Source organism: Planotetraspora mira (genome assembly GCF_016863275.1).
Classification (GTDB): Bacteria; Actinomycetota; Actinomycetes; order Streptosporangiales; family Streptosporangiaceae; genus Planotetraspora; species Planotetraspora mira.
In genome coordinates this window covers 170,868-227,339 of the sequence record NZ_BOOO01000001.1, presented here as the reverse complement: position 1 = coordinate 227,339, position 56,472 = coordinate 170,868, and the positions used below count along the sequence as shown (strand labels likewise).

The 56,472-nt window shown below is 70.8% G+C and carries 53 protein-coding genes and 1 riboswitch (1 of these 54 cut by a window edge); of the genes, 38 read left to right on the top strand and 15 right to left on the bottom strand.

Features of this window, described 5'->3' with window-relative positions; translation table 11 throughout:
• On the bottom strand, positions 1-229 hold the 5' portion of the coding sequence (locus Pmi06nite_RS01025; RefSeq protein WP_203950854.1) for a PadR family transcriptional regulator. 149 nt of this gene lie to the left of the window's left edge; 229 of the gene's 378 nt are visible here — the first part of the coding sequence; the start codon lies at positions 227-229; the stop codon falls past the left edge of the window.
• Between the two features lie 119 nt (positions 230-348).
• On the opposite strand from Pmi06nite_RS01025, the gene rpe reads away from it, so the two are divergent.
• Positions 349-1,008: a ribulose-phosphate 3-epimerase gene (rpe, locus tag Pmi06nite_RS01020; RefSeq protein WP_203950853.1), complete on the top strand. Its 660-nt coding sequence runs from the start codon at positions 349-351 to the stop codon at positions 1,006-1,008.
• A 74-nt stretch (positions 1,009-1,082) separates the two neighbouring features.
• On the opposite strand, the gene Pmi06nite_RS01015 is transcribed toward rpe, so the two are convergent.
• The 5 genes from Pmi06nite_RS01015 to Pmi06nite_RS00995 all read right to left on the bottom strand — a co-directional run bounded on the left by Pmi06nite_RS01015 (position 1,083) and on the right by Pmi06nite_RS00995 (position 7,153).
• Positions 1,083-2,114 carry an ABC transporter ATP-binding protein gene (locus tag Pmi06nite_RS01015; protein ID WP_203950852.1) on the bottom strand — a complete coding sequence of 344 codons (1,032 nt, stop codon included), beginning with the start codon at positions 2,112-2,114 and terminating at the stop codon, positions 1,083-1,085.
• Entirely contained in the window at positions 2,111-3,175 is a 1,065-nt protein-coding gene (locus Pmi06nite_RS01010) for an ABC transporter ATP-binding protein (protein WP_275409536.1), read from the bottom strand. Before Pmi06nite_RS01010 ends, Pmi06nite_RS01015 begins: the two co-directional genes overlap by 4 nt.
• A gap of 77 nt (positions 3,176-3,252) precedes the next feature.
• Positions 3,253-4,233, bottom strand: a complete 981-nt coding sequence (locus tag Pmi06nite_RS01005; RefSeq protein ID WP_203950851.1) for an ABC transporter permease — start codon at positions 4,231-4,233, stop codon at positions 3,253-3,255.
• 88 nt (positions 4,234-4,321) lie between these two features.
• Entirely contained in the window at positions 4,322-6,070 is a 1,749-nt protein-coding gene (locus Pmi06nite_RS01000) for an ABC transporter substrate-binding protein (protein ID WP_203950850.1), read from the bottom strand.
• A 57-nt stretch (positions 6,071-6,127) separates the two neighbouring features.
• Positions 6,128-7,153, bottom strand: a complete 1,026-nt coding sequence (locus Pmi06nite_RS00995; RefSeq protein ID WP_203950849.1) for an ABC transporter permease — start codon at positions 7,151-7,153, stop codon at positions 6,128-6,130.
• A 394-nt stretch (positions 7,154-7,547) separates the two neighbouring features.
• Positions 7,548-7,711: riboswitch (FMN riboswitch) on the top strand.
• Positions 7,712-7,821: 110 nt separating this feature from the next.
• Between Pmi06nite_RS00995 and ribD the strand changes: the two genes are divergently transcribed.
• The 6 genes from ribD to Pmi06nite_RS00965 all read left to right on the top strand — a co-directional run bounded on the left by ribD (position 7,822) and on the right by Pmi06nite_RS00965 (position 12,558).
• Positions 7,822-8,907 (top strand): bifunctional diaminohydroxyphosphoribosylaminopyrimidine deaminase/5-amino-6-(5-phosphoribosylamino)uracil reductase RibD, encoded by a 1,086-nt coding sequence (gene ribD / locus Pmi06nite_RS00990; RefSeq protein ID WP_239113434.1) that lies wholly within the window; start codon positions 7,822-7,824, stop codon positions 8,905-8,907.
• Entirely contained in the window at positions 8,908-9,504 is a 597-nt protein-coding gene (locus tag Pmi06nite_RS00985) for a riboflavin synthase (RefSeq protein WP_203950848.1), read from the top strand.
• Positions 9,501-10,133, top strand: a complete 633-nt coding sequence (locus tag Pmi06nite_RS00980) for a nicotinamide mononucleotide transporter family protein (protein WP_203950847.1) — start codon at positions 9,501-9,503, stop codon at positions 10,131-10,133. The genes Pmi06nite_RS00985 and Pmi06nite_RS00980 overlap by 4 nt, the downstream gene beginning before the upstream one ends.
• Complete coding sequence (locus Pmi06nite_RS00975; protein ID WP_203950846.1) at positions 10,130-11,365, top strand: bifunctional 3,4-dihydroxy-2-butanone-4-phosphate synthase/GTP cyclohydrolase II; 1,236 nt, start codon at positions 10,130-10,132, stop codon at positions 11,363-11,365. The genes Pmi06nite_RS00980 and Pmi06nite_RS00975 overlap by 4 nt, the downstream gene beginning before the upstream one ends.
• Positions 11,362-11,841: a 6,7-dimethyl-8-ribityllumazine synthase gene (gene ribH / locus Pmi06nite_RS00970; RefSeq protein WP_203950845.1), complete on the top strand. Its 480-nt coding sequence runs from the start codon at positions 11,362-11,364 to the stop codon at positions 11,839-11,841. The genes Pmi06nite_RS00975 and ribH overlap by 4 nt, the downstream gene beginning before the upstream one ends.
• A gap of 264 nt (positions 11,842-12,105) precedes the next feature.
• Positions 12,106-12,558, top strand: coding sequence for a PH domain-containing protein (locus tag Pmi06nite_RS00965; RefSeq protein WP_203950844.1), 453 nt, complete (start codon positions 12,106-12,108; stop codon positions 12,556-12,558).
• A gap of 75 nt (positions 12,559-12,633) precedes the next feature.
• Here Pmi06nite_RS00965 and Pmi06nite_RS00960 read toward each other — a convergent pair whose 3' ends face one another.
• The 4 genes from Pmi06nite_RS00960 to Pmi06nite_RS00945 are packed head-to-tail and all read right to left on the bottom strand — an operon-like array spanning position 12,634 to position 16,317.
• Positions 12,634-13,767 carry an LLM class flavin-dependent oxidoreductase gene (locus Pmi06nite_RS00960; protein WP_203950843.1) on the bottom strand — a complete coding sequence of 378 codons (1,134 nt, stop codon included), beginning with the start codon at positions 13,765-13,767 and terminating at the stop codon, positions 12,634-12,636.
• Positions 13,764-14,759, bottom strand: coding sequence for an ABC transporter substrate-binding protein (locus tag Pmi06nite_RS00955; RefSeq protein ID WP_203950842.1), 996 nt, complete (start codon positions 14,757-14,759; stop codon positions 13,764-13,766). The genes Pmi06nite_RS00960 and Pmi06nite_RS00955 overlap by 4 nt, the downstream gene beginning before the upstream one ends.
• Positions 14,756-15,511, bottom strand: coding sequence for an ABC transporter ATP-binding protein (locus Pmi06nite_RS00950; protein WP_203950841.1), 756 nt, complete (start codon positions 15,509-15,511; stop codon positions 14,756-14,758). The genes Pmi06nite_RS00955 and Pmi06nite_RS00950 overlap by 4 nt, the downstream gene beginning before the upstream one ends.
• The gene (locus Pmi06nite_RS00945) at positions 15,484-16,317 is read right to left on the bottom strand and encodes an ABC transporter permease (protein ID WP_203950840.1); all 834 of its coding nucleotides are present in this window, start codon (positions 16,315-16,317) and stop codon (positions 15,484-15,486) included. Before Pmi06nite_RS00945 ends, Pmi06nite_RS00950 begins: the two co-directional genes overlap by 28 nt.
• Before the next feature lie 124 nt (positions 16,318-16,441).
• Here Pmi06nite_RS00945 and Pmi06nite_RS00940 point away from each other — a divergent pair, with 124 nt between their 5' ends.
• Positions 16,442-16,747 (top strand): DUF4031 domain-containing protein, encoded by a 306-nt coding sequence (locus tag Pmi06nite_RS00940; protein ID WP_203950839.1) that lies wholly within the window; start codon positions 16,442-16,444, stop codon positions 16,745-16,747.
• Here Pmi06nite_RS00940 and Pmi06nite_RS00935 read toward each other — a convergent pair.
• On the bottom strand, positions 16,744-17,346 hold the full coding sequence (locus Pmi06nite_RS00935) for an HD domain-containing protein (protein ID WP_239113431.1): 603 nt from the start codon (positions 17,344-17,346) through the stop codon (positions 16,744-16,746). The two genes, Pmi06nite_RS00940 and Pmi06nite_RS00935, sit on opposite strands and share 4 nt — an antisense overlap.
• A gap of 115 nt (positions 17,347-17,461) precedes the next feature.
• Between Pmi06nite_RS00935 and Pmi06nite_RS00930 the strand changes: the two genes are divergently transcribed.
• The 5 genes from Pmi06nite_RS00930 to Pmi06nite_RS00910 all read left to right on the top strand — a co-directional run bounded on the left by Pmi06nite_RS00930 (position 17,462) and on the right by Pmi06nite_RS00910 (position 22,367).
• Positions 17,462-18,424 carry an AAA family ATPase gene (locus tag Pmi06nite_RS00930; RefSeq protein ID WP_203950837.1) on the top strand — a complete coding sequence of 321 codons (963 nt, stop codon included), beginning with the start codon at positions 17,462-17,464 and terminating at the stop codon, positions 18,422-18,424.
• A complete protein-coding gene (locus tag Pmi06nite_RS00925) occupies positions 18,417-19,565 on the top strand; it encodes a vWA domain-containing protein (RefSeq protein WP_239113429.1) in 1,149 nt (382 codons plus the stop codon). The genes Pmi06nite_RS00930 and Pmi06nite_RS00925 overlap by 8 nt, the downstream gene beginning before the upstream one ends.
• Complete coding sequence (locus Pmi06nite_RS00920; protein WP_203950836.1) at positions 19,558-20,673, top strand: XdhC family protein; 1,116 nt, start codon at positions 19,558-19,560, stop codon at positions 20,671-20,673. The genes Pmi06nite_RS00925 and Pmi06nite_RS00920 overlap by 8 nt, the downstream gene beginning before the upstream one ends.
• Positions 20,670-21,248 (top strand): nucleotidyltransferase family protein, encoded by a 579-nt coding sequence (locus Pmi06nite_RS00915; protein ID WP_203950835.1) that lies wholly within the window; start codon positions 20,670-20,672, stop codon positions 21,246-21,248. The genes Pmi06nite_RS00920 and Pmi06nite_RS00915 overlap by 4 nt, the downstream gene beginning before the upstream one ends.
• An 84-nt stretch (positions 21,249-21,332) precedes the next feature.
• Positions 21,333-22,367, top strand: a complete 1,035-nt coding sequence (locus Pmi06nite_RS00910) for an LLM class F420-dependent oxidoreductase (protein WP_203950834.1) — start codon at positions 21,333-21,335, stop codon at positions 22,365-22,367.
• Positions 22,368-22,397: 30 nt separating this feature from the next.
• On the opposite strand, the gene Pmi06nite_RS00905 is transcribed toward Pmi06nite_RS00910, so the two are convergent.
• Positions 22,398-22,955: a TetR/AcrR family transcriptional regulator gene (locus tag Pmi06nite_RS00905; protein WP_203950833.1), complete on the bottom strand. Its 558-nt coding sequence runs from the start codon at positions 22,953-22,955 to the stop codon at positions 22,398-22,400.
• A gap of 112 nt (positions 22,956-23,067) precedes the next feature.
• Between Pmi06nite_RS00905 and Pmi06nite_RS00900 the strand changes: the two genes are divergently transcribed.
• The 7 genes from Pmi06nite_RS00900 to Pmi06nite_RS00870 all read left to right on the top strand — a co-directional run bounded on the left by Pmi06nite_RS00900 (position 23,068) and on the right by Pmi06nite_RS00870 (position 29,566).
• Positions 23,068-24,663 carry an MDR family MFS transporter gene (locus Pmi06nite_RS00900; protein WP_203950832.1) on the top strand — a complete coding sequence of 532 codons (1,596 nt, stop codon included), beginning with the start codon at positions 23,068-23,070 and terminating at the stop codon, positions 24,661-24,663.
• Between the two features lie 161 nt (positions 24,664-24,824).
• Positions 24,825-25,886: a M24 family metallopeptidase gene (locus Pmi06nite_RS00895; protein WP_203950831.1), complete on the top strand. Its 1,062-nt coding sequence runs from the start codon at positions 24,825-24,827 to the stop codon at positions 25,884-25,886.
• 28 nt (positions 25,887-25,914) lie between these two features.
• The gene (efp, locus tag Pmi06nite_RS00890; protein WP_203950830.1) at positions 25,915-26,475 is read left to right on the top strand and encodes an elongation factor P; all 561 of its coding nucleotides are present in this window, start codon (positions 25,915-25,917) and stop codon (positions 26,473-26,475) included.
• A 1-nt stretch (position 26,476) separates the two neighbouring features.
• The gene (gene nusB / locus Pmi06nite_RS00885) at positions 26,477-26,887 is read left to right on the top strand and encodes a transcription antitermination factor NusB (RefSeq protein ID WP_203950829.1); all 411 of its coding nucleotides are present in this window, start codon (positions 26,477-26,479) and stop codon (positions 26,885-26,887) included.
• Between the two features lie 104 nt (positions 26,888-26,991).
• Positions 26,992-27,711 (top strand): methyltransferase domain-containing protein, encoded by a 720-nt coding sequence (locus Pmi06nite_RS00880; RefSeq protein WP_203950828.1) that lies wholly within the window; start codon positions 26,992-26,994, stop codon positions 27,709-27,711.
• A gap of 85 nt (positions 27,712-27,796) precedes the next feature.
• On the top strand, positions 27,797-29,035 hold the full coding sequence (locus tag Pmi06nite_RS00875; protein ID WP_239113426.1) for a DNA polymerase IV: 1,239 nt from the start codon (positions 27,797-27,799) through the stop codon (positions 29,033-29,035).
• 147 nt (positions 29,036-29,182) lie between these two features.
• The gene (locus tag Pmi06nite_RS00870) at positions 29,183-29,566 is read left to right on the top strand and encodes an SCO2097 family morphological protein (protein ID WP_203950826.1); all 384 of its coding nucleotides are present in this window, start codon (positions 29,183-29,185) and stop codon (positions 29,564-29,566) included.
• Between the two features lie 99 nt (positions 29,567-29,665).
• Here Pmi06nite_RS00870 and Pmi06nite_RS00865 read toward each other — a convergent pair whose 3' ends face one another.
• The 3 genes from Pmi06nite_RS00865 to Pmi06nite_RS00855 are packed head-to-tail and all read right to left on the bottom strand — an operon-like array spanning position 29,666 to position 34,438.
• Positions 29,666-32,224, bottom strand: coding sequence for a transglutaminaseTgpA domain-containing protein (locus Pmi06nite_RS00865; RefSeq protein WP_203950825.1), 2,559 nt, complete (start codon positions 32,222-32,224; stop codon positions 29,666-29,668).
• A complete protein-coding gene (locus Pmi06nite_RS00860) occupies positions 32,221-33,447 on the bottom strand; it encodes a DUF58 domain-containing protein (RefSeq protein ID WP_203950824.1) in 1,227 nt (408 codons plus the stop codon). The genes Pmi06nite_RS00865 and Pmi06nite_RS00860 overlap by 4 nt, the downstream gene beginning before the upstream one ends.
• 10 nt (positions 33,448-33,457) lie before the next feature.
• Entirely contained in the window at positions 33,458-34,438 is a 981-nt protein-coding gene (locus Pmi06nite_RS00855; protein ID WP_203950823.1) for an AAA family ATPase, read from the bottom strand.
• Between the two features lie 460 nt (positions 34,439-34,898).
• On the opposite strand from Pmi06nite_RS00855, the gene mraZ reads away from it, so the two are divergent.
• From mraZ to Pmi06nite_RS00765, 18 genes are all read left to right on the top strand, one after another.
• Positions 34,899-35,330 carry a division/cell wall cluster transcriptional repressor MraZ gene (mraZ, locus tag Pmi06nite_RS00850; protein WP_203950822.1) on the top strand — a complete coding sequence of 144 codons (432 nt, stop codon included), beginning with the start codon at positions 34,899-34,901 and terminating at the stop codon, positions 35,328-35,330.
• Between the two features lie 219 nt (positions 35,331-35,549).
• A complete protein-coding gene (rsmH, locus tag Pmi06nite_RS00845; protein WP_275409535.1) occupies positions 35,550-36,530 on the top strand; it encodes a 16S rRNA (cytosine(1402)-N(4))-methyltransferase RsmH in 981 nt (326 codons plus the stop codon).
• Positions 36,527-37,219, top strand: coding sequence for a cell division protein FtsL (gene ftsL / locus Pmi06nite_RS00840; protein WP_203950820.1), 693 nt, complete (start codon positions 36,527-36,529; stop codon positions 37,217-37,219). Before rsmH ends, ftsL begins: the two co-directional genes overlap by 4 nt.
• Before the next feature lie 893 nt (positions 37,220-38,112).
• Positions 38,113-39,792 carry a peptidoglycan D,D-transpeptidase FtsI family protein gene (locus Pmi06nite_RS00835; protein ID WP_203951004.1) on the top strand — a complete coding sequence of 560 codons (1,680 nt, stop codon included), beginning with the start codon at positions 38,113-38,115 and terminating at the stop codon, positions 39,790-39,792.
• A gap of 40 nt (positions 39,793-39,832) precedes the next feature.
• The gene (locus Pmi06nite_RS00830; RefSeq protein ID WP_203950819.1) at positions 39,833-41,389 is read left to right on the top strand and encodes a UDP-N-acetylmuramoyl-L-alanyl-D-glutamate--2,6-diaminopimelate ligase; all 1,557 of its coding nucleotides are present in this window, start codon (positions 39,833-39,835) and stop codon (positions 41,387-41,389) included.
• A 125-nt stretch (positions 41,390-41,514) separates the two neighbouring features.
• Positions 41,515-42,882 (top strand): UDP-N-acetylmuramoyl-tripeptide--D-alanyl-D-alanine ligase, encoded by a 1,368-nt coding sequence (locus Pmi06nite_RS00825; protein WP_203950818.1) that lies wholly within the window; start codon positions 41,515-41,517, stop codon positions 42,880-42,882.
• The gene (gene mraY, locus Pmi06nite_RS00820; protein ID WP_203950817.1) at positions 42,879-43,952 is read left to right on the top strand and encodes a phospho-N-acetylmuramoyl-pentapeptide-transferase; all 1,074 of its coding nucleotides are present in this window, start codon (positions 42,879-42,881) and stop codon (positions 43,950-43,952) included. Before Pmi06nite_RS00825 ends, mraY begins: the two co-directional genes overlap by 4 nt.
• Positions 43,934-45,325, top strand: a complete 1,392-nt coding sequence (gene murD / locus Pmi06nite_RS00815; protein ID WP_203950816.1) for a UDP-N-acetylmuramoyl-L-alanine--D-glutamate ligase — start codon at positions 43,934-43,936, stop codon at positions 45,323-45,325. The genes mraY and murD overlap by 19 nt, the downstream gene beginning before the upstream one ends.
• Complete coding sequence (ftsW, locus tag Pmi06nite_RS00810) at positions 45,322-46,572, top strand: putative lipid II flippase FtsW (protein WP_239113424.1); 1,251 nt, start codon at positions 45,322-45,324, stop codon at positions 46,570-46,572. Before murD ends, ftsW begins: the two co-directional genes overlap by 4 nt.
• Positions 46,573-46,590: 18 nt before the next feature.
• A complete protein-coding gene (gene murG, locus Pmi06nite_RS00805; RefSeq protein ID WP_203950815.1) occupies positions 46,591-47,670 on the top strand; it encodes an undecaprenyldiphospho-muramoylpentapeptide beta-N-acetylglucosaminyltransferase in 1,080 nt (359 codons plus the stop codon).
• A 49-nt stretch (positions 47,671-47,719) separates the two neighbouring features.
• On the top strand, positions 47,720-49,117 hold the full coding sequence (gene murC, locus Pmi06nite_RS00800; protein WP_203950814.1) for a UDP-N-acetylmuramate--L-alanine ligase: 1,398 nt from the start codon (positions 47,720-47,722) through the stop codon (positions 49,115-49,117).
• Positions 49,114-49,788, top strand: coding sequence for a cell division protein FtsQ/DivIB (locus tag Pmi06nite_RS00795; RefSeq protein ID WP_239113421.1), 675 nt, complete (start codon positions 49,114-49,116; stop codon positions 49,786-49,788). Before murC ends, Pmi06nite_RS00795 begins: the two co-directional genes overlap by 4 nt.
• A 220-nt stretch (positions 49,789-50,008) precedes the next feature.
• Positions 50,009-51,418 carry a cell division protein FtsZ gene (gene ftsZ / locus Pmi06nite_RS00790; protein WP_203950813.1) on the top strand — a complete coding sequence of 470 codons (1,410 nt, stop codon included), beginning with the start codon at positions 50,009-50,011 and terminating at the stop codon, positions 51,416-51,418.
• Between the two features lie 12 nt (positions 51,419-51,430).
• The gene (locus Pmi06nite_RS00785) at positions 51,431-52,144 is read left to right on the top strand and encodes a YggS family pyridoxal phosphate-dependent enzyme (protein WP_203950812.1); all 714 of its coding nucleotides are present in this window, start codon (positions 51,431-51,433) and stop codon (positions 52,142-52,144) included.
• Positions 52,145-52,278: 134 nt separating this feature from the next.
• The gene (locus Pmi06nite_RS00780; RefSeq protein ID WP_203950811.1) at positions 52,279-52,806 is read left to right on the top strand and encodes a cell division protein SepF; all 528 of its coding nucleotides are present in this window, start codon (positions 52,279-52,281) and stop codon (positions 52,804-52,806) included.
• 82 nt (positions 52,807-52,888) lie between these two features.
• Entirely contained in the window at positions 52,889-53,176 is a 288-nt protein-coding gene (locus Pmi06nite_RS00775; RefSeq protein ID WP_203950810.1) for a YggT family protein, read from the top strand.
• 51 nt (positions 53,177-53,227) lie between these two features.
• Positions 53,228-54,094: a DivIVA domain-containing protein gene (locus Pmi06nite_RS00770; RefSeq protein WP_203950809.1), complete on the top strand. Its 867-nt coding sequence runs from the start codon at positions 53,228-53,230 to the stop codon at positions 54,092-54,094.
• Between the two features lie 54 nt (positions 54,095-54,148).
• Entirely contained in the window at positions 54,149-56,440 is a 2,292-nt protein-coding gene (locus Pmi06nite_RS00765; RefSeq protein WP_203950808.1) for a hypothetical protein, read from the top strand.
• Positions 56,441-56,472: the final 32 nt, after the last annotated feature.

The window sequence follows — 56,472 nt, the reverse complement described above, 5'->3', positions numbered from 1 at the left end:
CGCCTTCGGAGGTCAGCCGGTAGTAGCGCCGGGCCCGGCCGTCGACGACCTCCTCACGGTCGGTCTCGATCATGCCCTCTCCCTGGAGACGGTCCAGCGCCGCGTACAGCGTGCCGGCGCGCAGCCGCACCCGCTCATCGGAGATCGCCAGAACGTCGGTGATGATGCCGTAGCCGTGCTGGGGTCCCGCGGCCAGCGCCGTGAGGATCAGGAACGTGGGTTCCTGCATGGATCGATCATTCATGTAGACGATATATACCGATCAATTGACTCAGGTGCAAGGGTGCGCCGGGGTGCGTCCGGGCGTGGGGCCTGGGTGTGGCCGGGGCGAAATAGACTGCTGGCACTATGGCCGTACAGATCTCGCCCAGCATCCTGTCCGCCGATTTCGCCCGCCTGGCCGACGAGGCCGCCCGGGTCGAGGGCGTCGCCGACTGGCTGCACGTGGACGTCATGGACTATCACTTCGTGCCCAACCTGACGTTGGGACTGCCCGTCGTCGAGGCCCTGTTGAAGACGACCTCCACGCCGATCGACTGTCATCTGATGATCGACGATCCGGATCGCTGGGCGCCCGGCTACGCGGAGGCCGGCGCGGCGAGCGTCACCATCCACGCCGAGGCGGCCAAGGCGGCCGTGCGCACGCTCCGTGCGATCCGCGCCGCCGGGGCGCGTTCAGGGCTCGCAATCAACCCCGCAACGCCGGTCGACCCCTACGAGGACCTGCTGCCCGAGATCGACATGCTCCTGGTCATGACCGTGGAGCCCGGATTCGGCGGACAGGGCTTCCTGGACATCATGCTTCCCAAGATCACCAAGGCGCGCGGGCTCATCGACAAGTACGGCGGCGAGGTGTGGCTTCAGGTGGACGGCGGCGTGTCGGCCGCGACCATCGAGCGCTGCGCCGAGGCCGGGGCCGACGTGTTCGTGGCCGGCAACGCCGTCTACGGCGCCGACGACCCGGCTCAGGCCGTACGGAGCCTGCGCGCGCTGGCGCAGCAGGCCTGAGCCCGGATCGGAACGCGTCGCCTCCAGGCGCCGAACGGGTCTACCGGGTCGGCGCCCGGCTTCGGCGGGGGTGGTCAGACGAGGGCGGGGTCGAGCACCACGTCGTCCCCGTGGACCGTCGGAGCCTCGGGGAAGTGGCACGCGGTGAGGTGCCCCTCGCGGTTGCCGTTCAGCTGGATCAGCGGCGGAACCTCCGTCGCGCACTTGTCCTGCGCCTTCCAGCACCGGGTGCGGAAGCGGCAGCCCGACGGCGGGTTGATGGGGGAGGGCACGTCGCCCGCCAGGCGGATGCGCTCCCGCGGTTCGCTGGTCACGTCGGGCTCGGGGACGGCCGAGAGCAGGGCGTGCGTGTACGGATGCCTCGGCCGCTCGTAGATCGACTGACGGTCGCCGACCTCGACGATCTTGCCGAGGTACATCACCGCCACCCGCTGGGAGAAGTGCCTGACGATCGCGAGGTCGTGCGCGATGAACAGGAACGCGATGCCGAGGTCGCGCTGCAGTTGCTGGAGCAGGTTGACGACCTGGGCCTGGATGGAGACGTCGAGCGCCGACACCGGCTCGTCCGCGATGATCAGCTTGGGGTCGAGCGCCAGGGCCCGGGCGACGCCGATGCGCTGGCGCTGCCCGCCCGAGAACTCATGCGGGAACCGGTTGTAGTGCTCCGGGTTCAGGCCGACGATCTCCAGCAGTTCCTGGGCCCGCTTCTTCCTCCCGCCCTCGGGATTGATGCCGTTGATCTCCATCGGGCCGCGGATGATCGTGCCGACGGTCTGCCGGGGATTGAGCGAGCTGTAGGGGTCCTGGAAGATCATCTGGATCTCGGGCCTGATCGGCTTGAGCTCGCGCCGCGAGCTGTGGCTGATGTCGCGGCCCTGATAGAGGATCTTGCCGGCCGTCGGCTCGAGCAGGCGCGAGGCCAGCCGCCCGGTGGTGGACTTGCCGCAGCCCGACTCGCCCACGAGGCCCACGACTTCTCCGGCTCCCACGGTCAGGTCCACGCCGTCCACGGCGTGGACGCTCCCGATCTGGTGCTTGAAGATCAGGCCGCCCCGGACCGGGAAGTGCTTGGTCAGCCCCTGCATCTCCAGCAGCGTCTCGCTCATGCCTGTTCCTTGGTGTCGCCGGTGCGGATGTCCCTCTTCTGCTGGAGGGTGAGATAGCAGGCGTCTCCGTGCCCGTTCTCAGGGGAGATGTCCGGTCGTTGAGTGAAGCACAGATCCGATCCGACGAGCTGCGGGAAGTCGCATCGCGGATGGAAGGCGCAACCGGCCGGGCGATTGAGCAGGCTCGGAGGGGTGCCGCGGACGGGCACCAGCGGCATGTCGACGGACGACGTCAGCCGGGGCATGGAGGACAGGAGCCCCCAGGTGTACGGATGGCTGGGCTTGCTCAGGACCTCGCGGACCGTGCCCCTTTCCGCGGCCCGTCCCGCGTACATCACCAGGACGTTGTCGGCGGTGTTGGCGACCACCCCGAGATCATGGGTGATCAGGATGATGGTCGTGCCGAACTGCTGCTGCAGGTCCTTGAGCAGGTCGAGGATCTGCGCCTGGACGGTGACGTCGAGCGCGGTGGTGGGCTCGTCGGCGATCAGCAGATCGGGATCGCAGACGAGAGCCATGGCGATCATCGCGCGCTGGCGCATGCCGCCGGAGAACTCGTGGGGGTAGTGATCGACGCGGGTGGCGGGCTGCGGGATGCCGACACGTTCGAGCATCTCGATCGCGCGGTCGCGGGCCTCCTTCTTGCTCGCGCCCTTGTGCTTGCGGTACACCTCCCCGATCTGCCGCCCGATCGTGTGGAAGGGGGACAGCGAGGTCAGCGGGTCCTGGAAGATCATCGCGACCCGGTTGCCGCGTAGTTTCTCCAAGGTCGAGGCGCCGGCCCCGACGAGCTCCTGGTCCTCCAGCCAGATCTCGCCGTCGACCTCGGTGTGCGCGGGATCGTGCAGCCCCAGGATGGTGAGGTTGGTGACGGACTTGCCCGACCCGGACTCACCCACGATGCCGAGAGTCGTCCCCTTCTCCACGTCGAAGGAGAGCCCGTCCACGGCGTGGACGACGCCGTCCTCGGTGCTGAACCGCACGCTGAGATCACGGACGGACAGGAACGGCTCAGGGCCGCGCGAGGTCCCCGGCTCGCTGCTCCACGACACGGTGGTCACTTACTGCTCCAGCTTCTGTACTGCTCGGTCTGCTCGGTGCGGACGGATGCGGCGTGCATGTTCGAGGGCCCTCGGGCTCAGCTCAGCCGGACGCGGGGGTCGATGAACGCGTACAGCACGTCGACCACGATGTTCAGGAAGACGATGGCCGCGGCACCGACCACGGTCACGCCGAGCAGCATCGGCAGGTCGGTGTTCTGCACGGCCCGTACGGCCAGCTCGCCGATGCCGTGCAGGGTGAAGGTCTGTTCGGTGATGATCGCGCCGCCCAGCAGCGTCGCGAGGTCGACGCCGAAGATCGTGATGATGGGGATCATCGCGCCTCGCCACGCGAACCGGAAGAAGACCGATCGTCCGGACATCCCCTTGGCCCGCGCCGTACGGACGTAGTCCTCGGCGAGTTGCTCGAGCATCTGCGAGCGGGTCATGCGGGTGTAGTTGGCGGTGAAGATGATCGACAACACCACCCACGGGATCAGCAGATGCACGAACCAGGTGAGCGGGTCCTCGGTGAACGGGACGTAGGAGGGGCGCGGGAGCAGCCCGAGGGTGTCCACCACGGCGAACACCACCAGCGGGCCGACGAAGTAGATCTGCAGCGAGGCGCCGATCACGGACGTGGAGCTGGCGATCTTGTCGAGCGGCTGCCCGACCTTCCACGCGGCGAGCATGCCGGTCAGGATCCCGAAGGACAGGATGACGACGGACGCGCCGAGCGTGAGGGACAGGGTCACGGGGAACCGGTCCACGATGGCACTGAAGACGGGCTCCTGCGTGGCGAAGGAGTACCCCAGGCAGGGCGCCGGGCAGGCCCCGAACTGGGTGAATTCACGGCCCATGAAGATGCCGGACAGCCAGTGCCAGTACTGCACGAACAGCGGCTCGTCCATCCCCAGGTTGTGCCGGATCAGCGTCAGCGTCTCCGGGCGGCAGATCTTGCCGCAGAAGGCCCGGGCCGGATCCCGTGGCAGGGCGTAGAAGAGGTAGAACGTGATCAGGCTGATGAGAATCAGGATCACGATGGCGCCGAGTATCCGGCGTACCAGAAAGCTGGTCATGATCTCGCACTTGTCGTCACGGGTGGAACGGGCCGGTGACCCCGCCGCCCCGCCCGGGCGGGGCGGGGACGGCGGGGCCGGTCGTCTGCTACTTGACCCAGATGTCGAGCGCGGACTGCTCGCCCTGGATCGGGTCGAACCTCACGCCGCCGAGGCCGGAGCCGTAGAGGCCGAAGTAGGTCTGGTAGTACTCGGGGACGATCGCGGCCTGCTCCATGATCTTCCGGTCGATCGCGGCCCACGCCTTGCCGGCCTCAGTGGGGTCGGCGATGGTGTTGGCCTGGTCGATGGCGGTGTTGATCTCCGGAACGTTCAGGTGCGTGTAGTTCGGCGCGTTGTCCGCGATGAGGCGGCCGTCGAACTGCGGCTGGATCGCGGTCGAACCGGTCGGCCAGTCGGCCGCCCAGCCACCCCAGTAGATGTCGTACTGGTTGTCCACCGGGCCGATCGCGTCATAATACGTCGCCGGGTTGAGCGGCTTGGCGACCACGTTGAAGCCCGCCTTGGTCAGCGCGTCCTTGATGGCGACCGTGATCTTCTCCTGGGTCGGCGTCTGGTTGTACGCGTAGACGATCGTCGGGGTCGGCGTGCTCGACGACGCGAGCAGCTTCTTGGCCGCCTCGGGGTCGCCTTCGGGCTTGGCCAGCTTGCCGTACAGGTCGGAGGCCTCGTAACCGAGGACGGTCGGGCTCAGCACCGTGGTGGCGATCTTGCCGCTGTTGATCTCGCCGCCCGCGATCTGCTGCAGCTGCTTGGCCGGCCACGCGGTGATGATCGCCTTGCGGACGTTGACGTCCGTGACCCGCTTGGTGTTGATGTTGTAGAAGGTGGTGAAGGGGGTCAGGCCCTGGATGGACCTCTTCATCGCCTCGGCGTTGCCGAGCACCTCCTGGACCCGCTCGGGCGCCACCGCGTTGTGGAAGGTGAACGCCTGCTTGTCGGCGCCGGTGTCGGCCAGGAACCGCTCGGTCGACTGCTGCGACTGGAGGCCGAACTCCATGTGGAACTTGTCCGGGTAGGCGTGCCGGATCGGGTCGGTGTTCTTGTCCCAGTTCGGGTTGCGCTCCAGCTCCAGCGACTTGTCGGTGGTGTGGCTCACGATCTGGTACGGACCCGAGGAGAACGGCTGCTTGTCGTACTTCTGCTTGGTGTCCTTGGCCTTCGGCACCGCGCCGTAGCCGGTCATGGCGACGGTGAAGTTGAAGTCCGGGTGGGGCGCGTTCAGGTGGAAGATCACCGTCTTGTCGTCAGGAGTCTCGATCGTGTCGAGCTCCTTGCCGTCGTACGGGCCCTTGTACTGGTCGCGGAACGGCTTGTTGGGGTCGGGGACGAGCCAGGTCTCGGCGTAGTCCGGGCCCTCGGTGATGAAGTCGGCGAACAGGCGCTCGAAGCTGTACTTGATGTCGCCCGAGGTGATCGCCGAGCCGTCCTGCCACTTCACGCCGTCCTTGAGCGTGAACTTCCAGGTCTTCCCGCCGTCGGTGGTGGTGCCCGCGTCCGTGGCCAGGTCGCCGACCAGCTTGATGCTGCCTGACGCGTCTTCCTTGTAGTTGGTGAGCTGCCGGGTGAACAGCAGCGACACCGACGCGTTGTAGTTCAGGTAGACGCGGCCCGGGTCGAGGTGGCTGAAGTCGTCACGGTCGATCATGTTGGCCGTGCCGCCGGGCTTGGCGCCGGCGACCTCGGGCGCGGGCCCGGTGGAGTCCGCGGCGGTGCCGACCGTGATCGCACTGACCGCCTTGTTCTCCAGCGGGGTCTGCGACGCGGCCGCGGAGGGGGCGCCGCCTCCTCCGCCCTTGGCGCAGCCGGCCAGCGCCAGCGCACCGACAGCGAGCACGGCCGTCGCTGTGGCGATTCGCCTGCTATGCGATCTCATATGGTCCTTCCTAGGGGGTCAGCGCTTCGTCTTTGGGTCGAAAGCGTCGCGGATCGAGTCCCCGAGCAGGTTGAAGGCGATCACGAAGATCAACATCGACACGCCCGGGAACAGGAGGTATGTCACGTCGGAGTGGTAGACGTTGGCGCCCACCTGGAACATGCGGCCCCAGTCGGGAGTCGGCTCCGTCATTCCGGCACCGAGGAACCCGAGGCCCGCTTCCGCGCCCACGTAGAGCGGGAGCGCGAGCGTGGCCTGGATGATGATCGGGGTCCACAGGTTGGGCAGGAGTTCCTTGAAGATCACCCGGCCGGGTGACGCGCCGGTGACCCGGGCCGCCTCGATGAACTCCCGCTCCCGCAGCGAGAGCACCTGTGCGCGGAGCAGGCGGGCGATCGTGGCCCAGCCGAGCACGGTCAGCACGATGCAGATCGACACGTACCTGAGCCATGCCGGAGTCTCCTGGTCGGGCTGCACCAGGGCGACCTCGACGACCGGGACGAGCACGATCAGGAACAGCTGCGACGGGAAGGAGAGCAGCGTGTCGATGACCCGGCCGATCACATAGTCGGTCTTGCCTCCGACATAGCCCGAGGTGATGCCCATGGTCACCCCGATGAAGGTGGACAGCACCGTCACGATCAGCGCGATGCTGAGCGACGTGCGGATGCCGTACACGAGTTGCGTGAAGACGTCACGGCCGAGACCGGGTTCGAGGCCGAACCAGAAGTCCCCGCTGATGCCGCCGTTCGGCAGGATCGGGTAACCGTACTGGTTCAGCAGGCCGGGCTGGTTCCCGCCGTAGGGCGTGTACGGGTCCTTGCCGTACGCCCAGGCGATCACCGGGGCCAGCAGCGCGATCAGGAAGAACGCGAGCACGATGGCCGCCGAGATCAGGCCCGTCCGGTCGCGGCGGAAGCGCCGCCACATCAACTGGCCGGGCGATCGCCCGACGACGGCGGCGGAGGACCCGGCTGCTGCGGCGGCCACTGTGTCGACGGCGTCCGAGCCTGTCTCTGCCGTGGTCGAGGAAGGGAACGTCATGTTGGGCGGTGCTCCCGGATGCCAATAACGGTCGGCGATATCCGACTGGAACGAACCCTGGCAACTAATTTTCCGCGGGTCAATCGCTTCGCCGGGGCATCGCGCTTTTTGCTCTACTTCGTTGTCCAAAGTAAACCAGCTTGTGTCCGATTGCCGGTTGACCTGGCCAAACGATCGGTATGACACTTAACGTCAGCTGGACCCTAAGTGTGTCATGGTTTGGTGACACAACGCGGACGCCGTGGGGACAGTTCGCACGGCGGCAGGCGACTCGTGTGCAACCTGAGTCCGATGGGGACAGCCGAAAGTCCAGGCAGGACGGGCTATGACTGATTTGCCTGGATCCTGCACAATGGTGAGCGTGCCAGGCATGGCACACTGGTAAAGACAGAGCAAGCGTGCTCCGGGGTCGGTGTAATTCCGAACCGGCGGTGACACTCGCGACCTCCCCTGGAGGCCGACGGGTGGTAGTCCGCGACCCGGCCGAAGCCATCGGCCGGTGGACCTGGTGAGACTCCAGGACCGACGGTGAAAGTCCGGATGGGAGGAAGCGCGCGAGCGGATGACGGCGCCCGAAGGGTGCCCGCCGTCCGCCTGACGTGACGCGTGATCGCGTCCGTCCCACCCCCGGGGCCCGCCGTGGCGACACAGGCGAGAGGACGACCCGGGTGGGTCCGCAGGACATCATTCACATGCGCCGCGCGATCGGGCTGGCGGCGCGAGGCCATGGCGGCACGAGCCCCAACCCCGTCGTCGGGTGTGTGGTCCTCGACGCCTCGGGACAGGTCGTGGGGGAGGGTTTCCACGCCTACGCCGGCGGCCCCCACGCCGAGGTCGTGGCCCTGCGCGAGGCGGGCGAACGGGCCAGGGGCGGCACGGCGTACGTCACCCTGGAGCCCTGCGACCACACCGGCAGGACCGGGCCGTGCAGCGGTGCGCTGATCAGCGCGGGCGTCACGCGAGTCGTGGTCGCCGTGACCGATCCCAACCCCCTCGCCGCGGGCGGCGTCGACAGGCTCCGCCGCAGCGGGGTCGAGGTCGAGACCGGCGTGCTGGCCGAGGAGGCCGAGCGGGTCAACGAGGCGTGGCTCACGTTCATCCGCAGGCGCAGGCCGTTCGTCACCTGGAAGTTCGCCGCGACGCTCGACGGACGGTCGGCGGCCGCTGACGGCACCAGCAAGTGGATCACCTCCCCCGAGGCCAGGGCCGACGTGCACCGCCTGCGTGCCGAGAGCGACGCCGTCATCGCCGGGATCGGCACCGTCATCGCCGACGATCCCCTGCTCACCGCCCGCGTGCCCGGAGACGCCGCTCGCCGGCCGCTGCGGATCGTCGTCGACTCCGCGGCCCGCACGCCCGCCTCGGCCAGGGTCCTGGCGGGCGAGGAGCCCGCGCTCGTCGCCGTCGCGGACGACGCGGACGTCCCCGCGCACCTCGGCCATCCCGTACGGCTGCCGCGCGCGCCCGGCGGAATAGACCTCCATGCGCTCATGGCTGAGCTGCACGGGAGGCAGATCGTGAGCGCACTGCTCGAAGGCGGACCGACCCTCGCCGGTTCCTTCCTCAGAGAAGGCCTGGTCGACAGGGTCGTCGGCTACATCGCGCCCGCACTGCTGGGCACGGGAGCGGCCGCCCTCGGGGCGGCGGGCGTGACCACGATCGGCGAGATCCTCCGCCTCGAGTTCGAGGAAGTGACCCCCATCGGACCGGACCTCAGGCTCGTCCTCCGGCCGGCACCACCTAAGGAGAGCTGAATGTTCACCGGAATCGTCGAGGAACTCGGCGAGGTCGTCGCGGTCGAGCCCCAGGCCGACGCGGCGCGCCTGTCGGTGCGCGGCAAGGTCGTCACGGGCGACGCCGGGCACGGGGACTCGATCGCCGTCAACGGCGTCTGCCTCACGGTGGCGGACGTCGAGGGGGACGTGTTCACCGCCGACGTCATGAAGGAGACCCTGGACCGTTCGTCGCTGGGCGCGCTGGAGCCGGGGTCGCGGGTCAACCTGGAGCGTGCCGTACGGGCCGATCAGCGGCTGGGCGGCCACATCGTCCAGGGCCACGTCGACGGAACCGGCGTGGTGCTGTCGCGCGAGCCCGGTGAGCACTGGGAGGTCGTCCGCCTCTCCCTGCCCGCCGACCTGAACCGCTACGTGGTGGAGAAGGGGTCGATCACGGTCGACGGGGTGAGCCTGACCGTGGTCGCGGTGGACGCGGACTCCTTCGCCGTCAGCCTGATCCCCACCACGCTCGGGCTCACCACGCTTGGCCGCAAGCAGCCGGGCGAGCCGGTGAACCTCGAGGTCGACGTGATCGCCAAGTACGTCGAGAAGCTCACTCTGGGAACACGCGCATGAGCTGGACCGAAGCGGGATTCGACGTGGTGGGGCAGCACGTGCTCTGGACGGACCTGGTCGGGAACGTGGGCGCCCTGACGACGGTCTGGCTGGCGATCAGGAAGACGATCTGGACGTGGCCGGTGCAGTTCGCCTCCTCCGCCCTGCTGTTCGTCGCCTCCATCAGCGCCCACATCACGGGCAACGCGCTCAAGCAGGCGCTGTTCGGCGCGCTGGCCGTCTACGGGTGGATCCGCTGGTCGCGGGGCACCCGCGGCGGCGCCGCGCTGCCGATCAGGTCGGCCACCTCGCGTGAGAGGACGCTGGTCGTCGCGGTGATGGCGCTGGGCACGGTGGCGGTCGCGCTGCTGTTCACCTATCTCAACTCGCGTGGCCTGAACATCTCGTGGGCCCCGTGGCCGGACGCCTACATCTTCGTCGGCAGTGCCGTGGCGACGTGGGCGCAGGGGAGGGCGCTGGTGGACTTCTGGGTGATCTGGGTGGCCGTCGACGTGATCGGCGTGCCGCTGGCCTTCTCCTCCGGCCTGGTGGTCTCGGGGGCCGTATACGGCGTCTTCCTGGTCATGGTGGCCTTCGGATTCCGCGACTGGCTGCGCCAGTCGCACCAGTTGCGGGCGGTGACGGCATGACGGGCATCAGGCTCGATCCGGTCGAGCGGGCGATCGCCGACATCCGGGACGGCAGGCCCGTCGTCGTGGTGGACAACGAGAACCGCGAGAACGAGGGCGACATCATCTTCGCGGCGGCCAAGGCGACGCCCGAGGTGGTCGCCTTCATGATCAGGTATACGAGCGGCGTGATCTGCGTCGCCATGGAGGGCAAGGAGCTCGACCGGCTCGGCCTGCCCCTCATGGTCCACCAGAACAAGGAGCGCCTCAGAACGGCGTACACGATCAGCGTCGACGCCCGTGACGGCGTGACGACGGGGATCTCCGCCGCCGACCGCGCCAAGACGATCCGCACGCTGTGCGACTCCGCCACCGAGCCCTACGAGCTCGTCCGTCCCGGGCACATCTTCCCTCTGCGCTACCGCGAGGGCGGCGTGCTGGTCCGGCAGGGCCACACCGAGGCGGCCGTGGACCTGGCCAGGCTGGCGGGGCTGTCCCCGGCGGGCGCGCTCGCCGAGGTGGTCAACGACGACGGGACGATGGCGCGGCTGCCCCGCCTGCGGGAGTTCGCCGACGAGCACGACCTGGCGCTCATCTCGATCGAGCAGCTGATGGAGCACCGCAGGCGGTCCGAGCGGGTGGTCACGCGCGTCGCCGAGACCCGGATCCCCAACCGGTACGGCATCTGGCGCGCCTACGGCTACGCGAGCTCCCTCGACGGGGGCGAGCACCTGGCCCTCGTCTACGGCGACCTCGCCGACGGGGAGAACGTCCTGGTGCGGGCGCACTCCGAGTGCCTCACCGGCGACGTGCTCGGCTCGTTGCGCTGCGACTGCGGCGTCCAGCTCGACAACGCCATGCGCACGATCTCCGAGCACGGCCGCGGCGTGGTCGTCTACCTGCGCGGCCACGAGGGACGGGGGATCGGCCTGCTGGCCAAGCTGCGGGCCTACAACCTCCAGGACAACGGCAGCGACACCGTCGACGCCAACCTGGAGCTCGGCCTTCCGGTGGACTCCAGGGAGTTCTCCAACGCCGCCCAGATGCTCGCCGACCTCGGGGTGAAGTCGGTCAGGCTGCTGACCAACAATCCCGCCAAGGTGCGCGGCATGGACGGCTTCGGCATCAAGGTGCTCGGCCGCGAGCCCATGCCGGTGGCCATGAATCCGTACAACGAGAAATACCTCACGGCCAAGCGGGAGCGCCTCGGCCATGACATTCCACGGGACATCCCGGAAGGGGAGCACGAATGAGCGGGGACGGGCGTCCGGTGGCGCAGAGCGTGGACGCGGGCGGGCTGACGGTCGGCATCGTCGCGGCACGCTGGCACGAGAAGATCACCGATCAGTTGCTGGCGAGAGCCGTACAGGCGGCGCAGGATTGCGGCGCCGAAGCCGTCACGGTCCGCGTGGCCGGGTCGCTGGAGATCCCGGTGGTCGCGCAGGCCCTGGCCAGGCGGTACGACGCGGTGGTCGCGCTGGGCGTGGTGATCAGGGGGGAGACCGCCCACTTCGACTACGTCTGCGACTCGGTGACCTCCGGTCTCACCAGGGTGGCCCTCGATGAGGCGACTCCGGTCGGCAACGGCGTACTCACCTGCGAGACGCTCGACCAGGCGGTCGACAGGTCGGGCGTGCCGGGCAGCGCCGAGGACAAGGGTTACGAGGCCACCGTCGCCGCCCTCGAGACCGCCCTCCTCCTCCGCACCCTCCCCACCCCTTCCGCGTGATCATGCACAGATTCGTGATCAAGGGGTCCGACCAGCCACTTCTCTCCCCGTGATCATGCGCGGATTCGTGGAGAGCCCACTTGACCAGCCAGGACGCATTCCGTGATCATGCACAGGTTCGCATCTTGACCATCTCAGCTGGGAAAACCCAATTGGTGATCATGCAGAAGCCGGCGGGAGGCGCCCGCGAGACCGCGGGTGCTCCCCGCGAGACCGTCCCCGGCGCCGTCTTCGGCGCCGTCCGAGGTCACATGGGAGGCCGTCATGGATGAGCGCAGGCCGCCGTCGCTGCCCGTGACGTGGCGTCCCCGGCAGACCCCGATCATCGCGTACGGCCTGGCGGTGGTCATGGTCGTCGGGGCGGTCGTCCTCGCGCTGATCCTGCCCGAGCAGTTCAGGCTGCCCGACCGGCTCGGCCTGGTGGTGTTCGGCTGCCTCGTGGCGGGGCTGCTGCACCTGCTCGGGCGGACCCGTGTCGTGGCCGACGAGCGGGGGATCACCGTGGTGAACCCCCTCAGGGTGCACCGCTACGAATGGCCGGAGATCCTCGACGTCACGATGGCGGAAGGCGACCCCTGGCCCAAACTCGACCTGGCGAACGGGCTCAGCCTGGGCGCGATGGGCATCCAGAGCACGGAGCGGGAGCGGTCCCGCAAGGCGGTCTCCGAGCTCAGCACCCTCATCCACGACCGCGGCGAGGCGCCCGACCGGGTGTGACCCGGAAGGGCGCCCCCGCGTGCCGCCATGGTTCAGGCGGTGCATCGCACCGGCGCCTCCGCGTGCCGCCGTGGTTCAGGCGCTGCGCAGCGCCGGCACGGGGGCCTCGAAGAGCCCCCGGCGGCGGAGTTCGGGCAGCACGCCCTCCCCGAACCAGTAGGCCTCCTCGAGATGCGGGTAGCCGGACAGGACGAACTCCTCGATGCCGAGGGAGGCGTACTCCTCGATCAGGTCCGCGACCTCCTGATGGCTTCCGACCAGCGCCGTGCCCGCGCCGCCGCGTACCAGTCCCACGCCGGCCCAGAGGTTGGGGTGGATCTCCAGCTCGCGGGCCTTGCCGTGGTCGAATCCCTGGTGCAGGGCGAGCATCCGCTGCTGTCCCACCGAGTCGCTGCGGCCGAGGATGGCCTTCGCGGACGCGATGTCCGCCGGGTCGATCCGGTCGAGCAGCCGCTGGGCCTCCTCCCACGCCTCGCCCGAGGTGTCCCGGGTGATCACGTGCAGGCGGATGCCGAAGCGCAGCGTACGGCCCTGGGCCGCGGCCAGCTCCCTGATCCAGTCGAGCTTGGTGGCGACCTGCGACGGCGGCTCGCCCCAGGTCAGGTAGACGTTCACATGCCTTGCCGCGACCGGTCCCGCGGCGGCCGACGAGCCGCCGAAATAGAGCTCGGGGACGGGGGAGGGAGACTCGGCGACCTGTGCCCCCTCGACGTCGTAGTACGTGCCCTTGAAGTCGAACGGCCCCTCCCAGGCGCCACGGACGATCGAGAGGAACTCGTCGGTCCTCGCGTACCGCTCGTCCTTGGACAGGTGGTCGCCGAACCGTTTCTGCTCGGTGGTCTCCCCGCCGGTGACGATGTTCAGCAGCAGCCGTCCGTCGGATATCCGCTGGTAGGTCGCGGCCATCTGTGCGGCGAGGGTCGGCGACAGCGCCCCGGGCCGGAAGGCGACGAGGAACTTCAGCCGTTTCGTCACCTGGGTGAGCGCGGCCGTCACGAGCCACGCGTCCTCGCAGAACGTGCCGGTCGGAGTCAGCACGGCCTCGAAGCCGAGTTGCTCGGCCGAGCGGGCGATCTGGCCCAGGTAGTCGACCGATGGCGGGCGGAACACCTCGGCCGCGGAATGGCCGTGCGCCCGGTGCAGGCCGTGCCCGCCGCCGACGATCGCCCTGCTGTCGCCCGTGGTGGGCAGGAACCAGTGGAACTTCACTGCTGTCCCTTCGCTACGACGTCGTTGAACTGGTCATCGACGAAATCCGAGAACTTCAGGCCGCCGGGGATCAGCCCCTCGGCGCTGAACGCGTCGGCCATCTGCTGCTCCGACGTGACCACCGAGTCGTCGATCACGATGGGGGTGGCCAGGGTGTTGGCGACGGCCGCGTTCGCGACCTCCACGGGAAGGCCGGTCTCCTGCGCCCACACCTTGGCCCACTCGGGCTGGTGGGAGACGGCCCAGGTCCTCGCCTTGGCGAGACGGGTGAGGAAGTCGCGGATCGCCGTGTCCTTCCCCTTGTCCTGCAGCGCGCCGGGCGCCGCCACCTGGAAGTTGAGCCCGTTGACGTAGCCGTTGCCGTCGACCAGGAGCTTGGCCTTGTTCTGCAGCTCGGCCTGGGAGGTGAAGGGCTCCCAGATCGCCCAGGCGTCGATGGTCCCGGAGGTGAACGCCGCGAGGGCGTCCGCGGGCTGGAGGTACTGCGGCTGGATGTCCTTGAACGACAGCCCGGCCTTCTGGAGCACGGAGAGCAGGTGGTAGTGCGCCGAGCTGCCCTTGGCGACCGCGACCTTCTTGTCCTTGAGCTGCGCCGGTGCGGTGATCGCCGAGCCCTGTGGCACCAGGATCGTGGCGCCGGCGAGGTTCTGCCGGTAGGCCGCGACCACCTTGATCTTCGAACCGGCCGCGGCGGCGAAGACGGGCGGGGTGTTCCCGACGCCCCCGATGTCGACGGCGCCGGCGTTGATCGCCTCCAGCATCGGCGGGCCCGACGTGAACTGGGACCAGGTGATCTTGTACGACGTCCCGTCGAGCAGCCCGGCGGCCTTGAGCAGGGCCTGGGAACCGGCCTTCTGGTCGCCGACCCGCAGGGTGACGCCCGAGCCGCTCGCCCCGGTGCCGGCCGAGGAGTCGTTCGCCGAGCCGGTGGAGGCGCAGGCCGTGCCGGCCAGCGCGATGAGTAACAGGGCCGCGAGCAGTTTCCTGGTCATGTGGTTCCTTCGGGGGACACGCCGAGAGCGGCGAGGAGGGTCGTGCGGAGGGAGGTGAGATCGGGATGGTCGCGGTGGCGGGGACGCGGCGCCGGGACGTCCGACTCGTGCGCGATGCGCCCCCGGTCGAGCACGAGCACGCGATCCGCGAGCAGCAGCGCCTCGTCGACGTCGTGGGTGACCAGCAGCACGGCCGGCCGGTGGACGGACCACAGTTGGAGGACCAGTTGGTGGATGGTGATCCGGGTCAGCGCGTCAAGGGCGCTGAAAGGCTCGTCGAGCAGAAGCAGGTCCGGCTCCCGGACCAGGGCGCGCGCCAGGCTGGCCCGCTGGGCCTCGCCGCCGGAGAGCGTGAGCGGCCAGGCGCCCGCCCGCTCGGTCAGGCCGACCTCCGCCAGGGCCGCGTCCGCCTTCTCCTTCGGGTCGGGTACGGCGAGGCCGAGCGTGATGTTGGCATGGACGCGCTTCCAGGGCACGAGCCGCGGCTCCTGGAAGGCCACCGCCACGGAACCGGTGACGCTCAGGCCGCCCTCAGCCTCGCTGTCGAGCCCGGCGAGCGCGCGGAGCAGGGTCGACTTGCCGGAGCCGCTGCGGCCGAGCAGCGCGATGAACTCGCCGCGCCCGATCTCCAGGTCGAGCCGGTCGAGGACGGTCCGCTCGCCGAAACGGCGGGTCAGCCCGTCGACGGTGGCCACCGGCCCTGTCGCGGCCTCGGACGGCCGGGTCAGCGGGCCAGGAACTCGCGTCGCCACGTGAGGGCCCTCCTTTCGAGCAGCCGGACGAGTGCGTCGGTCAGCAGGCCGAGCGCGCTGTAGACGAGCAGGCCCACGACGATCACGTCGGTACGGAGGAACTCCCGCGCGTCGTTGATCATGTAGCCGAGCCCGGCGTTGGCGTTGACCTGCTCGGCGACGATCAGCGCCAGCCACGCCACGCCGAGGCTCTGCCGGAGGCCGACGAGCGTCTGGGGGAGCGCGCCGGGGAGCACGATGTGCCGGATGAGCTGAGTCCTGCCGAGCCCGACCGTGCGCGCGACCTCGGCGAGCTTCCCGTCGACCCCGCGGATGCCCGCGAAGGTGTTCAGGTAGAGGGGGAACGACACCGCGAGGGCCACGAGCAGCACCTTCGGCGCCTCCCCGATGCCGAACCAGAGGATGAACAGCGGGATGAGACCGAAGAACGGCAGCGCCCGGAGCATCTGCATGATCGGGTCGACCGCGTTCTCCCCCTTGCGGCTCAGTCCGGCAACCAGCGCGAGGCCGACGCCCGCGATCGCCCCGGCCGTGAAGCCGATCAGGACGCGCTGGAGCGACACGGCGATCGCCGTGGGCAACGTCCCCGCCTGGACCAGGTCGACCGCGGTCGCGGCGATCGTGGACGGCGCGGCGAGCAGTCGGGTGGGCAGCAGGCCGGTCGTGCTCGCGATCTGCCAGGCGAGCACGAGGACCAGTGGGCTGATCCAGCGCTGCCAGGCTTTTCCCGGCAGCCGCCGGCGCCGGATGCGTGCGCCGGGGTGCGGCTCGGCCCGGACCGGGGTGTCCAGTTCAAGGACGGACATGGGGGTACCTCGCAGGGATGGTGTGCGATGTCCTCCTCAGGATTGCCCGTATTTCCTACCAAGTCAATTGGTAATCTCGGAAAGCCGTACAGTGCCGGGGGGAACGTCCGGCCGAGGAGGTCATGTGAGCGTGCTGATCGATCGGCCGAACTGGCCCGGCCCGCGTGGGCTGCTGTGGTCGCACCTGGTCAGCGACGTCTCCTACGAGGAGCTGCACGCGTTCGCCAGGGTGCTGGACGTGCCGGAGCGGGCGTTCGACCGCGATCACTACGACGTGCCCGAGACGGTTTACGACCGCGCGGTCGAGCTTGGCGCGGAGCCTGTGCCGAGCGGCGAACTCGTCCGCCGGCTGCGGGAGGCGGGGCTGCGCCGGCCCAAACACCGCCCCGCCGCGCCACCCGTCCCTGAGCCGGTCCCGCGCCAGACCTAGCCGCCGAGCGTGGCCAGCTCGCGAGTCATGTTCTCCCTGGCACGGCGGTCCCACAGATCGCGTGCGCGGGCCGTGCCGTACAGGTGGTCGTTCGACAGGAGCCGCCGCAGGACGGCGGCCCTGCCCGCCCGGAACAGGTCGTCGGGGACGTGGCGATACTCGGCCCGTACGGCTCTCGCGTAGGCCGCGTAATCCTCCGGGGAGCCGCCGAGGACGGCCAGATCGGCGTCGCACAAGACGGCCGCGTCCGTGTCGCCGGAGCCGTAGGAGTGATCGGCGGTCACCCGCACCAGGCGGACGACCTCGCGCACCCGTTCGGGCGTGACGCCGCACGCGGGGAGGCGGGCCTGCGCCAGCTGGGCGCTGCGCTCCTCGTCCCATCCCGGGCGGCCGTCGTAGACGGCGTCGTGGAACCAGGCGGCGAGCCGTACGGCGCCGACGTCCCCGGCCAGGCCGGCGAGCGGCTCGATCGCGTCGAGCACGGCCCGCAGATGCGTCGCGGTGTGGTAGCGCCGGTGCGGCTCGGCCCACCGCGCCGCCAGCTCGGCGGCCAGCGCACTCGCCGCGGGAGACCCGGGAAGCCCCAGAGGATTCGTCACGTCCACGACGGTAGAGGGCCCCTGTGTGATCGTGGCAACGATCGGCCCGTGAAAGGCGGGCGTTTGGCGGAATCGGCCAGAGCGTTCGCGAGCCCCCGGCGCGTAGCCTGAGAGGATGCTGGGAGGCACAACGAAGGCGTCCGACATCGACTCTCCCGCGACGGTGGCCGAGCTGCTCGCCAGGCACGATTACCTGGCGGACGAGGGGCTGGCCACCGCGGCGTTTCTCGCGCTGAGGATGGGCCGCCCGCTCTTCCTCGAGGGCGAGGCCGGAGTGGGCAAGACCGAGCTGGCCAAGACCCTGTCAGCGGTGCTCGGCGCCCCGCTGATCAGGTTGCAGTGCTACGAGGGCCTCGACGCCGCGCAGGCCCTCTACGACTGGGACTTCGCCCGCCAGTTGCTGCATCTGAAGGCGGCCGAGGCGACGGGCGTGACCGACGTCAGGGCGCTCGAGGGCGAGATCTACGACAGGCGCTTCCTGATCGCCCGGCCTCTGCTCCAGGCCCTCGAAACCCAGCCCAGCGTGCTGCTGGTCGACGAGATCGACCGCGCGGACGACGAGTTCGAGGCGTTCCTGCTCGAGGTGTTGTCGGACTTCACGATCTCGATTCCCGAGCTGGGCACGATCAGCGCCGCCACGCCTCCCGTCGTGGTGGTCACCTCGAACCGCACGCGTGAGGTCCACGACGCCCTCAAGCGGCGCTGCCTCTACCACTGGCTGGAGCACCCCGGCTTCGAGCGCGAGGTCGCCATCCTCCTCAGGCGCCTTCCCGAGTGCACGGAACGGCTGGCCACGGAGGTCGCACGGACCGCCGGCCTGCTGAGGGCCGCCGACCTCGTCAAGCCGCCGGGGATCGCCGAGACGCTCGACTGGACCGAGGCCCTGCTGACGCTCGGGGCGACCGACTTCGACCCGGGCCTCGCGGCCGCCACCCTGGGCGCGGTGCTGAAGCACCGCGAGGATCAGGAACTCGTGCGGCGCGACGGCATCCTCCTCGCGGGCGCGGCCACGGGCGCGGGCGGGGGCATGGCCACAGGCGCGGGCGCGGCCAGAGGTGAGGCGGGCCGCCGTGCCTGAACCCCGATCCGGCGGAGCGCGGGACCTGGTCGCCACGATGACCGGGTTCGCCCGCACGCTCAGGGCCGCCGGCGTCGGGGCCGACCACCAGCGCACCCAGGGCTTCCTGACCGCCCTCGGCCATCTGGACGTCGCCGCCGAGCGCGACGTCTACTGGGCCGGCCGGCTGACGCTCTGCGCCGGGCCGGACGACCTCGCACGGTACGACCGCTGCTTCGCCGCCTACTTCGCGGGGGAGAGGCCGAGGCCCGGCCGTTCCCGGACGACGGTGACCGTCACACGGCTCGTCGCCGAGCCGTACGGCTCCCGCGGCCAGGAGGAGGCGGGCGAGCAGAGCGCGGTGCCGGCCACGGCCAGTGAGATCGAGGTGCTGCGGAACCGGGACGTCGCGCGGATGACCGCGGCCGAGCGGGAGCAGGTCAACCGGATGCTGGCGCTGCTGCGCGGAGTGCGGGAGCGGCGGGGCTCGCGGCGGTTCACGCCCGCCCACAGCGGTGTGCTCGACAGCCACCGCACGGTCAGGGAGGCCATCAGGCGGGGAGGGGAGCCCGCGCGCCTCCGCATGCGGACCCATCGGGACCGGCCGCGCCGGGTCGTCATGCTCGTCGACGTCAGCGGTTCGATGGCGCCGTACGCGGACACCCTGCTGCGATTCGCGCACGCCCTCGTCCGGGCCGAGCCGCGGGCGACCGAGGTGTTCAGCGCGGGGACCCGCCTCACGCGGATCACCGCGGAGCTGCGTCATCGTGATCCCGACGTCGCCATGCTCGCGGTCTCCAGGGCCATCCCCGACTGGAACGGCGGGACCCGCCTCGGCGAGGAGATCAAGGCACTGCTCAGGCTCGCCGACCCCCGGGGCGCGACGGTCGTGATCGCGTCCGACGGATGGGAGCGCGGCTCCCCGGAGATCCTGGGCGCGCAGATGGCGCGGTTGTCGCGGCTGGCCCACCGGGTGGTCTGGGTGAACCCGCACAAGGGAGATCCGGCGTACCGGCCGCTCACCGCGGGAATCATGGCGGCGTTGCCGTACATCACGGACTTCGTGGCCGGCCACAGCCTGGCCGCGTTCGAGGACCTGGCCGCCCTGCTGGCGGCCGGGACCCGGGGATCGGCCCGCACAGGGAGGCGTAGTCATGCGTGACGTCCTTTCGCAGATCGTGCGCTGGTGGGAGGCGGGAGAGCGGTTCGGGCTGGCCACGGTCGTCGGCACCTTCCGCAGCGCGCCCCGGCCTCCGGGCGCCTCCATGGCCGTCCTCGGCACCGAGGCCGTCGGCAGCGTGTCGGGGGGTTGCGTCGAGGGAGCCGTCTACGAGCTCGCCCACGAGGTCGTCGACGCGGGGGCGCCGGTCCTCCAGCGATACGGCGTGAGCGACGATGACGCCTACTCGGTCGGCCTGACCTGCGGCGGGATCATCGACGTGTTCGTCGAGGACGTCTCGCGGGAGACCTATCCCGAGTTGGGGGAGATCGCCGCGTCGATCGAGCGGCGCCGCCCTGTCGCCGTGGCCACGATCCTGTCCGGGCCGGGGACGGTGGGGGCGCGCCGTGTCATCTGGCCGGACCGGCCCCCGGGTTCGGCTTCCGGATCGCTGGGCTCGGCCCGGCTCGACGCGGCGGTGGACGACGACGTCCGGGGGATGCTGGCCCAGGGGATCACGGGCATCCGCCGCTACGGGGCCCAGGGAGAAAGGCGGCTCGACGACCTCCAGGTGTTCGTCCAGTCCTTCGCGCCCGCCCCGCGCATGCTGGTGTTCGGCGCCATCGACTTCGCGGCGGCCGTCGCGCGGATCGGCAAGTTCCTCGGCTACCACGTCGTCGTCTGCGACGCCCGCCCGGTGTTCGCCACGACCAAACGCTTCCCGGACGCGGACGAGGTCGTCGTCAAGTGGCCGCACGACTACCTGTCGACGGTGCAGGTCGACGAGCGGACGGTCATCTGCGTCCTCACGCACGACCCCAAGTTCGACGTCCCCCTGCTGGAGGTGGCCCTGCGCACCCCGGCCGCGTACGTGGGGGCGATGGGGTCGCGCCGCACGCACGAGGACCGGCTGGCACGGCTGCGCGAGGCCGGTCTGAAGGACGAGGACCTCGCCCGGCTGAGGTCGCCGATCGGCCTCGACCTCGGCGCCCGTACGCCGGAGGAGACCGCCGTGTCGATCGCCGCCGAGCTGATCCAGCTCCGGTGGGGCGGCACCGGGCGCTCGCTGACGGACACCAGCGGCCGCATCCACGGCGACTCCATCACATGACCACGGGCACGCGGGTCGCGGGGGTTCTGCTCGCCGCCGGCGCGGGGAGCCGCTTCGGGGCGCCCAAGGCCCTGGTCGAATTCGGGGGAGAGCGGCTCGTCGATCGCGGTGTGCGCCTGCTCCGCGACGGCGGTTGCGATCCCGTCGTCGTCGTCCTGGGCGCGGCCGCGGCCGACGTCCCCGATGTCACGGTGGTCCACAACCCCGACTGGGCCGGGGGGATGGGGTCCTCCCTGCGCGTGGGGCTGGGCGCGCTGCCCGCCTCAGCGGAGGCCGTGGTGATCGCCCTGGTCGACCAGCCGCTGATCACGGCGGAGGCCGTACGGCGGCTCGCCGGGGCGTTCGAGGCGGGCGCCGCCGTCGCCGTGGCGACCTACGGCGGTGCGCCGAGGAACCCCGTCCTCATCGCGCGGGCCCACTTCGCGGAGGTCGTCCGGATGGCCGCGGGCGACGTCGGGGCGCGGCCGTTCCTCCGGGCGCATCCCGATCTCGTCACCGCGGTGCCCTGCGACGACGTGGGCGACCCCGCCGACATCGACGTCCCCGCCGACCTGAGGTCGCTCGACGGCCGATGATCCCTCCCGCCTGGGTTGGAGTAACCTCTCAATGCCGCATGAAACGGAACAACATTCGGTATTCGGTCCGGGAAGGATGTCGGGATGCGCATCGGGATGGCACTCAACTATGCCGGGGGCTTCAAGGAGACCGTGGCCGAGCTCGGCGACTTCGAGAAGGCCGGGCTCGACATTGTGTTCGTCGCCGAGGCGTACAGCTTCGACGCGGTCAGCCAGATGGGCTACATCGCCGCCCGCACCGAGCGCCTCCAGATCGCCTCGGGCATCCTGCCGATCTACTCGCGCACGCCCACGCTGCTCGCCATGACCGCGGCGGGCATGGACTACGTCTCCGACGGCCGGTTCACGCTGGGGCTCGGGGCCAGCGGACCGCAGGTCATCGAGGGTTTCCACGGCGTCCCTTACACCGCTCCGCTGGGCCGTACCCGCGAGATCATCGAGATCTGCCGCAAGGTGTGGAGGCGGGAGAAGCTGGAGCACGCGGGCAAGCACTACACGATGCCCCTCCCGGGCGGAACAGGCCTGGGCAAGCCGCTCAAGCTGATCAACCACCCGGTCCGGGAGCGGATCCCGATCGTGGTCGCGGCCATCGGCCCGCAGAACGTCGAGCTCACCGCGGAGCTGGCGGAGGGCTGGGAGCCGATCTTCTTCATGCCGGAGAAGGCCGGCGAGGTGTGGGGCCCGTCGCTGGCGGCCGGCCGGGCGCGCAGGGACCCCGAACTGGGCGAGCTGGACGTCATCGCCCAGGCCGTGCTGGCGATCGGCGACGACGTCGGCGACGTCCTGGAGCTGGGCCGTCCGATGGCCGCCCTCTACATCGGGGGCATGGGCGCCAAGGGCAAGAACTTCTACAACGACCTCGCCCGCCGCTACGGCTACGAGAAGGAGGCCGAGCGGATCCAGGACCTCTACCTCGAGGGCAAGAAGGACGAGGCGGCCGCCCTGGTGCCGCAGGAACTGCTGGAGAAGATGTCGCTGGTCGGGTCGGAGGGCCATGTCAGGGAGCGGCTCGCGGCCATGCGGGAGGCCGGGGTGACGACGCTCAACGTGGCCCCCTTCGCCCGCACGCACGAGGAGCGCCTGAGGCTCATCGAGAAGATCAAGACGCTCACCGCCTGACCCGGTGTGACGGCCGGGGCCTGCGGAGGGTCATCCGCCGGCGGGGGCCAGGCAGGCCCGGAACGCCGTCTCGAGCCGCGCCTCCAGTGCGGCGAGGTCGGCGTCGTGGAGCCCCTCGGGGCCCAGCAGCCGGCGGAGCGACCCCGCGCCGAGGATGATCACCGTCGCGAGCAGGGCCCGTTCCCGTGCCTGCGGCCCCGGCAGCCGGGCGCTGATCGCGTCGACGAGCCCGGTCTCGACCCGTGCCGCCAGGACGGCCCGGATCTCCGGGCTGGTCCCGGCCCGGTCGAGCATCCGCACGAGCGGTTCGGAGGCGCCGGTGCGCAGCCGGTGGGCGACGTGTTCCGCCAGCCGCGAGGGCATCTCCGCGGGGTCGCCCTCGATCGCGGCCGTCACCGTGGACGCCGTGATCAGCACCGTCGCGAAGAGGTTCGCCTTCGACCCGAAGTAACGGTTCACCAGGGCGACGTTGGCCCCGGCCGCCGACGCGATCATCCGTACGGTCACCTGGTCGTAGCCGTGCTCCGCGAACAACTCCGCGGCGGCGGCCAGGATCCGCTCGCCGGTCGCCTCACGGTCTCGTGTCACGAGGCGCACACTAGCGTGACACGAGGGTAAACAAGCGTATACTTGAAAAAGAAACTAAAGGACAATCCGGACGAACATGCGTCTCGGTGGAACCAGTGAGTGAGGGGAATCCGTGGCGCAGGAGACCGTCCGCGAGGACGCGCGGCGCACCTACACGCACCGTGAGATCTTGAAGATCCTTTCCGGGTTGCTGCTCGCCCTGCTCACCTCGATGATCTCGACCTCCGTGGTCGGCACGGCCCTGCCGACGATCGTGGGGGACCTCGGGGGACAGGAGCAGCTGTCGTGGGTCGCGAGCGCGACCCTCCTGACGCTGACCGTCTCCACCCCCCTGTGGGGCAAGCTCTCCGACATCTTCGGCCGCAAGCTGATGTTCCAGGTCGCGCTCGGTCTGTTCGTGGCGGCCTCGATGGTCGCCGGCCTGTCGCAGAACATCGGCATGCTCATCGCCGCGAGAGCCGTACAGGGTCTCGGGACCGGCGGTCTGTCCGCGCTGGTCCAGGTCATCCTGGGCGACGTGGTCCAGCCCCGCGAGCGTGGCCGCTACTCCGGCTACGTGGGCGCGGTCTTCGGCGTGTCCACCGTCGCGGGGCCGCTCCTCGGCGGGTTCCTGGTCGACGCCGACGGGCTCGGCTGGCGCTGGTGCTTCTACGTGTGCGTGCCGCTCGCGATCGTGGCGTTCGCCGTCATCCAGAGGGTGCTGAGGCTGGAGCACGTGAAGCGGGACACGCGCATCGACTGGTGGGGCGCCGCCACCCTGACCGGCGGAGCGACCTCGCTCATGCTCCTGTTGTCGCTCGGCGGGCACGAGTTCGACTGGAACTCGTCCTGGACCTACGTCCTGGGCGCACTCACCGTCGTGTTCTGCGGTCTCGCCGTCGTGGCGGAGCGGAAGGCCGCCGAACCGATCCTCCCGCCACGCCTGTTCCGCGACCGCACGTTCCTTCTGGCCAGTACGGCCTCGCTCTTCGTCGGCCTCGCGCTGTACGGCGTGCTGATCTACCTGCCGCAGTTCCTGCAGATCGTCAAGGGGCTCATGCCCGCCAGGTCGGGCCTCATGACGCTGCCCCTGGTGCTGGGCCTCTTCGTGGCCTCGATCACCTCCGGGCGCGTCGTCACCCGCACGGGCAGGTGGAAGCTCTTCCCCCTCGTCGGCATGCTCCTCGTGGCCGCGGGCCTCGGCCTGCTCTCGCGGCTCCAGCCGGACTCCACCTTCCTGGTGATCGGCGTGGACATCGCGATCCTCGGCGTCGGGCTCGGCATGAGCATGCAGATGCTGATCCTCGCGGTGCAGAACTCGGCCGAGCGCAGGGATCTGGCGGTGAGCACCTCGGGCGTGTCCTTCTTCCGCAGCCTCGGCGGCGCGGTGGGCGTGGCCGCCTTCGGCGCCATCCTCACCAACGGGGTCAAGTCGGAGATCTCCGCGAAGCTCGGGACCACGACCGCTCCGGCCGCGAAGCTCGACCTGGGCACGCCGGAGGCCATCCGCGCCCTGCCCGCCGCGGTGCACGACATCGTGATCCAGGCGTACTCGTCGGCGATGCACACGGTGTTCCTCGTCGGCGTGCCCGTCGCCGTCCTCGGCTTCGTCGCGGTGGTCTTCCTGCGCGAGGTCCCGCTGCGTTCGGCCGACCGGCCCCCGGCGGCCGGCGGCCAGGACCGCCACGATCACGACACCCGGCATCCCCGGCACGCCAAGACCTCCTGACCGTCGCGTCGTCCCGCGAGCGCGTCCGCAAAGCTGCCCCGGGCGCCCGAGCGCGTCCGCAAAGCTGCCCCGGGCGCCCGAGCGCGGCCGCAAGCCTGCCTCGGGCGCCGGAGCGCGGCCGCGGGGCGGAGCGGCGGCCGGATCCGGCGTAGGCTCCATCCGTGCCTCATGCCTCCCGCCGCGCCCGCCTGGCCGCGGAGCTCCCCGACCACGGCGCCTCGGCGATCCTCGTCACCTGGCCCGTCAACGTCCGCTACCTGACCGGCCTGTCGAGCTCCAACGCCGCCGTGCTCGTGGACTCCTCGGGCGACGCCGTCCTCGCCACCGACGCCCGATACATCGAGACCGCCCGGCGCCGGTGCCCCGACATCGAGCTGATCCAGGACCGCGACGTGGCCGGAGTCCTGGCCGCGCGGGCCGGAGGCTCCCCGGGCGGCCTGCTCGTCGAGGCCGACCACATGCCGGTCGCGCAGTTCAGGGCACTCGGCGGCGACGACCGCCTGACGCCGGTCAGCGGCGTCGTCGAATCCGTGCGCCGGATCAAGGACGACGGGGAGATCGAGTCGCTCCGCCGCGCCTGCGCGATAACCGACGAGGCGTTCTCCCTGGTGATCGGCCGCATCCGGCCAGGTGTGACCGAGCGGGAGATCGCCCGCTGGCTGGATTTCCGCATGATGGAGCTCGGGGCGGAGAAGCCGGCCTTCGACTCGATCGTCGCCTCAGGCCCCAACGGCTCCATCCCGCATCACTCGCCCTCGGACCGCCCGATCGAGGCCGGCGACCTCGTCACGATGGACTTCGGCGCGCTCTTCGACGGCTACCACGCGGACATGACCCGCACGGTCGCCGTCGGCGAGCCCGCCGGCTGGCAGCGGGACCTCTACGAGCTCGTACGGCAGGCCCAGCGCGCCGGACGTCATGCCCTGCGGCCGGGGGCGACGGCGCGCGAGGTGGACGCGGCCGCACGCGAGCTGATCACCGAAGCGGGTCACGGTGGACATTTCGGGCATGGGCTCGGTCACGGAGTGGGACTGGAGATCCACGAGCTCCCGTTCCTGGGCCCGGACAAGACCGGTAGACTAGAGGATCGAGTTCCGATCACCGTCGAGCCCGGGGTCTATCTGCCGGGCAGGGGCGGGGTGCGCATCGAGGACACGCTGGTGACGCGTGACGATGGGCCGGAGCTCCTCACACTGACGACCAAGGAGCTGCTCGTCCTGTAAGAGCAGCCGCAAGCGGGAGCGACCACACGTGGCGACGACGAACGACCTGAAGAACGGTCTGGTGCTCAAACTCGACGGCGGTGACCTCTGGACCGTCGTGGAGTTCCAGCACGTCAAGCCCGGCAAGGGCGGAGCGTTCGTCCGCACCAAGCTGAAGAACATCATGTCCGGCAAGGTCGTGGACAAGACCTTCAACGCCGGCGTCAAGGTCGAGGTGGCCAACGTCGACAAGCGGGAGATGCAGTACTCGTATCTCGACGGTGAGGACTACGTCTTCATGGACACCGAGACCTACGACATGCTGCACGTCTCCCGGGCGGCCGTCGGCGACACCGCCAACTACCTGCTCGAGAACATGACGGCCACGATCGCGATCAACGAGGGCAACGTCCTCTACATCGAGTTGCCCGCGGCCGTCGAGCTCACCATCGCGGAGACCGAGCCCGGTCTCCAGGGCGACCGGTCCACCGGCGGCACCAAGCCCGCCAAGCTGGAGACCGGCGCGGAGATCAAGGTCCCGCTCTTCATCACCACCGGCGAAAAGGTCAAGGTCGACACTCGCAGCGGCGAGTACCTCGGTCGGGCCTGAGGTGTCGGCTCGGGGCAAGGCCCGACGGCGTGCGCTGGACATCCTGTTCGAGGCCGAGGCCCGGAGCGAGAACCCGCTCAGCGTGCTCGCCGAGCGGGTCGAACGATCGGATCCACCGGTCAACGAGTACACCTCAGCCCTGGTCGAGGGTGTGACCAGGCACCAGGGCCGGATCGACGAGCTGATCTCCACCTACTCCGAGGGCTGGACGCTCGAGCGCATGCCGGCGGTCGACCGGAACATCCTGCGAGGAGGCACCTTCGAGATGCTCTCCTCGGAGGAGGTGCCCGAGGGCGTGGTCATCAGCGAATGGGTGCATCTGGCGGCCGAGTTGTCGACCGACGAGTCGCCGCAGTTCGTCAACGGCCTGCTCGCCCGGTTCAAGCAGCTCAAGCCGTCGCTCTCGCTCTGAGGGCGCTCCGGCGTCGTGCCGCGGCCGGGCCGTCGGCGCGGCCTGGCACGGCGCACGCGACAATGCGAGTAACAAGGGCACTGCTGGAGTAGGGAGGGCCGGGCGTGCGTGACGCACCGCGGCAGACCGTCGTGTGGAGGGCGCTCCGCGCGGTCCTGGCGGACCGGGTGGCGGCGACCGGGCGTGAGTCGCTCGACATCGTGGACGCCGGAGGCGGCACGGGCGGCTTCGCCGTACCGCTCGCGAAGCTCGGGCACGCCGTCACGGTGGTGGACCCGACCCTCGACTCGCTGGCCGCGCTGGAGCGCCGCGCCGCCGAGACCGGCGTGGGCGTCAAGGGCCTGCAGGGGGACGCGGCCGATCTCGGCGAGATCCTGAAGCCGGACAGCGCCGACCTCGTGCTGTGCCACAGCGTCCTCGAGTACGTCGAGGACCCGGCGGGCGCGCTCCGCGCGGTCAGGGGCATCCTGCGCGCGGGCGGCGTGGTGAGCGTGCTCGCGGCCAACCCGTTCGCGACGGCGATCCACCGCTCGCTGGCGGGCCACTTCGACGAGGCCCGCCAGGTGCTCGCCGACTCCTCGGGCCGCTGGGGCGACCGCGACCCGACTCCGCGGAGGTTCTCCCGCGACGCCCTGTCGGGCCTGCTCACCGAGGCCGGTTTCACCGTGGGCGAGGTCCACGGCGTGAGGATCTTCGCCGACCTCGTGCCGGGGATGCTGGCCGAGAACGACCCGGAGGCGCTGATCGCGCTGGAGCAGGCGGCGGCGACCCACCCCGTGCTGCGCGACATCGCCACCCAGCTCCACGCCATCGCCTACCGGTGAGGCGCCCGCAGCGATCATCGGCCGCGTATCGAACCGGCTCACACGAACCCGAGTTGTCGCAACAATGTTCGGGTATGGTGGCGGGGTGTCCCGGAACCAGCTGCTACCTCGGGAGCCCTCACCCCGGGGTCCCGCCGACGACAGCGGCTGCCCGATCCTCCATGTGGACATGGACGCCTTCTTCGCCAGCGTGGAGTTGCTCGACCGTCCCGAGCTGAAGGGCACCCCGGTCATCGTCGGCGCGCCCGGCGCCCGCGGCGTGGTCCTCAGCGCCACCTATGAGGCCAGGCGGTTCGGCGTCCACTCGGCGATGCCGATGACGCGGGCCCGCCGCATCTGCCCGCAGGCGACGATCATCCCGCCCAGCCACGGGAAGTACTCCGAGGTCTCCAAGGGGGTCATGGAGATCTTCCAGGCGATCACCCCCGAGGTGGAGCCGATCTCCTCCGACGAGGCGTTCCTCGACGTCAGCGGCGCCCGCCGCAGGCTCGGCACGTCCACGGCGATCGCCGAGCTGATCCGCGGGCAGGTGGCGGAGCGCTACGGCATCACCTGCTCGGTCGGGGTCGCGAGCAGCAAGTTCGTGGCCAAACTCGCCTCCCGCCAGTGCAAGCCCGACGGCCTGCTGGTCGTCCCGGCCACGGCGGTGGTGGAGTTCCTCCACCCGCTTCCCGTCGCCGCCCTGTGGGGTGTGGGGGAGCGCACGGAGCAGGCCCTGGTACGGCTCGGCATCAGGACGGTGGGGGATCTGGCCCAGGTGCCGGTTTCCACGCTCCAGCGCGAGTTCGGGGCCGCCGGGGCCCATCTGGCGGCTCTCTCCTGGGGGCGTGACGAGCGTCCCGTGGTGCCCCATACGCCCGACAAGAGCATCGGCAACGAGGAGACGTTCTCCCACGACGTGGACGACCCCGAGGCGATCAAGCGGGAGTTGCTGCGGCTGTCCGAGCGGGTCGCGGCCCGGCTCAGGGCGGCCGGCCATGTCGGCCGCACGGTCAGCGTGAAGCTGCGCCGCGCCGACTTCACCACCATCACCCGGTCGCGCACGCTCCGTGAGCCGACGGACGTCGCGAAGGAGATTTACGCCACATCTTGTGAGCTCTACGAGGCCGCCGGCCTGGATCGCGTGCGTCTCAGACTGGTCGGAGTCCGGATGGAGAACCTCCGGCCGGCTGCCACGGCGACCCGTCAGCTGGGTCTCGGAGACAGGGAGACGGGCTGGCGTGAGGCCGAACAGGCGATGGACAAGGCGATTCGGAGATTCGGCCCAGAAGCAGTCCGCCCGGCCTCGCTAGTTCAGCGTCCGTTTGGTCCAATGGATCTATGACGTCACCTCCGGTTTGGACCGCGTTGGACGTTTTCTTTCGCCTACGTCTACAGCCTCGTATTCTGGGGATAACCGACCGCGAGGTTCGGACACCCCGTGTCGTCCGTTGCCGTCTTCCCCTAACTGGGGCTGTCCTTGGGAGGCGCCGTGCCGCTGTCTGAGCACGAGCAGCGCTTGCTCGACCAGATCGAGCAGGCCCTCTATGCCGAGGACCCGAAGTGGGCCAATACCGTCCGGATCAGTGACCCGCGCAGCCATTACAAGCGGCGCCTGGTGAAGGCCTCCGTCGGCTTCGCACTGGGTGTCGTCCTGTTGATGGTGGGCGCCGTGGCGAACCAGATCCCGCTCGGCGTGGCCGGGTTCGTGGTCATGCTCGCCACCTGCTTGTGGGGCCTGTCCGCCTGGAAGCGCATGAGCGGGTTCGGAGGCGATGGCGCGGCCGCGACGCAGAACCGCGGCCGTCGTCCTCAACGTCAGGGCTTCATGGAGCGCATGGAGGAACGCTGGCGCCGTCGTCACGACGAACGCTGAGCGCTCCTCCCGCACTCCGGGCGCGCCCCTGTCCGGGGGCCGCGCCCGCGGGCCCCGGCCAGACCGGTGTCCGGTCCGGGACCCGGCCAGGCGCCCCCGCTAGCTCCGGGACCCGGTGAGGCTCCGCTCCCGGCTTGAGCCATTCCCCTGAACGTCTCGCACCGTCACCGCGCGGTTCCCCGCCGTGTCGTCCGCCGCATCGCCCGTCCCGCCCCGCGATCTCCCCGCCACGAGCCGGATGTTCTCCAGCCGGTCGAAACCGTCCAGAGCCTTCTCGCCGAGCGCCCGCAGACGCAGCAGCGTGGACAGCGGCGCGAGGGCCGCGCCCAGGCGCCGCTTCCTCGACGCGGCGGCCGCGAGCGTCCGCCTCACCCGCCTGAGATCGGCGGCCGCGGGGGCCGGTCCGTCGACCGTGCGGGCGTACCTCCGCCGCTCCTCGGCCGAGGTGATCGCGGTGATCGAGGCGATGGTCCCGGGGTCCGCACTCAGGGTCTCCGCCACCCGCCGCCCGAGGGCACGCGGGCTCTCACCCGGTCTCCGCGCCCTGCCGAAGTCGATCAGCATGTCGCACAGTTCGGCCCACGCCGCCTCCACGGCGGAGGCGCCGCGTGCGGGGGGATCCGCGGAGACGGCGGGCGCCGTCCTCGAAGGGGTCCCACCGGACACGGCCAGAACGCCGTCTGGATCGGGACCGGTGGCGGCCGGCCTGTCCATGGCCCTGCGACGCCGGTATCGGGCCGACAGCCGTACCGCGGCGGGGATCAGCAGGATCAGCAGCGCCGCCGCCACCCCGATGGCGATCTTGACCAGCAGGGGCATGCCGGGATCGGCGACGATCGGCACGCCGCCGAGGTCGCGGTCGATCTCCCGGGGGTTGCGCGGGGCGGGGCCGGAGTCGCCGGTGGCGTCGTCCGCACCGGCCGACGCGCCCGGCGAGGCGCCGGGGGACGGGCTCGCGGTGGGAGTCACCGGCAGGGTGTACTGCGGCACCTGGGCCGTTCCCTGGCCGGCGCCGCCTCCCGGAGTCGGCTCGAAGCGGAGCCACCCGACTCCCGCGAAATAGAGTTCCGGCCAGGCGTGGGCGTCGTGGGTGCGCACCGTCCACTTGTCACCGATCTTCGTGCCGCCGGTGAAGCCGATCGACACCTTGGCCGGGATGCCGAGCATCCGCGCCATGACCGCCATCGCGCTCGCGAACTGCTCGCAGTACCCCGAGCGGTCGGTCAGGATGAACTGCGACAGGGCGTCGCCGCCTGAACCGCTCGCCTTGAGGCTGTAGGTGAACGCGCCGCTCTTGGTGAACCACTCCTGGAGCTTCACGGCCTGCTGGTAGGGGGTCGTCGCTCCCTCCGTGACCCGCTGAGCCAGGCCGGCCACCCGGGGGTCGAGACCGGGAGGCAGGTCGAGGTAGCGCCGGCCGCTCGAGCCGGGTTCCGGCGCCGCCAGGTCCAGCTGTTCGGGTGTGGGCTGCGGCTCGCCCGTCACGACGCGGTAGTCGAGCCCGGCCGCCTCGTCGTCGGTGGAGAAGACCATGAGGGAGTTGCGGTCGGCCCGCCAGTCCCCGTCGGCGGCGACCTGCGTCGCCGGGTAGGGCAGCGGCAGGAACCTCAGCGTCCGGATGTCGTCACTGATCGCGATGTGCGTCTCGGCCCGTTTCACCGCCGTCGCCGGGTCGAGTCCCGGGGCGGGGGGCAGCGGCCCCTCGGACACCCGGTCCTCCGGGCGTCCTCTGAGCGGGTTGACCGTCCACTTCGTCCCGTCGAAGACGTCGAGAGAGTAGATCCGCAGGTAGCGGGGCTGGTCGTCGCTGCTGGTGTACGTCAGGACGGTGTTGTTGGCCTCCTGCCGCAGCTCGCCTCCGAGCTCGGCGATCGCGTCGGGGATGCCGATGTTGCCGCCGCCCGGGCCCAGGCCGTTGCCCACGCCGAAGCTGAACAGGGGAGCGGGCGCCAGGTTCGGCAGCAGCGCCGGCAGCAGGACGGCCAGTCCGATGGCCGTCACGCCGATCCGCCGGCCCGACAGCGCCAGCCGCCCGGTGTCGGGCGCCGCGTCCGTGGTCACGGCCCTCGTCCGCCGCACGAACACGGCCCGGCCCCACTTGCCGAGCCGTTCCCGCCCGTCCGCGACCAGCAGGCCGATGTACCCGAAGGCCCCGATCACGAAGGCGGGCCAGCTGATCGGGTCGGTCAGCACCGCCGCGGGCACGGTGAACAGCGCCAGCAGCGGGAGTCCCGCGAGCGCGGCCCGGCGCAGCCGTACGGTGAAGAGATCGACGAGGACGGCCATCAGTCCCACGCCGCCGGCCGTGAGGAGGGTGATCCCCGTGTTGGCCGGCACGGGAGGGGCGAACCGCTGGATGTCGTCGAACCCGCTGCCGAGCAGCTCGCCGAGCAGCATCACCGAGTCTTTCGTGGGGATGAACCCGATCCACGCCTTGCTCCCCGTGAACGCGGCCGTCAGATAGACGCCGAGTGCGAGGACCATGGCGGGCGGCGCGGCCCATGGTGGCGCCGCGAGGCGGGAGGCGCCCATTCCGATGGCGGCGGTGACGACGATCGCCCCCATGCTCGCCCAGAACCAGGAGCCCCCCTCGAACAGCGGGTAGAGCGTGAGTGAAACCGCGGCCGTGGCCAGCCCGGCGGCGATCGGGAGTCTCATGCCGCACTCCTCTTGTAGGCCGCCTCCGGCCAGACGGTGGCGAGCGACGTGCCCGCGGGGAGGTTGAGGACCCGCCATCCCGCACCGGAGAGCAGGGCGCGGGAGGACTCGGCCGCCTCGTCGGGGAACTGGTCCCACGTGGCCACGTCGAGCATGACCGCGACGCCGGTCACTCCGGGATGCCTCAGCCTGGCGAGCGCGCGGGCCTCCTCCGCGTCGATCGAGCCCAGAACCGCAACGATCAGCCCGTCGCCGGCACCCTGGCGGAGCGCCGTGACCCCGTGTTCGAGAGAACGCGTGGCGCTCTGCCGTACGACGGAGAGGGTGTCGACCAGCGACCAGGAGGTCCCCGAGTCGGCGAGATGTTGCGCGCCCTGGTCGGTGACCAGGCGCAGGCCCAGCCCCTCACGGGACAGGTGCACCCCGATCGAGGCCGCCGCGGAGACCGCGACCTCGAAGGACGACGACGGTCCCGTTCCGCGGTGGGCGTGCCTGCGCGTGTCGAGCAGGAGCGCGCCCCTGCTCTGCCACTGCTGCTCCTCGCGCCGGACCATCAGCTCGCCGTGCCGTGCGGTGGAGCGCCAGTGCACGCGCCGCAGATCGTCGCCCTGGCGGTACTCGCGTGGCGCCACGTCGTCGTCGCCCGCCGCGGCCACCGACCGTGTACGGCTGTCGCCTCCGCCCGTCCACTCTCCCGAGAGGCGTACGGCCGGCAGTGGAATCACCTGGGGAGTCACGACGAGTGTGTCGGTGACCGTGAACGACCGGGCGAGCTCCACCAGCCCGAAGGGGTCGGTGATCCGCACGGAGAGAGGGCCGATCGGGAAGCGCCCGCGCAGATCGGACCGCACCCTGTAGTCGATCTCCCGGACGCCGCGGGACTCCATCCGGTCCAGGACGAACCGCTGCCGGCTGCCCAGCGTGTACTGCAGGTTGTCCTCGACCAGCAGCAGACCCGTCGGCAGGCGCGTGACGTTCTCCAGCCGCAGGGTCACGATGCTGTCGTTGCCCACCTCCACGCGAGAGGGACTGAGCCGCCTCGTGCTCCGCAGCCGGTAGCGAGTCCGCGACACGACCATTGAGGCGAGCAGCGGCATCGCGATGATCAGGACGGCGACCCGTAGCAGGTCGCTCTCGCCCAGAATGAAGGCGCACAGCAGTGCCGCGACGCCCGACGCGAGGAACGAACGCCCCCGCGAGGTCAGAGCCTTCAACCCCGTCATCGGGCCTCCGTTACTTGATGTCCGGCACCGGGACGCGGCGGACCAGTTCGTCGATCACCTGCTCGGGGCGGCGATGCTGACCCTGGGCCTCCATGCTCGGCAGCAGTCGGTGCGCGAGGACGGGCACCGCCAGATCCTGCAGGTCGTCCGGGATGACGTAATCGCGGCCGGAGAGCGCGGCGTGCGCCCGGGCGCTGCGCACCAGGTGGAGGGTGGCGCGGGGGGAGGCGCCGAGCAGGAGGTCGGGAGAGTTCCGGGTCGCCGCGACGACGTCGATGGCGTATCTCTTGACCGGCTGCGACACGTACACGGCGCGGATCGCCTCGATCAGCGCGCGGACCTCGGCCGTCGTGGCGACGGGATCGAGCTTGTCGAGCGGCTGGGAGGCCCCGTGGACGTCGAGCATCTCCAACTCGGCGGCCGGCTCGGGGTATCCCATCGCGATCTTCGCGGTGAAGCGGTCACGCTGCGCCTCCGGCAACGCGTAGGTGCCCTCCATCTCGATCGGGTTCTGCGTCGCGATGACCATGAAGGGTGATTCCAGCCGGTAGGTCTCGCCGTCGACGGTGACCTGGCGCTCTTCCATGCACTCCAGGAGTGCGGACTGCGTTTTGGGCGAGGCCCGGTTGATCTCGTCGCCGACGACGATGTTGGCGAAGACGGGGCCGGGCTTGAACTCGAACTCACCGGTCTGCTGGTTGTAGGCGCTCACGCCGGTGATGTCGCTCGGTAACAGGTCGGGGGTGAACTGCACACGTCTGACGGGGCAGTCGATGGAGCGCGCCAGCGCCTTGGCGAGCATGGTCTTTCCGACACCTGGCACGTCCTCGATCAGGAGGTGGCCTTCGGCGAGGAGAACGGTGACGGTGAGGCGGATGACGTCGCTCTTGCCTTCGATCACGGATTCGATCGCGTTGCGGATCCGGTCAGCGGTGTCGACCAGAGTCTCGAGCCGGGTTTCCGCGTCGGTGACGTCGGGGGTTGCTGCCACCAGGCCTCCATGAAAGGTGCGTCCCAGAGAATGGGCGTTAAAGGTTGCTATTCCATTCTGTGTACTGACCTTATGACTGCTGGGGTTCCCGGTCGACTTTGTCTAGAAATCCGGATGAACCGGTGACGGGGCCTCGGTACGAGTTCTCCTTCTTGGCCGACTTTCGTGTGAATCCCCGGACAATGGCCCGCTCCACTTTCCTCCACCGAACTCGCGCGGGCGCGGGAAATCGGCTTCCGGGCGGCCGTTTCCGGGGTGCGGACACGCCCATGGCGCGGTGAGGGGCGTCCAGGGTGCCCCACTTCGCACCACCCTTCCTGAACTGCGGAAACGCGGCGCGAAACCGATGCCGACACGGTCTGAATCTGTTGACGGTGGGGAGAAGTGGAGTATGGTGGTGCGCAGTGGAGGGCAGGGGCTACAGCGCTGAGCGCTCCGCAAGGCACGGGAGGTGGGTCCGGTGTTCCTCGGCACCCATCAACCGCGCCTCGACGACAAAGGACGGCTGTTCCTGCCGGCGAAGTATCGTGAGGAGCTGGCGGAGGGTCTTGTGATCACCAAAGGCCAGGAGCGCTGCCTCTACGTCTTCCCCGTAGAGGAGTTCCAGCGCATCACCGAAGCTCTGCGCACCGCGCCGGTGACCGCCAAGGCGGTCCGCGACTACAGCCGCGTCTTCTTCGCCAGTGCCTCCGACGAGACTCCTGACAAGCAGGGGCGCATCACCATCCCGCCGAGCCTGCGGCAGTACGCGGGGCTGGAGCGCGACTGCGTGGTGATCGGAGCCAACACCAGGCTGGAGATCTGGGACTCCCAGGCATGGGACACCTACCTGGAAGCCCAGGAGCAGGCCTTCTCCGATCTGTCCGAGGAGGTGTTGCCAGGGATCCTGTGACCGTTTGACGTCAGACCCGTCGGTGACGTTCGGCGAGGTCTCCACCCGCTCCCCGCGGCAGCTGATGCACCTTCCCCGGTGTCAGATGTCCCGGCAGGCGATGCGGATGGGGACCTGGCCGGACGGGTCGGTCCCGCGAGGGGGGACCGGCATGGGTGGGGACCCTGAGGGTGATTCACCGGCGGCAGCCGCATATCCGCGAGCATCGAAGCGGCCAAGTTGGGGGTGGAAGCGTTGTCGGCAGAACTCGGGCACACGGGCGGTCACGTTCCGGTCATGCTCGATCGCGTGCTGGAGTTGATGGCTCCGGCATTGACCGGGCCCGACCCGGTCGTCGTCGACGCCAACCTCGGTCTCGGCGGCCACGCCGAGGCGTTGCTCGCCGCCCATCCGGACCTCCACCTCGTGGGGATCGACCGCGACCCGACCGCCATCGAGCGGTCCACGCGGCGGCTCGCGCCGTACGCCGGGCGCGTGACCATCGTCCGCGCCGTCTCGGACGAGTTGCCGGCAGTGCTGGCGGCCGCGGGGCGGCCGCGGATCAACGGCGTCCTCTTCGACCTCGGCGTCTCCTCCCCGCAGCTCGACGAGGCGGAGCGCGGTTTCGCCTACTCCTACGACGCCCCGCTGGACATGCGGATGGACCCCGAGCAGGAGCTGACGGCCGAGCGCGTCGTCAACACCTACTCCGTGGCCGAGCTGACCCGCATCCTGCGCGACTACGGCGAGGAGCGGTTCGCTTCGCGCGTGGCGGGCTTCATCGCCAAGGAGCGTGTCGGCAACCCGATCGACACCACCAAACGACTTGCCGATCTCGTCCGCACGGCGATCCCCGCCGCGACGAGACGGACCGGGGGGAACCCCGCCAAGAGAACGTTCCAGGCACTGCGCATCGAGGTGAACGGAGAGCTCACGGCGCTGGAGGAGGCCCTCCCCGCCGCGCTCGACGCGCTGGTGCTGGGCGGGCGGGCCGTCGTGCTCGCCTACCACTCTTTGGAGGACCGGCTCACCAAGCAGGTTCTCGCGGCGCGAACCAAGGACACCGGCCCCCCGGGGCTGCCGGTCCCGCTGGAGGCATACCAGCCACGGTTCCGCCTTCTGACGAGGGGAGCCGAGCTCCCGGACGACGACGAGGTGGCCCGCAACCCGCGGGCGGCCTCGGCCCGTTTGCGGGCGGCAGAGAGGATCCGCCAGGGATGAGGACGACAGAGCAGGACAGCAGGACGGCGGCCCGGCGGGTTCCCGCCCCGCCGAGGCGGACCGGTCGGCCGGTCGGCGGCGGCACGTCCGCCCCGGAGGCCCCGAGCCAGCGGCGCGGACAGACCGAGGCTCCGGCCCCGGCGAGCGCGCGTCGCGGTCAGGCCGCGGCACCGGCACCGGCTCCGGCGAGCCCGCGTCGTGGTCAGGCCACGCGTCCCGCCTCCGCATGGGCGCCGGACGCCGCTCCCGTGGGCGGCAGCACCAAGACCCTCACCCCCGACGCTCCCGTGCGGGTCGCACCGGCCGGCGCCGAGGCGCCGGAGGTCCAGGCGACCTCGCGCGAACGGTCGGCACGCTCCGCGTTCCGGCGCCCGCCGAGGGCGCCGTTCGTGCTGCTCGTCGTCGGCCTGATGTGCGGCGGCCTGGTGACCCTGCTGCTGCTGAACACCGTCCTCGCCCAGGACTCGTTCAAGCTGACCGACCTGCGGTCCAGCACGGACCAGCTCCATGAGCAGGCGGCGACCCTGGAGGGCGAACTGCGCATCTGGGACCAGCCCGGCGCGATCGAGGAGGCCGCCAAGCCCCTCGGCGTCGAGAAGGACACCACGGCTCCGCGCTTCGTCAAGACGGGTCCCTCGGTCGGGGCGGCCGACGCCGCCACGCCACGTGAAGAGGGCATGGTCAAGTGAAGGACGGCGGCCGGAGCCCGGGCCCCGGCCGCGGCGGTCCCAGCGGGCGCGGCGGCCCGGGCGGTGGGGGTCCGAGCGGACGCGGCGGCCAGGGGCCGGGTGGCGGCAGGAAGGCGCCGGGTTCCCCGGCGAGGCCCTCCGACGGGCCGTCCGGCCGTCCTCGTCCCGACCTTCCCGGCCGCCCGGGCCGCTCTCAGCGGCTCGGGCCTCCTGACGAGCCCGCCGAGGAGCGGGGGACTCGGAGGGGCGGCGGGCCGCCCGGTGCCGACGACCCGGCCCCGCCGTCACGGCCGGGCCGATCCTCCTCGGGGCAGTCCGCCAAGCCGGGCGGCTCCGGCAAGGGCACGGCGGCCGGCAATCCGGCGTCCAACGCGAAGACAGGCGGCAAGCCGGCGGCGAACGGCAAGGGGACCGGCACGGGGAAGCCTCCGGCCGGCGGCAAGTCGGGTCCGTCCGGCCGCTCTGGGCAGCCCGGCCGTACCGGCCAGTCCGGCGGCGCCGGGCAACAAGGGCAGTCCGCCCGGTCGAGCCAGTCCGGCGGTGCCGGGCAACCGGGAGCGCAGTCCGGCCGATCGGGTCAGTCCTCGCGCGCCGGGCAACCGGGAGCCCAGCATGGACAGGCCGGTCGCGCGGGCCAGGCGCCCACGCGCGGCGCGCAGACCACCCGCCCGGGCCAGGCTCCCCGGCCCGGTCAGACCGGGCCGGGCCGTACCGGTCAGAGCACCCAGCCGGGCAGGGCCGGCCTCGCCGGACAGGCCGCGTCGACCCGTGCCCAGGGATCAGGCGAGGGCCGCCCGCCGCGGCCGCCGCGTCCTCCTGCGCCGCCGCCGCGCCCGCCGGCCGTTCTGCGGCTGGGCAATCCCGGCCGCCGGCTGAACGCCGCGCTGGTCGTCATGGCGTTCGTGTTGTCGCTCTTCGCCGGCCGGCTCATCCAGCTCCAGGGGCTGGACTCGAAGGTGCTCCAGGCCAAGGCGGCGCTGCAGCGCGTCCAGCCGGAGACGCTGCCGGCGCGGCGCGGTTCGATCACGGACGTCTCCGGCAAGCAACTCGCCGTGACGGACGACGCCCGGGAGATCTACGTCGACCCGGCGGACGTCACGCCCGCGGCCCGCGACCAGATCGCGACCACACTGGCCCTGGAGCTGAACCTCCGCAAAGAGGACATCGCGGCCAAGCTGGCCAAGACCACGCAGCGGTACATCGTGGTCGCCCGCAACATCGACCCGCCGCGCGCCAACAAGATCATGAGCTACCAGTTCAAGGGCGTGGGCACCAAGGCGACCTACCGCCGCAGTTACCCGGGGGACACACTGGCCGGCGGGCTGATCGGCTTCGTCGGGTTCGACGGGCACGGCCTGTCGGGGATCGAGCAGACCTACGACAAGGTGCTCGCCGGGCAGGACGGCAAGCAGAGCGTCGAGATCGGCGGAGACGGCCAGCGCATCCCGATGACGCGGACCAGCCGCCAGGCGCCCGTGCCGGGCAGGGACGTGCGGCTGACGATCGACAGGGACATCCAGTACGCCGCCCAGGAGGCCATCGCCAAGCAGGTCAGGGCCAGCAACGCGCGCAGCGGCAGCGTGATCGTCATGGACATCAAGACCGGGCAGATCGTGGCCATGGCCAACGCGCCCGAGGTCGACCTGAACGACTGGCAGTCGGCCCCCGAGACCGACTGGGGGAACCGGGCCGTGTCCGAGGTGTTCGAGCCGGGGAGCACCAACAAGGTGATCACGGCCGCGGGCGCCATCGAGTCGGGCGCGGTCACCCCCGAGACCGTCTTCCGGGTGCCCGACCACATCACCTGCGCGGACCGGGAGATCAGCGACGCGCACCCGCACGTGCCCGAGCCGCTGACGTTCACCGGCATCATCGCCGAGTCCAGCAACGTCGGCACGATCATGGCCGCGCGTCAGATCACCGACCAGAGGCTCTACAACATGTTCCGGTCCTTCGGGTTCGGCGCCAAGAGCGGCGCCGGGGTCCCGGGGGAGGAGGAGGGCCTCCTGCCCGCCTACCAGGACTGGTCGGGAAGCCAGCGCTGCACGATCGCGTACGGCCAGGGCATCTCGGTCACCGCCCTGCAGATGGCGAGCGTCTACCAGACGATCGCCAACGGCGGCGTCCGGATCACGCCGTCGATCATCGCGGGGACCACCGACGAGCACGGGCGTTTCGTGGCCGCGGCCGCGCCCAAGCAGACGAGGGTGGTCAGCCAGACCACGGCGGACGGGATCGCGGGCATGCTGGAGGCCGCCGTCGGGCATGACGGCACCGGCACGGCCGCGTCGATCGACGGCTACCGGGTCGCGGGCAAGACCGGCACCGCCATGCGGTATGACGAGAAGTGCAAGGGATACTGCGGCTACACAGCGACATTCGTCGGGTTCACCCCGGCGGATGCCCCCCGGCTCGTGGCGCTCGCCGTCATCCAGGATCCCAAGAACGGTCATTACGGCGGCGAGGTGGCCGCCCCCGTATTCAAGGACGTCATGACCTTCGCGTTGAAGAGCAGGAAGATTCCCCCAACCGGGACGAAGGCGCCGCATGTCGTCCTTCGCGCCGGTGGGTGACGAGGAAAGGTACGCTCTCGCCGTGCGTCCCCCGTCCTCTATGCGTCCTGTGGCTGCTCCCGCCCGCCCGCTGTCCGGGCTGGCCGCCCTGCTCGGCGCCTCCTCTCCTGGAACAAGGCCGGCTCGTGGAGCCGTCACCGGCCTGACCATCGACTCGCGCCGCGTTCAGCGCGGTGACCTGTACGTGGCGCTCCCCGGCAAGACCGCCCACGGCGCCGTCTTCGCCGCGGACGCCCTCGCGGCGGGAGCCGTGGCCGTCCTCACCGACGAGGCCGGGCGCGAGAGCGCCGCGGCCACGGGCCTGCCCGTGCTGGTCGTGCCCGACCCGCGGGCGCTGCTCGGGCGGGTCGCCGCCTGGGTGTACGGCAGGCCGGCGACCGGCATCTCGATCATCGGAGTCACCGGGACGAGCGGCAAGTCGACCTCGACGTTCCTGCTCGAAGCGGGACTGCGGGCGGCGGGCCACCGCACCGGGCTCGTCGGCGGTGTCGAGATCCGGGCGGGAGACGTGCGATTCGTCCCCGAACTGACCACTCCGGAGGCGAGCGATCTGCAGGGCCTGTTCGCGCTGATGCGGGAGCAGGACGTGACCGCCGCCGCGATGGAGGTCTCCAGCCACGCCCTCGCGCTCGGCCGGGTCGACGGCGTCTTCTACGATGTCGCGATATTCACCAACCTGTCGCAGGACCATCTCGACTTCCACCGCGACCTCGACGACTACTTCGCGACCAAGGCCCGGCTGTTCACCCCCGAGTTCGCCCGGATCGGCGTGGTCAACATCGACGACGCCCACGGCCGCGAACTGGTCGGCCTGGCCGAGATCCCGATGATCACCTTCTCCGCCTCCGGCGCGCCGGAGGCCGAGTGGCGGGCGGAGAACGTGCGCCTGGGCTCCGACGGGAGCGCCTTCCGCGTCGTCGGACCGGGCGGGATCGAGGCCGACGCGTCGGTGGCGCTGCCCGGGCCGTTCAACGTGGCCAACACCCTCGGCGTGCTCGTTGCGCTCGTGGAGGCGGGGATCTCCCTGCAGACCGCGGTGGCCGGAGTCGCCGCGTTCGCCGGTGTGCCGGGCCGCATGGAGCGGGTGCGGGGAACCGACGGTTACCAGGTGATCGTGGACTACGCCCACAAGCCGGGCGCGGTCGAGTCGGTCCTGACCTCGCTGCGTTCGGTCCTGGACGACGGTCCCGGCGGCCGCCTCACCATCGTCCTCGGCTGTGGGGGCGACCGTGACAAGGGCAAACGGCCCATGATGGGTGAGCTGGCGGCCCGGCTGGCCGACGTCGCGATCCTCACGAGCGACAACCCCAGGACCGAGGACCCGCTCGGGATCCTCGCGGCCATGTTCGACGGCGTGCGGGAAGTCCCGCAGGCCGAGCGCGGCCATGTGATCATGGAGCCCGACCGTGCGGCCGCCATCGATCTCGCGATCTCCCGTGCGGAGCCCGGAGATGTGGTCGTGGTCGCCGGCAAGGGGCATGAGCAGGGTCAGTACATCGGAGACCAGGTCATCCCGTTCGACGACCGCGAGGTGGCGGCGGAGTCCGTCCGCAGGAAACAGGGCGGGCCGCCGGGTGGAGGAGCCGTCGGTGGGTGAGCGCGGACTCAGCGCGGGACCCGGCCGCCCCCAGGCGGCCTTCCGGTACCTGGTCTCACGATCTCGGGCCGACTTCTAAGATTGCTGAACTCGACTGATCACGCGAAAGAGAGCAGGAAAGACGCATGATCCCGTTGCCGCTGGCCAGGATCGCCGAGATCACCTCGGGCGCCCTGACCGGCATGGCCGACCCCCGGGCCGTGGTGCACGGTCCCGTCGTGATCGACTCTCGCGCCGCCGAACCGGGGTCGCTGTTCGTGGCGATCAAGGGTGAGCGTGTGGACGGGCACGACTTCGCGCAGCGGGCCCATGAGGCGGGGGCGGCGGCCGTCCTGGCCGCCAGGCCCGTCGAGGCGCCCGCCGTGATCGTCGGCGACGTGCTGACGGCACTGGCCGATCTGGCCAGGGCCGTGATATCCGATATGCCCGCTGTGACCGTGGTCGGCGTGACCGGGTCGGCGGGAAAGACGACGACGAAGGATCTGATGGCCCGGCTCGCCGCGCGCATCGGCCTCACCGTCGCCCCCGTCGGCTCGTACAACAACGAGATCGGCCACCCGCTGACCGTGCTGAAGGTGGATCGGACCACGCGTTTCCTGGTCCTCGAGCTCAGCGCGAGGAACATCGGCCACATCGCCCACCTGGCGAGCGTCGCGCCGCCCCGCATCGGGGTGGTGCTCAACGTCGGCACCGCCCACCTCGGCGTGTTCGGAGGCAAGGACGCGATCGCCCAGGCGAAGGGCGAACTCGTCGAGGCACTGCCCGCGGACGGCGTCGCCGTGCTCAACGCCGACGATCCCCTGGTCCGCGCGATGGCCGGCCGTACGAACGCCAGAGTCACCTACTTCGGTCGGTCGCCGGACGCGCACGTCCGCGCGGAGGACGAGGTGATCGACGAGCGTGGCCGCGCGTCCTTCACGTTGCGCACGCCGACCGGCGCGGCACCGGTGCGCCTGCGCCTGTACGGCGCGCACGCGGTGGAGAACGCGCTGGCCGCCGCGGCCGCGGCCTACGAACTCGGCCTGCCGGTGGCCACGATCGCCGAGGAGATCTCGCAGGCCGAGCCGCGAAGCCGGTGGCGCATGGAGGTCACCGACCGGCAGGACGGCGTCACCGTGATCAACGACGCGTACAACGCCAATCCGGACTCGATGCGGGCGGCCTTCGAGAGCCTCGCGACGATCGGCGGGGCACGGCGGCGTTTCGCCGTGATCGCGTCCCTGCGCGAACTCGGCGAGGACAGCGCCGCCCTGAACGAGGACCTCGGGCGGCTCGCCGCGGGCTCCGGGCTCGAGGCTCTGATCGTCGTCGGGCAGGACGCCGGGCCGGTTCTCGCCGGCGCCCCGGGCGCGCTGCACGTCCCCGACGTGGACGCCGCGACGGCGGAACTGTCCGCACGGCTGGCGCCCGGCGACGTGGTGCTGGTGAAAGGGCCGCGCGCGGCCGGGCTCGAACGGGTCGCCGAGGCGATCCTCGGAGGTGACGCCCGATGAGGAACATCCTCATCGCGGCCGCGATTTCGCTGCTGCTCTCGATGGCCGGCACCCCCCTGGCCATCCGGCTGTTCGCCAGACGGGGGTACGGCCAGAACATCCGCGAGGAGGGCCCCTCCGGGCACTACGACAAGCGGGGCACGCCCACCATGGGCGGCACCGTCATCGTGATCGCGTCGCTGATCGGCTACTTCACGGCCCATCTCTCGACGGCCTTGTCCGGCAACGTCGAGCCGCCGACCGCGTCCGCCCTGCTCGTGCTGTTCCTGATGACGGGGCTCGGGCTGGTCGGCTTCCTCGACGACTTCATCAAGATCTACAAGCAGCGCAGCCTCGGTCTGCGCAGCGGCGCGAAGGCGGCCGGCCAGCTCATCGTCGGCGCGATCTTCGCGGTGCTCGTCGTCCGGTTCCCCAACGGGTACGACATCACCCCGGCCGAGACGCGGCTGTCGTTCCTGCGCGACTTCGGCCCGTCCATCGGCCTGCTGGGCTTCACGATCTGGGTGCTGTTCTTCATCGTGGGCTTCTCCAACGCGGTGAACCTCACCGACGGCCTCGACGGCCTGGCCTCGGGCGCGACCTGTCTGGTCCTCGCGGCGTACGTGCTGATCGGCAACTGGCAGCTGCGCAACAGCTGCACGGTGTTCTTCGGCCCCAACTGCTACTGGGTGCGCGATCCGCTCGACCTCGCCGTGGTCGCCGCGGCGGTGCTCGGCGCCTGCTTCGGCTTCCTGTGGTGGAACGCCCCGCCGGCCAAGATCTTCATGGGGGACACCGGCTCCCTGGCACTCGGCGGCGTGATCGCGGGTCTCGCCTTCACCACCCGCACGCAGTTACTGCTCGTCATCCTGGGCGGCCTGTTCGCGATCATCACCATGTCGGTGATCATCCAGGTGGGCTTCTTCAAGATGACCAGAAGACGTGTCTTCCGCATGGCTCCGCTCCAGCACCACTTCGAGTTGTCGGGCTGGGCGGAGACGACGATCGTGGTCCGGTTCTGGCTGATCGCCGCGCTCTGCGTGGCCGCCGGGCTCGGCCTGTTCTACCTCGAATGGATGCCCAAACAGTGAGTGTCGTCGTCGCCGGGCTGGGGGTGTCCGGCACGGCCGCCGCCCGCGGCCTCGCCGGGAGCGGTGAGCGGGTGATCGTCCTGGAGGCGATCGACGGGGAGCGGCAGCGGGCCGCGGCCGCCGAACTCGCCGCCTCCGGGATCGAGGTGCGCTTCGGCGAGCCGGTCCTGCCCGAGGGCACGTCGCTCGTCATCACCTCGCCGGGGTGGCGTCCCGACCATCCGCTGCTGGTCGCCGCGGCCGAGGCCGGGATCGCCGTGATCGGCGAGGTCGAGCTGGCGTGGCACCTGCGCGCGTCGGACGGCTCCGCCGCCCCCTGGCTCGCGCTCACCGGCACCAACGGCAAGACCACAGCGGTCCGGATGCTCACCTCCATCCTCTCGGCGGCCGGGCATAGGGCTCTCGCGGCGGGGAACGTCGGCCTTCCGATCGTGGAGGCGGTCCGCGGGCCGTACGACGTGCTCGCCGTCGAGTTGTCCAGCTTCCAGCTCCACTGGTCCTCCAGCCTCGAGCCGATGGCCGCAGCCGTCCTCAACGTGGCGCCCGACCACATCGACTGGCACGGCTCGCTGGAGGAGTACGCCGCGGCGAAGGCCCGGATCTTCGAGAACGCCGGGATCGTCGTCTACAACGCCGACGACGAGGGGTCGGCCCGGCTGGCCGAGCCGTACGGGCAGGGGCGGCGCCTGGTGAGCTTCACCCTCGGCGTGCCGAGGCCGGGACAGCTCGGCGTCGTGGAGGACCTCCTGGTCGACCGGGCGTTCGTGTCCGACCCCGTCAACGAGGGGGAGGAGCTCGCCTCGCTCGCCGACGTCCGTCCCTTCGCGCCGCACAACGTGGCCAACGCGCTCGCCGCGGCCGCGCTGGCCCGCGCCTACGGCGTGCCCCCCGAGGCGGTACGGCGCGGCCTCGCCGACTTCGTCCCCGACCCCCACCGGATCGCGCACGTGGCCCGGGTCGCCGACGTCGACTACGTGGACGACTCCAAGGCCACCAACCCCCACGCGGCGGCCGCCTCCCTGGCGTCCTACCCGTCGATCGTCTGGATCGCCGGCGGCCAGCTCAAGGGCGCGGACGTCGACGACCTCGTACGGCAGGCCGCCCCGCGCCTGAAGGGGGCGGTGCTCCTGGGGGCCGACATGGAGCGAATCCGCGAGGCATTGGCGCGACACGCCGTGGATGTCCCTGTGGTGGAGGTGCCAGGGCAAGACACTGGGGTCATGGACCGTGTCGTCACCGAAGCCGCCCGGCTCGCCTCCCCCGGAGACACCGTGCTGCTCGCCCCCGCCGGGGCGTCGCTGGACATGTTCGTGAGCTACGGAGCGCGTGGGGAGGCATTCGCGCGAGCCGTGCGTCGCCTGGCGGAACGGTGACGGCGCAGCAGGCGGAGCAGGCTCCCGCCACCTGGTCCCGCACGCATCTCGCGGGGCTCAGGGAGCTGCTGAGCCGCCCGCTGACGTCCTATTACCTGGTGCTCGGCTGCAGCGCCCTGCTGCTGGCCCTGGGTCTCATGATGGTCCTGTCCGCGTCGAGCATCGAGGCGCTGCAGAAGACCGGCAATCCCTTCTACTGGTTCATCAAGCAGTCGATGTCGGTCGCGATCGGCATCCCGCTGATGTGGATCTGCTCCCGGTTGCCGCAGCGGTTCTTCCGGCTGGCCGGATATCCGCTGATGGGCATCTCGATCATCGGTCTGCTGATGGTCATCTTCATCGGCGAGGAGCTGCTCGGCGCCCAGCGGTGGATCGCGATCGGGCCCCTGTCGATCCAGCCGTCGGAGCCGGCCAAGCTCGGTCTCGTGTTGTGGGGGGCCGACCTCCTCGCGAGGAAGGCCCGCGCCGGCCGGATCGAGTGGCGGCACCTGCTGATCCCGCTGATGCCCGGCACGGCGATCATCGCCGTGCTCGTCATGCTGGGCCGCGACCTGGGCACGACCATCGTGCTCATGCTGATCTTCCTGGCCCTGTTGTGGGTGGTCGGCGCGCCGGTGCGGCTGTTCGGCGGAATCCTGGGGCTCCTCGTGCTCGCCACGGTCATCATGATCATGGTCGAGCCGTACCGGATGGACCGCCTGACGGGCTTCCTGAAGGTCTGGGAGAACGCGCAGGGCTCCGGTTTCCAGGCGGCGCAGGGACAGATCGCGATGGGCTCGGGGGGCTGGTTCGGGCTCGGCCTCGGCAGCAGCCGGCAGAAGTGGGACTGGGTGCCCCACGCCGAGAGCGACTTCATCTTCTCGATCCTGGGCGAGGAACTCGGCCTCATGGGCACGCTCGTCGTCGTCGCTCTGTTCGGGTTGCTCGGATACGCCGGGCTGCGGATCGCCTCGCGGACCACCGAGCCGTTCATCCGCCTCGCGGCAGCCGCCTGCGTGGCATGGATCGCAGGTCAGGCGATCGTGAACATCGGCGCGGTCATCGGGGTCTTCCCGATCACGGGTATCCCCCTTCCATTGGTGTCGTACGGAGGATCGGCCCTGTTGCCGACCCTTGCGGCACTCGGCATGTTGTTGTCGTTCGCCAAACGGGAGCCCGGCGCCGCCGAGGCCCTGGCCGTCCGTGGACCCGGACCCTTCGCCAGGGCTCTAAGCTGGCTTGGCCTGGGTGGCCGCCCGAGGCGTTGACAGGGAACGAGGAGTGACATGAGGGTGGTCCTCGCCGGCGGCGGAACGGCCGGCCATATCGAGCCGGCACTCGCTCTGGCCGACGCGCTTCGCCAGCAGGACCCGGCGATCGGGATCACCTGCCTCGGCACGGAAAGGGGCCTGGAGACGAGACTCGTCCCCGCCCGCGGCTATGAACTCGAGCTAGTGCCGGCTGTGCCGTTGCCCCGGTCGATCACGCCGAAGCTGCTCGCCGTCCCCGGCCGTCTGGCGGGTGCGATCAACGCCGCCGCCGGGATCCTCGACCGGGTCAAGGCCGACGTGCTCGTCGGGTTCGGCGGATACGTCGCGACGCCCGCCTATCTCGCCGCGCGGCGGCGGGGCGTCCCGATGGTGGTGCACGAGGCCAACCCGCGTCCCGGCCTGGCCAACAGACTGGGCGCCCGCATGACCGACCACGTCTTCACCGGTCATCCGGACGCCTCGCTGCCCAACGCGGAGTACATCGGCATCCCGCTGCGCCGCGAGGTCGCGACCATGGACCGCCTGTCCCTGGGGGACAAGGCGAGGTCGTACTTCGGGCTCGAGTCCGACCGGCCGACCCTGCTGGTGTTCGGCGGATCGCAGGGCGCGCGCTCGGTCAACCAGGCGGCGCTGGAGGCCGCGCCCTACCTGCGCAGGGCCGGCATCCAGGTGCTGCACGTGATCGGGCCGAAGAACGCGGTCGAGGTGGAGCCGCCTCCCGGCGACCCGCAGTACGTGATCCTCCCCTACGTCGACCGGATGGACTACGCCTACGCCGCGGCCGACCTCGCGCTGTGCCGCAGCGGCGCCATGACCTGCGCGGAGCTCACCGCCGTCGGCCTGCCCGCCGCGTATGTCCCGCTGCCGCACGGCAACGGCGAGCAGCGGCTCAACGCCGAGCCGATCGTCAGGGGCGGCGGGGGCATAATGATCGACGACGCCCAGCTGTCCGCCCGCTGGATCGTCGAGACCCTGCTTCCCATCCTGAACGACCCGGAGCGCGTCATGACCATGTCCGAGGCCGCGTCCCGCATGGGCCGCAAGGACGCCGACGTGACGCTCGCCCGCAAGGTGCTGGAGATCGCTTCCCGATGATCGTGTACATGAGCGCGGCCCCGGCGGGACGGGGAGAGGTGATCGGGCGATGAGCCTCGTCAAACTTGTGGAGCCCATTCCCGCGGCCGACCTCGGCCGCGTGCACTTCATCGGCATCGGCGGCGCCGGCATGTCGGGCATCGCGCGGATCCTGCTGAAGCGCGGAGTGCCGGTGTCGGGCAGCGACGCCCGCACCTCCGAGATGCTGAACGAGCTGCGCGAGCTCGGCGCCACCGTCCACGTGGGGCACGCCGCCTCTCATATCAGGGACGTCAACACGGTCGTCGTGTCCACCGCGATCCGCGACTCCAACCCCGAGCTGGGGGAGGCGCTGCGGCAGAACCTCCGGGTCATCCCGCGAGCGGCCGCCCTCGCCGCCGTGATGGCCGGCCGCAACGGCATCGCCATCGCCGGCACCCACGGGAAGACCACCACCACCTCGATGCTGACGGTCGCACTGCAGAAGTGCGGCGCCGACCCGTCGTACTGCGTCGGCGGTCAGCTCGTCACCACCGGTCTCGGTGCGGACGAGGGCGCCGGCGAGGTCTTCGTGGCCGAGGCCGACGAGAGCGACGGGTCGTTCCTCATGCTCGCGCCGCGCATCGCGGTCGTGACCAACGTCGAGGCCGACCACCTCGACAACTACGGGGATCCGCAGGCGGTCTACGACAGCTTCGCCCGCTTCGTCGAGCGGGTCGGCTCGGTGCTGGTCCTGTGCGCGGACGACCCGGGCTCGGCGGACCTCGCGCCCATCGCGAGGGCGCGCGGCCTCAAGGTCGTCACGTACGGCGAGGCCGCCGGCGCGGACTACCGGATCGCCGACGTGGTGCCGCACGGCCTGGGCCTGGAGTTCACCGTCGCCGGGCACGGCGCCGTACGGCTGGCCGTCCCCGGGCGGCACAACGCGTTGAACGCGACCGCGGTGATCGCGGTGGCGCTGGAGCTCGGCCTGCCGTTCGGCGAGATCAGGGAGGGCCTGTCGGCCTTCACCGGCGCCAAGCGCCGGTTCGAGGCCAAGGGCGAGGCCCGCGGCGTCACGGTGTTCGACAGCTACGCCCATCACCCGACGGAGCTGGCGGCCGATCTGCGCGCCGCGCGCGACGTGGTGAAGGGCGAGGGCCGGGTCATCGCCGTGTTCCAGCCGCATCTCTACTCACGCACCAGGTTCTTCGCGACCGAGTTCGGCGAGGCGCTGGGGCTGGCCGACGAGGCCATCGTCCTGGACGTGTACGGCGCCCGCGAGGATCCGGAGCCGGGCGTGTCCGGCGCGCTGGTCGCCGGCAAGGTGCCGCTGCCGTCCGAGCAGGTCGCCTACGCGCCGGACCGCGACGCGGTGCCCGCCCTCGTGGCGGCCCGGGCGCGGTCGGGGGACATCGTCCTCACGATGGGCGCGGGCGACGTTACGGAACTCGGCCCCCGCATCGTCGCGGAGCTGGCCGCACGGTGAGGCTCGCCACCCGGCGCACGATCCTGGCCACCCTGCTCACCGGCGGGGTGGTGGGTGTGGCCACCTGGGTGGTGTTCTTCTCGCCGGTGCTCGGTGTGCGGTCGATCGAGGTCACCGGGGACGTCACCGTGCCGGCCGATCAGCTCAGGCAGGCCGCGGGCGTCCGGCTCGGCACGCCGCTCGCCACCGTCGACCTCGGACTGGTCGAGCAGCGGGTGCGCGCCGTCCGCGAGGTCGAGTCGGCCCGGGTGGACCGGGCCTGGCCGGGGACCTTGCGGGTGGCCGTCGTCGAGCGCACGGCGATCGCGGTCGCGCTCCTCGGCCCGGGCAGGTCGGCGGTGCTGGACCGCTTCGGCGTGATCCTGCGGGAAGTGGCCGTGGCACCGCCGCGGTTGCCGCTGCTGCGTGTCCAGCGCCTCGCCGCGGACGACCCCTCGACCCGCTCCGCCCTCACCGTGCTGAGCGTGCTCCCCGGGGACGTGCTGGCCCGGGTCAGCCAGGTGCGCGCGCCGTCGCCCAAGTCGGTCACGCTCAAGCTGACCGACGGCCGGACCGTCATCTGGGGCGACGCCGGCCGCGCCGCGGAGAAGGGACGTCTGCTGACGACCCTGCTCACCAGGCCCGCGACCAGCTACGACATCAGCTCGCCCAAGGTGGTGACCGTCAAGTGAGGTATCTCACCTGCGGTTCGGCGGGCCCGCGACCGAAAAGGACAGCGCGCGACACGCCGGACGGCCGTGCGGCGCGGTTAGTTGACCCTGGGGGAGGGGCAACCCTACTGTCCGTATCAATCTCAGGTTGACATAACTCTAAATCTCAACTTGAGGGTGAGAGTTAGAGAGCGCGGGCGCCGCCCGCACGAAACGTAAACGAGCGGAAAGGCCCCTCGTCGTGGCAGCACCGCAGAACTACCTCGCGGTCATCAAGGTCGTCGGCATCGGCGGCGGCGGAGTGAACGCCGTAAACCGGATGATCGAGGAGGGACTCAAGGGCGTCGAGTTCATCGCCATCAATACCGACGCCCAGGCGCTGCTGATGAGTGACGCCGATGTGAAGCTCGACGTCGGGCGTGAGCTCACCCGGGGTCTCGGAGCCGGGGCGAACCCGGACGTCGGCCGCAAGGCCGCCGAGGACCACCGCGAGGAGATCGAGGAAGTCCTCAAGGGCGCCGACATGGTCTTCGTCACCGCAGGAGAGGGTGGCGGCACCGGCACCGGCGGCGCGCCGGTCGTGGCCGGCATCGCCCGGTCCCTGGGTGCTCTGACCATAGGTGTGGTCACCCGGCCCTTCAGCTTCGAGGGCAAGCGCCGGGCCATGCAGGCCGAGGCCGGCATCGAGACCCTCCGCGAGGACGTCGACACCCTCATCGTCATCCCGAACGACCGGCTGCTGTCGATCTCCGACCGTCAGGTCAGCGTGCTCGACGCGTTCAAGGCCGCCGACCAGGTCCTGCTGTCCGGTGTCCAGGGCATCACCGACCTGATCACCACGCCCGGCCTGATCAACCTGGACTTCGCCGACGTGAAGTCGGTCATGTCCGGCGCCGGTTCCGCCCTCATGGGCATCGGTCACGCCAGGGGAGACGACCGCTCCGTCGCGGCGGCCGAGATGGCGGTGTCCAGCCCGCTGCTCGAGGCCAGCATCGACGGCGCGCACGGCGTGCTCCTGTCGATCGCCGGCGGGTCCGACCTCGGTCTCTTCGAGATCAACGAGGCGGCCCAGCTCGTGTCCAGCGCGGCCGCGTCCGACGCCAACATCATCTTCGGTACGGTCATCGACGACGCGCTCGGCGACGAGGTCCGCGTGACGGTCATCGCCGCGGGGTTCGACGAGCCGGCCGTGACCAAGCCGGCGGCCGCGCCGCTGTCGAGGCCCCAGCAGACCCGCCCGCCGACGCCGGCGCCCTCGTCGCGGCCCGCGCCGCCGCCCGCACCGGCCAAGCCGGAGGTCCGGGCCGACCTGCCGCTGAACCGGCCGATCGCCACGCCGGTCCCGCCGGTCGCTCCGTCGGCGGGATCCGCGGCGCCGCCCGCACCGCCCGTGAGCCAGCCGGTCGCACCGGCGGCGCAGCCCGCCGCGGCGTCCGAGGGATCGGCGCAGTTCGGCCGGGACGCGGCGGCCGAGGGGGGCGCCCGTTCCGAGCAGGGGCAGGCGAGCACCTCGGGACCGTTGTCGATTCCGCGGCCCACGCCGGAGCCGCCCACTCCCATCACCTCGCGCGTCACCCAGCCGGCCCCGCGCCGTCCCGTGGTGTTCGAGGAGCAGGAGGAGGAGCTCGACGTGCCGGACTTCCTCAAGTGAGCACCGCACCACGTGGATGACGCACGGCGCGATGAGATCGCGGCGGGTCTGGCGGACGTCGAACGGCGTGTCGAACAGGCCTGCCGGGCGGCCGGACGGGCCCGCTCGGACATCACGATCATCGCGGTGACCAAGACGTATCCGGCCTCCGACGTGCGCGTGCTCGCGGGGCTCGGAGTGACCGACATCGGCGAGAACCGGGACCAGGAGGCGGCCGACAAGGCCGCCGAATGCGGTGATCTGGGTCTCACCTGGCATTTCATCGGCCAGTTACAGACCAACAAGGTCCGCTCGGTCGTCTCCTACGCGGACGTCGTCCACTCGGTCGACCGTTCCCGGCTGGTGGACGCGCTGAGCCGCGAGGCCGTACGGCAGGAGCGCGAGGTGGGCTGCCTCATCCAGGTCGCCTTGGGCGGCGGGGAAGGCGGCCCGGCGGAGCGGGGCGGGGTGGCGCCGGCCGGGGTTCTGCCTCTGGCCGAGGCCGTGACCAGGGCGGACGGCCTCCGGTTGCGGGGCGTCATGGCGGTCGCGCCGCTCGGAGAGGACCCGGGAGAAGCCTTTGCCCGGCTTTACTCGGTGGCTCAAGCCGTACAGAAGGAACACCCGGCAGCAGACGTCATATCCGCGGGTATGAGCGGAGATCTGGCCCAGGCGATAGCGAACGGCGCGACACACCTGCGTGTCGGTACGGCGTTGCTCGGTCGCCGGAAGCCCTTCGTCAGGTAATGTCCCCCAAGTGGACCTTGGTGTCCGCGACAGGCAGAGGTCGATCAGCGGTGAGCTCCACGGGGGGTACGCCTACCGCCCTGGCCTTCCCATAGGGACCTTGAAGGCACCAGTAACGCGGAGGACGACGAGCGATGGCCGGCGCGATGCGCAAGATGGCGGTCTACCTCGGTCTCGTGGAGGACGACCACTACGAAGACAGGTACGGGACCGAGTACGGCACCGACGAGGAATACGGCGACGAGTACGACCTGCAGCGGCGTGGCTTCGCCGCGGGGCCGCAGGGAACGCACCAGGCGCCCCACGAGCGTGACGAGGACGGCGAGACCGTCGTCCCGGCCACCCGGCCTCCGACGGCGGTGCTCGAGCGTCGTACGACCGATCTGGCGCGGATCACGACCCTCCACCCCCGCACGTACAACGAGGCGCGCACCATCGGGGAGCACTTCCGTGAGGGCACGCCGGTCATCATGAATCTGACCGAGATGGTCGACAGTGACGCCAAGCGCCTTGTCGATTTCGCGGCAGGTCTCGTCTTTGGCCTACACGGCAGCATCGAACGTGTTACCAACAAGGTGTTCCTGTTGTCCCCCGCCAACGTTGAGGTGACCGCCGAAGACAAGGCCCGAATCGCGGAACGCGGCTTCTTCAACCAGAGCTAGAGTTCCATCATGAACAGTGACCGGCTGAGCGGTACCCCCTGGGACCGGATGCGGCGGAACCAGAGGGAGGCGGGGTCGGACCATGGGGATCGTTAGCGAGATCTTGTCCATCGCCCTCACTCTCTATCTGATTCTGCTGATCGGCAGAATGATCTTTGAGACGGTGCAGGCTTTCGCCCGCTCCTGGCGGCCTTCCGGGGTCGTTCTGGTGCTGGCGGAGGCGATCTACACGGTGACAGACCCTCCTCTCAAATTCCTCCGCCGTTTCATTCCGCCCCTCAGGTTGGGTACGGTGGCCTTTGACCTGAGCTTCACTGTGCTGTTCATTGTGGTTTTGGTCTTGATCCAAGTCGTGAACGCGTTTCGTTGATCGGGTACCGTCCCCGCGGACAAGACTCCGAGCGCGCCAAGGAGACCCAAAATGCCGTTGACGCCCGCTGATGTGCGGAACAAGCAGTTCAGTACCACCCGGCTTCGGCCGGGGTACGACGAGGAGGAGGTAGACGCTTTCCTCGATGAGGTGGAGGCCGAGCTCGACCGCCTCATTCAGGAGAACGAGGAGCTCCGTGCGAAGCTGGCCGAATGCCTGAGGGGCAAGGTCCCCGGTGGCATGGGCATGGGCATGGGAGGTCCCATGCAGATGGCGGCCCCCATCGCCGAGCCCAAGCCGGAGATGATGATCCCTCAGCCTGAGCCGATCAAGCCCCCGGAGCCTGCGCGTCCCGAGCCCGTCCCCGTCGGCATGGGCCTGCCGCCCGCCGAGGACAACATGGACACCGCGGCCCGTGTCCTCGCCCTCGCGCAGCAGACCGCCGACCAGGCCATCGCCGACGCCCGCCGGGAGGCGGACGAGACGGTGACCCGTGCCCGCCGCGAGGCCGACGACATCCTCGGCAAGGCACGCCGCCAGGCCGAGCAGATCATCGGCGACGCCCGCGCCCGGGCCGAGACGCTGGAGCGCGACGCGCAGGAGCGGCACCGCCAGGCCATGGGCTCGCTGGTGCAGACCCGCGACGAGCTCGAGCGCAAGGTCGAGGAACTGCGCAGCTTCGAGCGCGAGTACCGCAGCCGGTTGAAGCTCTACCTGGAGAACCAGCTCGCGGAGCTCACCGTCGCGGCGGAGGGCAGCGGCGGCTTCCCCATGGTGGGCGGAGCACCGGCGATGGCGCACGCCGTCGCCCAGGGCGGCCAGCCGATGCAGGCGGCTCCCAACCCGTTCGGTCAGGAGCCCTCGCAGCACACGGGCTCGTTCCCCGGACCTGACGGGCAGCACACCGACCGCAGGTAGGCCGCGGGTCACCCCCTGGCCCCCCCGCGACCCGCAAGCTCGGAGAAACCCCCTGTGATCCTCTTCAGCGCTGCTTTGGCGTTCGCCATCGCCGCCCTCCTCATCCTCATCGCGGGGTGGGCGCTGGCGAAGGTGTACCTGGTGATGTGGTCGATGGTGATCGCGGTTCTGGCCGCCGTCTGCCTGCTCATCGGGGCGCTGGTGAAGCGTCATCTGCTGTTCCCCGCCGGTGGGCGTGCCGCCGACGGGCCGGATCTCACCCCCCAGGGTTCCTCCTCCGTCTCCCAGCTCGCGCATGCCGGAGCCCCCGCCATCAGCGGGGCGCCGGGACACCCGGTGACCACGCCGACACAGGCGCCGCCGGGAACACACCACGGGGCGCTGCCACCCACGCCGTTCCCGCCCCGTCAAGCCGGAGCGACGGCCCCCCTCAGGCGTTCGCCGGCGCATACAGGTCGTCCGCTCGGCCCCGAGGACATCGTGCTGGTCGTCCCGGGCCGTAGGCGTTTCCATGTGGCGAACTGCCGTCAGCTCATGGGCCGCGAGGTCGAGGAGCTGACCTACGAGGAAGCCCGCGAAGAGGGCTTCAGCCCCTGCACCACCTGCCTGCCCGAGCTGTCCCCCCGCGTGGTGGACGAGCCTCCGCAGCCCAGGCCGACCCGTCGGCAGGGCTCGCGTGCCGAGGCGGGACCCACCCGCCCGGCGGGCGCGACGGGTGGCAGGGACACGACAGACCCCAAGGTCACCAAGGATTCCGTGCCGGCCGACGACACGGTGACCGTTCACCGCTCGGTCTCCGCCCGTGACGCCGCCCCGGGCAAGGACTCCGCGACCGGCGGCGACGTTCCCGGCTCCTCCGCCGGATCGGACACCGCCAGGCGGAGGACCGCTTCCGAACAGCCCCGGCCGGAGCAGTCCCGGACGGAGAAGACCCCGTCGGAGACCGCCGCATCAGGGACGGGCGGCACCGAGAAACCGCAACTCGACTGGTTCCAGCGCAACATGTTGCCGCCCACGTCCTCGGGCGCCGACTCCCGGCCGACGCCGCCGGAGCAGAAGGCGGCGGGCTCGCCCGTCCAGTCTGAGCAGGACGGCAAGGGCGACTGGTTCAGCGCGGCGAGAAGCAGGCCGGCGGCGGCGCAGCCCGGATCCTCCTCGTCCGAGTCCTCCCCGGCCGGTTCGGGTCGTGCGGAGAAGGCCACGACGGCCGGGTCTGAGAACGACGCGGTCAGAGGCGCCGAGACCGGGGGCTCACGGCCGAGGACCGCCGAGCCCGAGAGTGCGAAGAAGCCGGCCGCGACGGGTGAGGGCGCGAAGACGGAGAGCGCCGCACCGAAGAGCGCTGAGCCGAAGAGCGCTGAGCCGAGGAGTCCTGAGGCTGAGAGTCCTGAGCCCGAGGGCGCCGGGCGGAAGGCCGCCGAGGCGAACAGGGCCGAGCCCGAGAGCGGGAGCCCGAAGAGCGCCGGGCGCGAGACTGCCCGGCCTGAGAGCGTCACGGCCAAGGCGGCCGATACCCCGAGCACCGGGAAGTCCCGATCAGACACGGCGAACCGCGGGGACGACGTGACAGGGACCACCGACGCGGAGCCGGAGACGGCGGCGGAGATCACGCAACCCGGGCGCGCCGGGTTCCGGCCCATCCCCGCCTCTCCTGGTTCCGCACCGGGTTCCGCTTCCCAGGGCGCGTCCGCTGCGGGATCCCCTGACGCGCCGGCCGCCGCTCCCACTGACAGGCCTGCCTCCGCTTCTTCCAAGGCGGGCGCTGAGTCCGCGTCCGGCCCCGTACGGCCTGCAGGAGATGCCGCGGGTCGCGCGTCCGGTGACGCGAAGGACGGAGCCTCCACGGAGGACAGGGCCGGGAACGGGGACAAGGCCAAGAACGAGGACAGGGCCGAGAACGGGGACAAGGCCAAGAACGAGGACAGGGCAGCGACCACGGTCAAGGTCACGGCGAAGGACTCCGACGCCGAAGGTCCGGCCAAGGACGCGACGAAGGAAACGGCCGGGGACACGGCCCGGGTCACGGAGAAGGACTCCGGCGAGGACACGGTCGACAAGGCAGCCGCCGGCCGCGGCGAGAAGGGGCCTCGCGACGCGGACGCAGGTGACGCCCGTTCCGCGGAGCTGGAGGACGACGACAACACCAACACGTTCGCGGCCATCCGTCCGGGCACCGCGCGACGTGTCGCACCGGGGTCGGTGAAGGTGATGGTCGGCACCCGCCGCTACCACAGCTCGGAGTGCCCTCTCATCAGCGGCATCGACGACGACAGCATCGAGGTCATGACCAAGGAGGACGCCGAGCAGGCGGGCCTCACGCACTGCTCGGTCTGTCAGACCCGCTGACCCCTGCGCCCCTCCGCGTTTCGCCGGCGCGA

Bases quoted from the DNA above. Each gene is read 5' to 3' on its own strand.
- Pmi06nite_RS00975 (WP_203950846.1), top strand. From the start codon at position 10,130: ATGACGGGCATCAGGCTCGATCCGGTCGAGCGGGCGATCGCCGACATC.
- Pmi06nite_RS00915 (WP_203950835.1), top strand. From the start codon at position 20,670: ATGACCACGGGCACGCGGGTCGCGGGGGTTCTGCTCGCCGCCGGCGCG.
- rpe (WP_203950853.1), top strand. From the start codon at position 349: ATGGCCGTACAGATCTCGCCCAGCATCCTGTCCGCCGATTTCGCCCGC.
- Pmi06nite_RS00860 (WP_203950824.1), bottom strand. From the start codon at position 33,447: ATGACGGGGTTGAAGGCTCTGACCTCGCGGGGGCGTTCGTTCCTCGCG.
- Pmi06nite_RS00770 (WP_203950809.1), top strand. From the start codon at position 53,228: ATGCCGTTGACGCCCGCTGATGTGCGGAACAAGCAGTTCAGTACCACC.
- Pmi06nite_RS00830 (WP_203950819.1), top strand. From the start codon at position 39,833: ATGCGTCCTGTGGCTGCTCCCGCCCGCCCGCTGTCCGGGCTGGCCGCC.
- Pmi06nite_RS00985 (WP_203950848.1), top strand. From the start codon at position 8,908: ATGTTCACCGGAATCGTCGAGGAACTCGGCGAGGTCGTCGCGGTCGAG.
- Pmi06nite_RS00920 (WP_203950836.1), top strand. From the start codon at position 19,558: ATGCGTGACGTCCTTTCGCAGATCGTGCGCTGGTGGGAGGCGGGAGAG.
- mraY (WP_203950817.1), top strand. From the start codon at position 42,879: ATGAGGAACATCCTCATCGCGGCCGCGATTTCGCTGCTGCTCTCGATG.
- ftsL (WP_203950820.1), top strand. From the start codon at position 36,527: ATGAGGACGACAGAGCAGGACAGCAGGACGGCGGCCCGGCGGGTTCCC.
- Pmi06nite_RS01015 (WP_203950852.1), bottom strand. From the start codon at position 2,114: ATGAGCGAGACGCTGCTGGAGATGCAGGGGCTGACCAAGCACTTCCCG.
- Pmi06nite_RS00955 (WP_203950842.1), bottom strand. From the start codon at position 14,759: ATGACCAGGAAACTGCTCGCGGCCCTGTTACTCATCGCGCTGGCCGGC.
- Pmi06nite_RS00910 (WP_203950834.1), top strand. From the start codon at position 21,333: ATGCGCATCGGGATGGCACTCAACTATGCCGGGGGCTTCAAGGAGACC.
- Pmi06nite_RS00930 (WP_203950837.1), top strand. From the start codon at position 17,462: ATGCTGGGAGGCACAACGAAGGCGTCCGACATCGACTCTCCCGCGACG.
- Pmi06nite_RS00835 (WP_203951004.1), top strand. From the start codon at position 38,113: ATGGCGTTCGTGTTGTCGCTCTTCGCCGGCCGGCTCATCCAGCTCCAG.
- ribH (WP_203950845.1), top strand. From the start codon at position 11,362: ATGAGCGGGGACGGGCGTCCGGTGGCGCAGAGCGTGGACGCGGGCGGG.
- Pmi06nite_RS00965 (WP_203950844.1), top strand. From the start codon at position 12,106: ATGGATGAGCGCAGGCCGCCGTCGCTGCCCGTGACGTGGCGTCCCCGG.
- Pmi06nite_RS00865 (WP_203950825.1), bottom strand. From the start codon at position 32,224: ATGAGACTCCCGATCGCCGCCGGGCTGGCCACGGCCGCGGTTTCACTC.
- murC (WP_203950814.1), top strand. From the start codon at position 47,720: ATGAGCCTCGTCAAACTTGTGGAGCCCATTCCCGCGGCCGACCTCGGC.
- murG (WP_203950815.1), top strand. From the start codon at position 46,591: ATGAGGGTGGTCCTCGCCGGCGGCGGAACGGCCGGCCATATCGAGCCG.
- murD (WP_203950816.1), top strand. From the start codon at position 43,934: ATGGATGCCCAAACAGTGAGTGTCGTCGTCGCCGGGCTGGGGGTGTCC.
- Pmi06nite_RS00980 (WP_203950847.1), top strand. From the start codon at position 9,501: ATGAGCTGGACCGAAGCGGGATTCGACGTGGTGGGGCAGCACGTGCTC.
- Pmi06nite_RS01005 (WP_203950851.1), bottom strand. From the start codon at position 4,233: ATGACCAGCTTTCTGGTACGCCGGATACTCGGCGCCATCGTGATCCTG.
- Pmi06nite_RS00775 (WP_203950810.1), top strand. From the start codon at position 52,889: ATGGGGATCGTTAGCGAGATCTTGTCCATCGCCCTCACTCTCTATCTG.
- Pmi06nite_RS00945 (WP_203950840.1), bottom strand. From the start codon at position 16,317: ATGTCCGTCCTTGAACTGGACACCCCGGTCCGGGCCGAGCCGCACCCC.
- Pmi06nite_RS00780 (WP_203950811.1), top strand. From the start codon at position 52,279: ATGGCCGGCGCGATGCGCAAGATGGCGGTCTACCTCGGTCTCGTGGAG.
- Pmi06nite_RS00995 (WP_203950849.1), bottom strand. From the start codon at position 7,153: ATGACGTTCCCTTCCTCGACCACGGCAGAGACAGGCTCGGACGCCGTC.
- Pmi06nite_RS00825 (WP_203950818.1), top strand. From the start codon at position 41,515: ATGATCCCGTTGCCGCTGGCCAGGATCGCCGAGATCACCTCGGGCGCC.